This window comes from Halioxenophilus sp. WMMB6, from assembly GCF_033283405.1.
GTDB lineage: Bacteria > Pseudomonadota > Gammaproteobacteria > Pseudomonadales > Cellvibrionaceae > Halioxenophilus.
Window position 1 is genome coordinate 56,649 of sequence record NZ_JAWMQR010000012.1, and the last position, 57,130, is coordinate 113,778.

A 57,130-nucleotide genomic window follows, 5' to 3' on the forward strand; every position below is an offset into this window, starting at 1 on the left:
GGTCTTATCTCTCACTTAATCTGGTGGAACTAAAGGTCGTAATCTGGTGGAACGGTACGGCTTAGCCGCAACAGGGGGTTATGAGCAAATAGTTAGCCGCTAATGTCTGGCCTTTGGCAAAAAAAGCAGTTAACAAAAAGTTATTTAAAAACAAATAGTTATTGCTATTTGTAGGAAAGTGCCTGATCTGCTTTCTGTTGCGGGTGCCGGTGGGGGTGGCTGTTTTGGCGGATTTGCAACAAAGGGTGGTGTCCCACCTTGGTGAAAATTGTCGGAATTGGTACAGGTTGCTGCAGAATTTGGGATTTGTTGAATCGGGTCTTCGTCTGCACGCGCAACGCTCGTTTTCAGTGGTCCAATTTGTTCCCTTTACGACAGTCGTTGCCAATGCCTGAACCGGTTAATGTCGACTTCAGATGGCTCCGATAGGTAGCTCATAACACGTTGAAAGCTGAGGATAAATAAGTAAATCGACCTACTTGAGGGGGACTGGGACATATCATAGGGTTAATACTTTTTTAGGGGTATTTGACTTAGCTTCGTCTCATTGCACAGTCAGTTAATTAAACATGCATATAAATTGCAGAATAGTCGCTGCGAACATGTATGCACAAACTTGCAAATGATAATTATTATCATTTGGCTTGATTTTTGAATTGCTTGATCGTGAGCGCTGGTGTTTGGAGCAGCGCTTTACTTGATCAGAGGGCAACATCACCCACGCGGTGAAATAACAGAATAAAAAAGGTAAATGAGCATGTATGAGAGTAAAAAGTTACTCGCCCAAGCAGAGTCATTGGCGAGTCAAGGCCTGTGGGCGGATGCCGAGAGTTTCTATATCGCCGCTTGTGAGTCTTCCGCCGAGCATGTACGCCATTGGCGCGGCGATAGTGAAACCATAGAAACGGCAGTACTCTGCTACCACCGATTGGCACGTTGCTGTTTCGCCCAGGGGCGAGCGGATGTCGGCCAGGGCGTCTGCGAAAAGATCGATCTCCTCATCGAAGATTGTCGCCAACACTGCACGGTAACTGGCGCTAGCTGTGTGGCGCTCAGCCGCGCATTGGCGAAGACCAAATCGGAACTGCGCAGTGCCCAGCTGCAGCGGGCTCTGACCGAGGGGATGGATTCGGGGTTTAGCAGGCGTTTAAACTAAACGCCTTCAGTTTTGCTGAACTGTGCTTGGCGGGCCGGGTCATACTGGTTATTCTTTTCTACGGTCCACCTGCCGGATCGGCTGATTCCTCACTGCCTTCGACAGGGCTCGGTTTGAAGCTGATGTATATCAAGCATTCAACCAGGATTCGTCATAATCTGCTCTGCGAACCATCACCCAACTAAGGAGCCATCCTGTGGCTGTAGAACATCACGATTTAGTGCACGAATTACCGGAATACAAAGATCAAATCCACGCCTTGAAAACCTCCGATAGCCATTTCCGCAAGCTTTTTGATGAGTACCACGAGTTAACCAAAGAGATTGAAAACATGGAGAACGAGGTGACCCCTACCTCAACCGAGGAGGAGGAGTCCGCCAAATTGAAGCGTCTGCACCTGAAAGATGAGATGGTGACTCTTTTGAAACAGACACAAGGTTAGCCCCTTATGAATCTGCCCCAAATAGAACAGCAGTTGCGCAGCCAATTGGATGTGTTGCAACAACGGTTGCAGAAAATCACCTCTGATTTAACCCAGCCCCACTCAGCCGACTCCGAAGAGCAGGCCCAAGAGCGTGAGAATGACGAGGTTTTGGAGCGAATTGCCCAGGAGACCCGGGAGTCGATCAGCCATATCAACGCGGCCTTGGCCCGAATTGCCGATGGCAGTTATGGTGTCTGTGAAGCCTGCGGTGACAATATCGCGCCGGCGCGCTTGATGGCCATTCCTGAAGCCACCCTCTGTGTGAAGTGCGCCAGTTAAATCAACCCAGTCACACCACCTGGCCTGACCATCGCGTCTGACTATCTCGCTAAGGTAAGGTACTCCAAGCTAAAGCCCGGTCTGTCCCCGGGCTTTTTGTCTATTTTGCCGATAGTGTCTTTTTCGCCGTTTTCGATTCTCTAGCGTCATCGGGGCCTTTGGTCTGTTATTAGGCTGGTGGTGCCGTTGCGGTGTAGACTAGCGGGCCGTCGATAGCACAGAGATTACGCATGAAATACTGCCCGGAATGTGCCAGCCCGCTGGCTGAACAGCTGATAGATGACCAAATACGACTCGGCTGTTCTACTCTGGAGTGTCAGTTTGTCCACTGGAATAACCCCACTCCGGTGGTGGCGGTGATTGTTGAGGTGGCCGATGGGGTGGTGATGGCGCACAACGTCAGCTGGCCGCCTGACTTCTACTCGATCATTACCGGCTTTCTGGAGACCGGAGAAGATCCCATTGAGTGTGCCCGCCGGGAAACCGAGGAAGAGCTGTCACTGGTGTGCGACGAGATCTCTCTGGTGGGGGTCTACCCTTTTGCCCGCCAGAACCAGGTGATTATCGCCTATCATGCCCGGGCCTGGGGCGAGGTGCGCCTCAACCACGAATTGGATGACTACAAAATCGTACCGGTGGATGAGTTACAGGGGTGGCCAATGGCCACCGGCCTGGCCGTCACCGAGTGGTTGGCCAAGCGCAGGGGCGCGTAAGGAGAACGATGTCGCTATCCCCGTTAGAGCGTCTTACCGAGAAGCTGCGCGAAAAGATCCCCAACGGCGAGTTGGCCCTCACCCGTCTACCCCAATGCGACGCTATTCAGTTGTGGCTGCTCGATGCCAACTACCCCCAGTGGCAGTTGAGCCATGAGCAGGCCGCCGAGCTGATGGATAACCCGCCATTTTGGTCGTTTTGCTGGGCCAGCGGCCAGGTGCTCGCCAAGCAGATACTGGCCAACCCCGAGTGGGTTGCGGGCAGGTCGCTACTCGATTTCGGCGCGGGCTCCGGCGTGGTGGCCATTGCTGCCAAGCTGGCGGGTGCGCGCGAGGTGTGGGTGTGTGACCAAGACGCCAATGCTCTGTTGGCAGCAGAGGCCAATGCCGCGCTCAATGGCGTGAGCCTGCAGTTGTGTAACGAACTTAGCACCGCGCCCAGCACGGATCTGGTGACTGTGGCCGATGTCTTTTACGATCGGGATAACCTGCCGCTGCTGGCCACTATGCAGAAAAAATTTGGAGAGATTTTAATGGCCGACTGTCGATTAAAAGGTGAGCCGTTGCCGGGGCTTACCATTGTCGATTTTCAGCGCAGCCATACAGTGCCCGATCTCTCGGAGCTGGATGAATTCAATAATGTCTATATCTATCGCTCGACAGGCGTTTCCACCCAGGCGGTTGATTCGTCTACCCCGTAAAATCAAAATTAATTATTAAAAGAAAGATAGCATCAGGATGTTTCGCAAGCAGAAAAAAGTACTGTTGTATTATTTGTTGGTGGCGCTGGCTAGTGCTTTCGCAGAGGCGGCCACTACCAACCCAAACAGCCCGGATCAAAACTCCTCTGGCCTCAACCCTTCTGACTTCAACCCCTCTGACCCCAACCCCTCTGCCCCTAACCCCTCTGCCCCTAACCCCTCTGACCAGCGCCTCTGTCAAAACTACAGTGGCCTGCCCGAGCCGGAAGGTGAGCATCCGGGCATGGTGCACCTGGCGGGTGGCACTTTCGTTATGGGTAATGATGCCGGCCATAAAGATCACGGTACGGGTAACTTTCAGCCCTTCTACGAAGAGCGCAGCGAAATGGCGGTTACCGTTAAACCCTTCTGGATCGATCGCCACGAAGTGACCAACGCCCAATTCGCCCAATTTGTTGCCGAGACAGGTTATGTCACCCTGGCGGAACGCAAACCCAAAAAGGAGTGGTTTCCTCCCGGCTTCCCGGAAGAGGAGATGGTGGCGGGTTCGGCGGTGTTTATCGCACCCGAGGAGCCGCCGCGAATGGATGATATCTCGGCTTGGTGGCATTTTATTCCGGGCGCGGACTGGCGCCACCCACAGGGGCCGGCCAGTAACATTGAAGGCCGTATGAGCCACCCGGTGGTCCATGTCGCTTATGAAGATGCCGCTGCCTACGCCGAGTGGGCGGGCCGGTCGCTACCCACCGAGGCCCAGTGGGAGTACGCTGCCCGCGGGGGCTTGGCGCACGCGACCTATACCTGGGGCGATAACTTTCGCCCAGATGGGCAGTGGATGGCCAACACCTGGCAGGGCCAGTTCCCGACGGAAAACAAGGGCAGCGATGGCTATATTGGCTCGGCCCCGGTGGGGTGTTTCCCGGCCAACAATTACGGCCTGTTTGATATGGCCGGTAATGTTTGGGAGATAGTCCGGGACCCATACCAACCCTTCCACGCCTCAGACGCCGGCGAGCAGATGGTACAGCCGGGGCAGCATGTCATTAAGGGGGGCTCTTACCTCTGTACGCCCACCTACTGCATGCGTTACCGGCCATCCGCCCGGCAGCCACAAGAGTACACCTTAACCACGTCCCACATCGGTTTTCGCACGGTCATAAACGAGTGGTAGCTATCGATAGTAAAAAGCCCGATAGCTAAAGACCCGACAGTGAAAACCGCACCACCGGTGCTGTTGAGCGCCGGCGGTGCCTCAGCTGGTAAATCGCTCAGCTGACGGCAGTGCAATCTTTTACCTGAGCGATGCAGGCGTTGTCGCGCACACTGTGCAGGGCATTGTTAAAAACCATCTCATTTTCAAACAGCACGCTTTTCACCAGTACCTGGCCGCCACGGTTTTTAATGACGAAAAACTTCTCGCCTTCGGGGCCGGTACCCACGGCGATCATATCGCTCATCATTGAACCCACGCGCACCTCCTGAATGGCCTGCTCGGCTTCGGACTTGCTCGCGAACTCGGCACTCATCATCAATTGATCGCCTTTGCCGTTATAAAAATCAAATTGAAAAATTGAGTCGCCGGTGGTTTTCAATTCAAAGGTGGCAGCCATGCTCTTCTCCAATAGTGTCGTAAAAATTAAATCAGCCAGTATGGTTGCTCTGGAGCAATGCCTGTGCCACGCCGTCAAGCCGCTCTTACTCCTTAATATTGACCAAAATCAAAATTTTTGTCGTCTAAGCAACAAGGCAGTCGACGTCTGTGTCGCAACCACCACAGAAAAGGGCAATTAGCCGTAGAAAAACGCGAAAGCACGGCGGGATTGAAAATTGCTGATTGCTTGCAGAAGGACAAACGCTTGCCAAATTGTTTGGCTGATGGCGTGCCGACCAGGGTAGCAAGCTGCCCTGGCCACTCGCTCAAATTTGGAGAATCTGTGATGCAACCCCTATCGATTAGCATGAATTTACCCAGCCGCGATTTGGAAAAATCGGCCATGGAGCGGGCTATTACCGCGTTTGCTTTGAGCATTGCCACGCAAAAGGAGGCAACCCAGGGACTACAGGCGGGGCCGACACTGGATATCACCTTTATGTTGGCGTTTAACGGCGATAAACCGCCGTTTGATGGAATGCGTATGGGTGGCTATACCGCCAATGACAATACACTCTATTTTCAGGCGGCGGTGCCAGAGACGTTTAACAACTCTGAGCGCGCCAAAGATTACGTGGCGGCGATACTGGAAGACGTGGTCACTAATGCCATCGACTATTTTCAAACCACAGACATCCGCTTTGATGCCATCAACTGGAAACGGGCGCTGCCGCCGTTAATTAGTGGTGCCGATAAGATCGTACTACCCAACTAAAGGCTTGGCTAAGCCTTGCCGGGTAGTTGGGAGGGCTGAATAAACCGGGCTAGGGAGGTTTTACTCCTCCCAGTCCTCATCTTCCATATCGTCGAAGCGGTCATCGGATTTGGGGGCTTTCTTGGCAAGAATGCGTTTCAGCATAGGGGAGGGCTCACCATTGAGCTCGGCCTGTAGCTCTTCGATAATCTCCTCCACATCCGGCCCCTCTTTTACCACCACTGGGTTAACGCCAATCGTGACCAGCTGTTTGGTGGCGGAGCCGCCCACAGATCCGCAGTAGACCAGGTCGCAGCCCAAGAGCCACTGTAATTTGGGCTTGAGCTTGTCTTCGTTACCATCTTTAAGCTCTTTCGGAAAAATTTTACTGGCGATCAGTTCGGCCTCATCGCCATCAATTTCGTAGACAAAAAAGCCCTGCGCGGAACCAAAGTGCTGGTCCACCATTTCCCCGTCCTGGCTGGCAAAGGCCACTGTTAATTTGCCGTTTGGAGCGGCGTCCTCGGGTTGTAAGTCGGCTACACAGCTGATTTCAGCAAGGGTATTCATAGCGATAGTCTCCACACATATAAAGCTCTCATTAGCCTTGCTAACGATAAGCAGCCAGTTTGAAACTGATCCAGCGAAAAGTGTTCCAGTCCCGCTGGTGGAGTGGCATGGCTCTTGAAATAACCTCATTGAATTGACCAAAAACAATTCGAGCAGCGGGTAAGCCCTGCGCTGGCCCCTTGTTTCGTGCTGAAAAACGGGTAATCCGTTGCGGAAACTGCGCTTACAGTGCTGTTTGCTTCGGCTGTACCGTTTTCAGGTTGTTGGTAAGAGGTGTAGAGGGCTTGTCAGCCCGGAAGGCAGTGGCCAGTGCCCGATCAGCACGCCATGGATTTCCAGGTTGTGTAGCAAATCCGACAATGCCGCGCTGTTGTATGCAGCACAGAGTTGCCCGTAGGGTAAACATCAACTGTCACTTATTGATTAATGCGTAGAGGATAGCGTCTATGAAAATTGCCGATATTGAGTTTAAAGACGAAGCATTTAAGGCCTGCGTATTGGCAACAGGTTGTGAAAGTGCCGAAGAGGTGGTTGAACTGCGATGTCGCAAGCAAAAGATCAAGGATATCACCGGAGTTGAATTTCTGACTGAGCTGAAATTGCTGGATCTCACCCGCAACAGCCTGACAGACGTAGACCTCTCCAAAAACACTAAGCTGGAAGAGCTGTTTCTGGGTAACAATGCTATTGAAAGCCTGGATATCAGCGCCTGTAAAGAGTTAACCCATCTTGAGATCTTTATGAATGATCTGGAAGAGTTGGACGTTAGCAACAACAACCTGATTGAGGAGTTGTGGGCCGATGTTAACGACCTGAAACAGCTCGATCTTAGCAACAGTGTGGCGTTGACTGACCTGCGGGTTAACAACAACAACCTTACCTCGCTGGATGTCTCCGCCAGCCCCAATCTGGCCAAACTCCTGGCAAAAGAGAATCCACTCAGCGAGCAGTCGGTTAGCAGTTTGAGTTCGCTCAACTTAAAGCAGCTGCAGTTGTAACTGCTCTCTTTTCGGTTCGAATTGCGGGCTCCATCCAACTGAGTTCACGCTGCTATGCTGCGAGCGTGAACCGGTAATAGCAAAAGGGTGGAGTTCGTCAATTGCTGCTGTCTGTCAATTGTTGCTGCCTGGAGTGGCGGTATGGATTGTCCTATTGATGCTATTAATTGAGTGCCGCGCAATTAAATCAGGCTTAATTAAACAACGCCCAAATGGCTGGTCTTACTACCAAGGTCTGTGTCCTCAGGTATTAATTGGCCGTCATTCTGCGAAATTGGCTATTGTTAGCTATTTATCCGGTGAATGGTTTGCACGCGGTGGCGTGATACTTTCACAACACCGCAGGGGTGAGGTGGGGGGGAACCACAGCTTAACCGTGGTTTATCAACATGGCTAACATGCCGGACTGGATTCGCTGCTGATTGATGCAGTCAAAAATTTCAGCCCGGCTTTTGAGTTCGGCTAAAGACGAGCGTTGCAGGCAGAACAATTCCTGCTTAAATCGATCGATTGTGTAGTTCAGCCATCCATTCGATATTCGCCGGCATCAATCATTCCGGTGAAAATGCTCAGTAGACGATGTGGGCTAACCAGGCAGCCCGGTTTATTGGGCTTGGCCATAATCTCCACCAAAACGTCATCTTCAATCAGCATCTCCAGGGTGTGGTACATAAAATCTTCCAGAGATTCCGCTTGTGGTTGGCTGCCTTCCCACTCACCGACAGCGGCATCCTTTGCGTATTTCTCGTAGGGCCACACCGGCATGGCTTGCTCGCCATTTTCGCCTACGCGATAGATCCATTCACAACCGTCGTCAAGACCCCATATCTCTTCGGTTTCAAACACCCGGGTTAAAAAATATTCCAGCTGCTGGCCTTCGGACATGGTATCTGAGTCTAGGTACTCAGCGTCGTACGGTGCGTAGCGCATGGTGCTCTCCAGTATTGAATACAGACGCGATAATTAATCAAACAGTTCGCCAAACTTATGGCTGGCTGCTATCAGGCGGCTTCTGTTTCGCTGATGCCGGCAGATTGTTTCAGTGGCTCGCGAATCTGTTCAGCCCACTGATCCAAGCGTGCTTCGGTTAACATCGCCTGATTTTTATTGTCTACCGCCAGGCCCAGAAAGCGGCCATCGATAATGGCATCGGAGCCTGTGAACTCATAACCCTCGGTGCTCCAATCGCCAACAATGGTGGCCCCGCGGTCTTTGAAGAAACGGTACAGGTGGCGCATGGCACTAACAAAGCGATCACCATACTTCACCTGGTTACCAAGGCCATAGATGGCAATGGTTTTACCGCTCATATCCAGGGTTTCAAGTTGTGGCAGAAAGTCCTCCCAGCTACCGTTTTTAACACCCAACTCAGCGCTGGGCAGCGCCCCTTCACCGTAACTGGGGGTGCCAATAATCAACGCCTGGTATGCCATAAAGTCGTCGGCGGTGATGCGATTAACGTTGAGTGGTTTTGCACAAAACTCTTCGCCCACTCGGGTCATCAGTTTTTTGGCGATTAATCGGGTTGTGCCGGTGTCAGTGCCGAAAAAAATTCCGATTTTCTTCATGCTCGAGTGCCTTTAATAAGTTGTGACAGCTGGGCTGTTGGCCGCTTTGTCGGGTTGTCGTATTTCATGAGGTAATTGCAAAGAATGAACCAAGGCGGTTGAATTCTTCCACAGTACTGATATTTAACAGTGCTATTCAGCTTTGGCTGATCTGTATCAATTTCGGGTGGTCTTGTCGGTAATTTGGTTGTTGGATTATTGCCACCCTGGGCTAATTTAGCGGTAATTAAAACAGATGTGGTTGTCGGCTGTATTTATAGATTGGCAGTGTCCACAACCGGTGGTTAACCTAACTTAAAGGCAAACAATGGTGACCGTACGAACCAGTATCACCCACCCTCTACAGATTGCAGAGGTTCGCTTAAATCCAACACAAGGGCGCATTGGTATCACCTTTTGTCCGGGTAAGCACGACCGCCTGGCGGCCACCGGTGCCTGGGCTCGGGATCTCGCTACCGACATCGACGCAATCGTTGCCTGGGGGGCCAGCCTGGTACTGACGCTGTTGGAGCCAACCGAGTTGACCCTGTTAAAGGTGCCGCAGTTGGGGGTTCAGGTCGAAGCACGTGGCCTCCAGTGGCGACACCTTCCGATTGCCGACTACTCCGTTCCCACAGACACCTTCGAGCAGCAGTGGCAGACTCATGGCCGCGAAATTCGCCGATTGTTGCGCGCTGGCGGAGATATTCTCGTGCACTGCAAAGGTGGCCTGGGCCGGGCCGGAATGATCGCTGCGCGTTTGTTGGTAGAGCTGGGTATGACGCCAGATGAAGCCATCAAGCTGGTACGCAAGGCGCGTAAGGGCGCTATTGAAACCCCCGCTCAATTGGCACTGGTTCGTCGAACGCAGGCGATTACCGAAGAGTAGCGAAGGTGAATTCAAACGAGCTGTTGATTGATACCAATCGGATGGTGCGCGTGGGTGGCCAGCTTGGCAGTAACCCCGCCGGTATTTTTGAAGAGAGCAACGGCCGGCGTTACTACGTAAAAAACCTGGAATCTGAAGCCCATGCGAGCAATGAATTTATTGCGGCAAAACTTTATCAATTGGCCGGCGCACCAACGCTCACCTATGTTCATACACAGGCCAAGGATCAAGTGGCTACCCAGTGGTTAGCACTCGATAAAAAACATATTGCCCATTTTACCGAAACCGAGCGTAAAGCCGCGCAACAGTGGCTGGCGGTACATGCTTGGACTGCTAATTGGGATGCCGCCGGGATGGATGGCGATAATCAGGGGGTGGCTAACGGGCGGGTGTTTACGCTCGATGTCGGCGGCGCCCTGGCGTTCCGCGCGCATGGTGACCCCAAAGGGCGGGCATTTGGAACGGTGGTGGATGAGCTGACGACACTGCGCAATGATCCGCACAACCCCTACGCCGTTAATTTGTTTGCCGATATAAGTGATGAAGCATTGCGGGAATCAATTCAAAAGGTGGTATGCATTCCGGATGAAGAGATTGAACAGGTAATTCTTAATGCCGGTGGCAGTGCCAAGTTGGTAGAGAAAATGGTTGCGCGTAAGGGTGATATGGCAAGACGATTAGGGATGAATTTCTAATGGTTATTGATTCCAGAGAAATTCAGCAGGTAAATAATTCCAGCGTGGAGTAAGTCTGTTAAAAGGTTTCATAAGTTCAGGCAAAACGACGTTTTTGCCGTAGCGTTTTTTGGGAATACGGGGAGGTATTCCCAAAAACTAAACTAAGTCCCACAGAAGGTGGCGACAATCTCCTGCCCTGGCCCCGGTGGTTGTGCCAGCTGGAGATACTCCGGTTGATAGTCGTAGGGGTTGGCCAGAGCATCGACCAGTTGATGGAAGAGGGTGAAATCTTCGTTGTAAGTTGCCATATTAATGGCTGCTTCCAGCACGTGGTTGCGCGGAATAAAGAGTGGATTACTTTTCAGCAACGTTTGCCGTGCCTGGCTACTGGAGATGCCTTGCTCGGTGAGTAGTGCCCGCCAATGCTGCAACCAGGGTTGAAATTTCTCCGGCAGCGGGTAGATATTTTCCACCACCTCTTCACCCGCTCCCAGTTGGTCGGCCAGTGCGCGGAAACTTAGGGTGAAATCGCAATCCTCACTGGCCAGCAGGCTTAACCAAGCCTCGCAGACTTCCACGGTTTTTTCTGTGGCTTTGTCAAAACCGAGCTTGCGGGCAAAAAAGGTTTGGTAGTAGTCATCGTAGAGGGTTACAAACTGTTCCAGCTGCTTCTCTGCCTTTTTTACCGCGCCCAGTTCGGTTTTATCCATTAATGGCAGTAGCGCCTGGGCCAGCCAGCTAAGATTCCAGCGGGCGATATCCGGCTGGTTGCTGTAGGCGTAACGGCCTTGTCGGTCGATAGAGCTGTATACCTGGCGGGGATTGTATCGATCCATAAAGGCACAGGGGCCATAGTCGATCGTTTCGCCAGAGAGCAGCATGTTGTCGGTGTTCATTACGCCGTGAATAAAGCCCACCGACATCCATTGGGCAACCAGGCGAGCCTGGGCATTAACCACTGCCGCCAGTAACCCGGTGTAAGGGTCGTCTGGGTAGAATTCATTGACGTAGTCGCGATAGTGGCGGTGGATAACATAGTCGGCCAACTGTTGGATGGCTTTGATGTCCTGGCGGGCAGAGAAGTATTGGAAGGTACCAATGCGGATATGGCTCTGAGCCACGCGCGTCAGCACCGCCCCGGGCAGAAGTTGATCGCGCACCACCCGCTCGCCAGAGGCGACAGCCGCCAGTGCCCGGGTGGTGGCGATACCAAGGGCGGCCATGGTTTCACTCACCACATACTCCCGCAGTACCGGCCCTAAGGGGGAGCGGCCGTCACCCATGCGAGAATAGGGAGTTTGCCCACCCCCTTTCAATTGCACGTCGTAGAGATTTTGATCCTGGCCTTGCAACTCGCCCAACAAAATAGCTCGGCCGTCACCCAGCTGTGGGTTCCATTGGCCAAATTGATGACCGGCATAGACCGCCGCCAACGGTTGGCTGTTGGCGGGAATGCGGTTGCCGGCCAGACACTGGATCGCTTCCAGGGTATTTAACTCACGCGCATCCAGCCCCAAAAAGTTCGCCAGATTAGCGTTTAATCGAATCAGATGAGGTTCGGGTACCGGGGTGGGCTTCTGTGGGGTAGAGAAACGTTCACCCAAGTTAAGGTAGCTGTTTTTAAATTCCGCTTGGTCAATGCTGGCCATGGTAATACTCCCGGCAATGGCTTGCTCTGTGGTGGGCTAGGCGATGCTGGTTAGGCGGCAGAATTGCGACAGCGTTGTTTCGGGTTTGTCACAATGGCCACAGAGGGTCGTGTTTACTTACTCGACAACGTCGCCCGCCAAATATTCATCGATACGCTCCACCAGATAGTCGTTTTCACGAATATTCTGAGCCAGGTGGATGCACTCCTCAATGCTGTATTCGTGCAGGAAAAAATTGAGTGTGGCCACAAATTCATTTTGATAGAAGATCTGAGTACGCAGTTCCACTGGCTGGCCCCTGAGTTTAGGGGCATTCAAGCTGGCAACCACCCTTAGGTTGCGGTCGATCTGATTAATAAAGCTATAACCCTCCAGCGACTCCCCGCCAACAAATGCCTCATTGCTGCTTGGGGTCTCCGGCTTTGAATTTGGTTTAGTCATAGACACTACTCGCTTTCGCTCTCACCCTAATTGGTCCTGTTTTGACCTTGTTATTACACCGTGTTCGTGATTTGCACTCTGTTCTGCAAGTTCTGCGCCTTGCCTGCAGGGCAGTGGCTGACATAGCGGTTCTATATTCTTGTTTGTTCCGAGCATAGTACCAAAGGTTATTTGTGACCGGCGGGAAAGCGCTTTTATGCTGCCCCGGCACTAAATACTCACTTTGCCGGTAGATTTGCTACCATTGCCAACTTTACAAGGGCAGCAATGCGGCACACTTTTGGCAGAACCGATAAATATGCCCTCACGACAACTGGGTTAAGGAGCAGACAATGTTTGAGAATAATGCACAATCCATTGGTAATACACCCCTGGTTCGAATGAAGAATTTGTGGCCGGCTGGAAATATCTACGCCAAGATCGAATCCCGTAACCCGGCCGGCTCCGTGAAATGCCGTATTGGGGCAGCCATGATCTGGGCGGCGGAAGAGAGCGGCAAATTGAAACCAGGTATGACTCTGATCGAGCCCACCAGTGGTAATACCGGCATTGCCCTGGCCTTTGTCGCCGCTGCCAAAGGTTACAAATTAATTCTTACCATGCCGGCCAGTATGTCGCTGGAGCGTCGCAAACTGATCAAGGCGTTGGGTGCGGAAATTATCCTCACCGAGCCACCCAAAGGGATGAAAGGGGCCATCGCCAAGGCCGAAGAGATTGTCGCTCAAGATCCCAACCAGTATCTGATGCTGCAGCAATTTGAAAATCCAGCTAACCCGGCTATTCATGAGAAAACCACTGGCCCGGAAATCTGGAAAGATACCGAAGGTAAAATTGATGTACTGGTGGCTGGCGTTGGTACCGGCGGAACAATTTCCGGCATCTCCCGCTATATTAAACAGAGTGAGGGTAAAGCCATTACCTCGGTTGCAGTTGAGCCGGTGGATTCGCCGATCATTGCGCAAACCATGAAGGGTGAAGAGCTCACCCCCTCGCCTCATAAAATCCAGGGTATTGGCGCCGGCTTTCTGCCTAAAAATCTCGACATGAGCCTGGTGGATGAGGTACAGCAGGTCACTAACGAAGAGGCGATTCAAACTGCGCGCCTGTTAATGCAGAAAGAGGGGGTGTTGGCGGGTATCTCCTGTGGTGCCGCGATGTGTGCCGCCATGCGTATTGCCGACAAACCCGAATACAAAGATAAGATGATTGTCGTTATTCTGCCAGACTCCGGTGAACGTTATCTGAGCTCAGCGCTGTTTGAGGGTATCTTTACCGACAACGAGATGGTGCAGTAGCGAATAGCTGTGCCTGCTGTTAATTATTGGCGGGCACAACTATTACTCGAGAGGCAGACAAAAAAGCCCGGTTAAACCGGGCTTTTTTGTTATGTCTTAAGGTAAATAGACAGAGCTGTGAATTTCCAGGTTTGTGAACCCGTTGTTCTGTAAAAATCTATCCAAGCAGAACAGGTTTTGAACTAGCTCTCGGCTGATTCCATTTGCGATTGCAGGTAATTTTCAATACCTACCTTGTCGATTAAACCCAGTTGTGTCTCGAGCCAATCGACATGCTCTTCTTCATTTTCCAAAATGGCTTCGAAGATTTCCCGCGAGATATAGTCTTGCTGCTTTTCAGCTTCGGCGATAGCGGCACGCAGGTCGGGGATGGCGTCGTTCTCCAGCGCCAGGTCGCACTCCAGGATCTCTTTCGTATTTTCACCAATACGCAAGCGACCCAGATCCTGCAGGTTGGGGACCCCTTCCAAAAAGAGAATACGCTCGATAAGTTTATCGGCGTGTTCCATCTCTTCGATAGATTCTTTGTACTCTTTCTTGCCGAGTTTGGTTAGGCCCCAGTCATTCAGCATGCGCGAATGCAGGAAATATTGGTTGATCGCAATCAGTTCATTGTACAAAACGACATTTAAATGTTTGATGATTCCGGGATCGCCTTTCATGAATATTCCTATGCAGAGTTGGGCAAAATATTAGCGGAGCGTGCAGCTCGGTAGCTTCGGGGTAGAAGCCTAACGACTATTAACCAAGTTATCAACCAGCACTCACGCCGCTGGCGATGGTTGTCGGATTGGTAGCAACCATCTGGTTCAATAGTTGTCGGGCAGATTTACGACAAACCCCACACTGGGTACCCAGGCCCGTTTGACAGCTGAGCTTTTGCATAGTGCAAACCCCCTGGCTGACATGCGCCTTTACGTGTGATTCGCTAACCCCTTTGCAGATACAGAGCAACACGACACTTCTCCCAACTCTGTGGCTAGGAAAACGCTCCGGCCTTAGGCCGGAGTCGCCTCACTTTGACTGGCAGCCAACAACTCCTGCCAGGATGCTTCGATCACTTCAATTTTCTTGTTGTTGCAGAAGCGACGCTCTTTGTCAGTCGGCGCTGGCATTACTGCCCACCCGGTGGGTGAACCGGCGCTGTAGACGATATCGCTCAACACCATACGCTCGGTATCGCGGGTCATGGCCATACCGATGAACAGATATTTTTTATCGGTGCGATACTCTTTCAGGAATGAAGGAATAGCGAAGCCGCCCATCAGCTCGGTGATGTAATCGACATAGTCGGCATCGGCGGCGATATAGCTGGGCTCTGGCAGTGGGGTGCCCATGGGCTTGAACAGAATCGGCAGGCTTGGGTCGGCCGCTTCCTGGTCAACCGCTTTATAGCTGCTACCGTCGTAGTGATAAATCTTGAAACGGTAATCGGTACCCGATAAGCGAGCACAGCCGACAATTAAAGTGTGCGCAATGGCGCTGTAGGATTCCTGCAGCTGGGTATCACGATTGATATCGATGACGTACTTGGGTTGGATGCTGGCCAGCCAGTCGTGGAAGGCGGCGCGGGTCCACTGCTTGGTGCCGTAGGTTTCCGTCAGGAATCGCTCAACGTAACTGCGACCCTTTTTTAATTCCAGATTCATTGCTGCGCGGGGGAATTCGTACATTAACCGCGGTGCCATGGGCTGACCGTTGTTCATGGCCAGAATCAGACTGTCGCTGTCTGCCGGCATCGGTGAATTGTCGGCCTTGTTTGTTACGTCGGCCAATGCGCCTGGGCCAATGTAAGGTACCACGCTGCCATCTTTAAGGCCGGCGATAATCTCTTGTGCCAAGTCTGAATCTAACATGAGTCTCTCCGTGGTTTGAGGCTGGGTGAACACCGATCACCAATGCTGGTTGTGGTATTCGAAATACAAATTCTGGTTTGCTGTTGTTACTCATTTAAAAACTGCAATGAGCCCATCAGTAATAACCACTCGAAAATAACCACTCGAAGCGATTACCAATAACTGCTTGCCGACAACTAAAGAGTCCTTTACTAACCCACAATTAATTAAGCCTTCGGCAATTGGCTATTCAGCAATAACCAAACCATGCGAAGGCAGAAGGCCGATTGACTCTAAATGCTTGAAATTACGGAATAAATTATTTTCGCTATGGTTTGGCGTGTGGTAAATGGCGGGTGCATTGAATGGTAATTGTTATATTCACAACAAAATGGTGTTTTAGCGAAGTTTGGCAGAATAGTGGTGTTTGCTACAAAAACAGAAAAAGTTGGGTTAGTCATGAATTGTATTAACTGTAACAAAAGCTCAGCTTTAAGGAGTGGATAGTCGTCAGCAGAATTTTTGTTTTGTAGGTTAACTATATAAAAGGAAGAAAGAGTTGGGGGTGTTTGTCGTAATCGTGTCGCCTGGTTGGCTTCAAGGTGAAGTCGGCTCTCTTTCGAATTTTGATATTTATCAAATAATTTTCAGTAAATAGCGGGTGGTACTGGGCGGGTAAGGTACCTGGCTGGCCAGTAATAAGATGCTTTCTCAACAACTGCCCCATACCCCCTTAAAACCCTACAAAAAACCTGTCTATGTTGGTGTTATAACAGTCAAATTGGAGGTTTTGTGGGGTGAAGGCTCTGACAAAACCCTGACAAAAATAAAAATATCCTTATAAAACAATGGTTTATTTTGTTTGGCGGATATTGGTACGCGCTTCGCAATAACTCCTGCGCTATTCACAGCTTCTAGTACAGCGCCACAGCTCAACCGGTTGTGGGATTACTAAAACAGGAGATATTAACATGCGTCAATGTGCGATTTACGGTAAAGGTGGTATTGGTAAATCTACTACCACTCAAAACCTGGTTGCTGCTCTGGCAGAAGCCGGCAAAAGTGTAATGATCGTTGGCTGCGATCCTAAAGCCGACTCCACTCGTTTGATCCTTCACTCAAAAGCTCAAAACACCATCATGGAGATGGCTGCTGAAGCTGGTACTGTTGAAGATCTGGAGCTGGAAGACGTTCTGAAAACTGGCTACGGCGACATCAAATGCGTTGAGTCTGGTGGTCCAGAGCCTGGTGTTGGTTGTGCCGGCCGCGGTGTTATCACTGCTATTAACTTCCTGGAAGAGGAAGGTGCTTACGACGACGATCTGGACTTCGTATTCTACGACGTACTGGGTGACGTTGTTTGCGGTGGCTTCGCTATGCCTATCCGTGAAAACAAAGCTCAAGAGATCTACATCGTTGTATCTGGTGAGATGATGGCTATGTACGCTGCCAACAACATCTCTAAAGGTATCGTTAAGTACGCCAACTCTGGCGGCGTGCGTCTGGCTGGTCTGATCTGTAACAGCCGTAACACCGATAAAGAAGACGAGCTGATCGAAGCTCTGGCCGCTGCTATCGGTACTCAAATGATTCACTTCATTCCACGCGACAACGTTGTTCAGCGCGCTGAAATCCGTCGTATGACTGTTATCGAATACGATCCTACTGCTAAGCAAGCTGACGAGTACCGTGCTCTTGCTCAGAAAATCATCGATAACAAAAACCTTGTTATTCCTGAGCCTGTAACCATGGATCAGCTGGAGCAGCTGTTGATGGACTTCGGCATCATGGAAGAAGAAGACGAAAGCGTAGTTGGTAAAACTGCTGCTGATCTGTAATTGATGAGCAGGATTAAATAATTTTCGAATTATTTAATTAATGCCCAGAAAATTCAGTATTTATGCAGTTGCTGAATTTTTTGGGCATGCATTGGCTAGTTGCCAATGGCGGTACCTTTTGTTGCCCTTGGGTAACAACGCCGCTCTATTAACACGACTACCTTTTTTAATTCATTAAATTTAGGGTCGCATTAATAGTAGTTTCTGGCTCGGCCGGGTATGAAGCAGATTGGCTTCTACCTGCAACTCAAACAAGAGGAGACAGACAATGACTGTCATGACACGTGAAGAAACTGAAGCCCTCATCTCTGAGGTGTTGGAAGTTTACCCTGAGAAAGCGAAGAAAGACCGTGCTAAGCACTTGACTCCAAACGATACTTCTTTGGAGCAGTCTAAAAAATGTATTACCTCCAACAAAAAATCACTGCCTGGTGTTATGACCATTCGTGGTTGTGCCTACGCTGGTTCTAAAGGTGTGGTTTGGGGTCCCATCAAAGATATGATCCATATCTCTCATGGTCCTGTTGGTTGTGGTCAGTACTCTCGTGCAGGTCGTCGTAACTACTACATTGGTACCACTGGTGTTAACACCTTCGTTACCATGAACTTTACTACCGACTTCCAAGAGAAAGACATCGTATTCGGCGGTGACAAAAAACTGGCCAAAACTATCGATGAGATTGAAACTCTGTTCCCGCTGAACAAAGGTATTACCATTCAGTCAGAGTGTCCAATCGGTCTGATCGGTGACGACATCGAAGCTGTTGCTAAGCAGAAAAACAAAGAAACTGGTAAAACTGTTGTACCAGTTCGTTGTGAAGGTTTCCGCGGTGTTTCTCAGTCTCTGGGTCACCACATCGCTAACGACGCCGTTCGTGACTGGGCTCTTGGTGCTCGCGACGACGACGATAGCTTCCAAACCACTCCTTACGACGTAGCTATCATCGGTGACTATAACATCGGTGGTGACGCCTGGTCTTCTCGTATTCTTCTGGAAGAGATGGGTCTGCGCGTTGTGGCTCAGTGGTCTGGTGACGGTTCTCTGTCTGAAATCGAGCTGACTCCAAAAGTTAAATTGAACCTGGTGCACTGCTACCGTTCAATGAACTACATCTCTCGTCACATGGAAGAGAAGTACAACATTCCTTGGATCGAGTACAACTTCTTTGGTCCTACCAAAACTGTTGAGTCTCTGCGCAAAATCGCTTCTCACTTTGATGAATCTATTCAACAAAAATGTGAAGAAGTTATTGCCAAGTACAAGCCAGAGTGGGATGCCGTTATCGCTAAATACCGTCCTCGTTTAGAAGGCAAAAAAGTAATGCTGTACGTTGGTGGTCTGCGCCCACGTCACGTTATTGGTTCTTACGAAGATTTGGGTATGGAAGTTGTTGGTACCGGTTATGAATTCGGTCACAACGATGACTACGACCGTACTCTGAAAGAAATGGGCGATGCCACCCTGCTGTACGATGACGTAACTGGTTACGAATTCGAAGAGTTCGTTAAGGCAGTTAAACCAGACTTGATCGGTTCTGGTATCAAAGAGAAGTACATCTTCCAAAAAATGGGTGTACCTTTCCGTCAAATGCACTCTTGGGACTACTCAGGTCCTTACCACGGCTTCGACGGCTTCGCCATCTTTGCCCGTGACATGGATATGACTTTGAACAACCCATGTTGGAATGTTCTGAAAGCGCCTTGGAAAACTGACGCGGCTGAAGAAACCGCTCAGGCTGCCAGCGCCTAAGTAATTCCTGTAGGCCTTAGTGCCATTGCCGCTCCGGTTTGCGGAGCGGCAACTAACTCAACCTTAAACTAGCGTCCACAGATTGGTGGCCTAGAAGGAGAATCGAGATGAGCCAAGATGTAGATAACATCAAACCAAGTTACCCTTTGTTCCGTGAAGAAGAGTACAAAGAAGTTCTGAAAAACAAGCGTGAGTCTTTCGAAGAACCGCATCCGCAGGAAAAAATTGACGAAGTCTTCATGTGGACCACCACTGAAGAGTACAAAGAGTTAAACTTCCAACGTGAAGCTCTGACTGTTAACCCAGCGAAAGCTTGCCAGCCCCTCGGTGCTGTTCTGTGTGCGCTTGGCTTCGAAAAAACCATGCCCTACGTACACGGTTCACAAGGATGTACTGCCTACTTCCGTACTTACTTCAACCGTCACTTCAAAGAGCCAATTTCTTGTGTATCTGACTCTATGACTGAAGACGCTGCGGTATTCGGTGGCCAGCAAAACATGAAAGATGGTCTGGAAAACTGTAAAGCGATTTACAAACCAGACATGATCGCTGTTTCTACCACCTGTATGGCGGAAGTTATTGGTGACGACTTGAACGCGTTCATCAACAACTCCAAAAAAGAAGGCCATGTACCTCAAGAGTACCCAGTACCATTCGCACATACTCCTAGCTTCGTAGGTAGTCACACTACTGGTTGGGATAACATGTTTGAAGGTATTGCTCGCTACTTCACTCTGAACTTCATGGAAGACAAAGTGGTTGGTAGCAATGGCAAAATCAACTTCGTACCTGGTTTCGAAACTTACCTGGGTAACTTCCGTGTTATCAAGCGTATGATGGACGAGATGGATGTAGACCATTGTCTGCTTTCTGATCCTACTGAAGTGCTTGATACTCCTGCAGACGGTGAATTCCGTATGTATGCCGGCGGCACCACTCAGGATGAAGTGAAAGATGCGCCTAACGCATTGAACACTATCATGCTGCAACCTTGGCAGTTGGTTAAAACCGAGAAATATGTTAAGAACACCTGGAAACATGCCTCTTCCAAACTTCAGATCCCAATGGGCCTGGCTTGGACTGATGCCTTCCTGATGGAAGTTAGCAAAATTTCTGGTAAGCCAATTCCTGCTTCCCTGGAAAAAGAGCGCGGTCGTCTGGTTGATATGATGACTGACTCCCACACCTGGTTGCACGGTGTTAAATTCGGCCTGTACGGTGATCCTGATTTTGTCATGGGTATGACCAAGTTCCTGTTCGAACTGGGTGCTGAGCCAATCCACATTTTGTGTAACAACGCCAACAAAAAGTGGAAGAAAGCAATGGATGCCATGATCGCTGAATACAAGCGTGAAGGCACCTGCGAATCTCACATTGGTAAAGACCTGTGGCACTTCCGTTCACTGATGTTCACCAACAAACCAGACTTCATGATTGGTAACTCCTACGGTAAGTTTATCCAACGTGACACTCTGTACAAAGGTGAAGAGCACGAAGTTCCATTGATCCGTATCGGTTTCCCGATTTTCGACCGTCACCACCTGCACCGTCAAACCACTATGGGTTACGAAGGTGCTATGCAGATGCTGACCACTCTGGTTAACACTGTACTGGAGCGTCTTGACGACGAAACTCGCGGTATGCAAACTACCGACTACAACTACGACCTGATTCGTTAATAGTTTATTAACTCTAGGTTAACGGGGTGGGTAACCACCCCGCTTTTCGCGTTTTTAACAATGTTAAAAATTATTGTCGACGAGCCAACTTTAATTGCGCTACGTCAAATTACCTAAGTAGTTTGCGGCTAAATTTTAAACATTGGGCGTAAACCTAATCAGCTGTTAACGGCCTGTTGTAAATGGAGCGGTGTTATGCCAAGTGTAATGTTACGAAAGAATGAAAATGGCCAATTGACCTTATATGTGGCCAAGCGAGACCAAGAGGACGTTGTTGTCTCTGTAGAGATTGATGGCGCAGATGGTTGGGGTGGCACCATTGAGTTAGCTGATGGATCTTCTTACTACATTGATCCTTTGGATGCTCAACCCAAATTACCCATAACTTTGCGAGCTAAGCGCGCGGGGGGATAAGGTCATGTCCGGACTAACAGAAGATGTTGCAGTCCGTTTAGCCTTGGCAGCTCGAGCACTTCCGGAAGAGATCGAAACCCGAGATTTAGTTCTGGGAATTCTCGAAGCGGTTGGTGAACCAATCACCAGTGCTAAACTCAACAAAATTCGGCTCGGTCGTTTAAAACGTATCGATGTGTTGGCTAACATCGATGAGTCGTACCTCAAAGAAGCGCTCAATTTCCTTAAAGGGCGTAATATCAAACGCGAGCCGGAACCTCTGCCTGAGGTGGTCGACTACGAAGATGGCGATATGCCACAGTCCGTTCGCGTTGCCTGTGCCTCCAATTCCGGCGATAAAATCGACGGCCACTTCGGTTCTTGCAAACGATTTTTAATCTATCAACTCTCTGGCGAAGAGATGCGTCTGATTGATATTCGTGAGCCAGAAGCGGTTGATGACGACGAAGACAAGAACGTCGCCCGGGCACAGCTTATCGATGACTGTCGTGTACTCTACACCATCTCCATTGGTGGCCCCGCTGCGGCGAAGGTTGTTCGAGCCGGTTTACACCCAATCAAATTACCCCAGGGCGGCTGCGCACCCGAAGTGTTGTTGCGTTTGAAAGAGACCATTGCCGGTTCACCACCACCCTGGTTGGCCAAGGCGATGGGGCAGGATCCCGAACAGCGGGCTCGTTATCGTGAGGAGGCAGGTGCATGATTTCAGAAGCGGATATAGCTACGGTTGTTGATTTCGTCAAAGCCAACGGTTTGAGTGAAGCGGTGGTATCGCAGTTGCGCGGTCAATTCAGCGATTACCACTTCACCTACTGTATGGACGACGACATGGAGGCCTATACGCCGGCGTTGGAGTCAGAAGGATTTAATATCTATTTTGTAAACTCCAGTGACCACTGTTCGAAACTGACTACCGATCCCACCAATGCCTCTGGTTTTGTCTTAGCAGAGGTGGATGAGGATGAGTGAATCAGAGGAATCCCCCTTTGACTTAACTCCCATTGCAGATTGTCGTTTCTGTAAGTTTCAAACACGGCTGCTACTTAATGGTCGGTGTACACCGGGTGATGCCTGCGTGCTGGTGGAGAGCGGTCGACAGATCGACCGCTTTTTCCGCAACAATCCGCAATATGCCAAGGATTATCTGGCGGATCCGTTTTGGGAGCGAAGGGCCATTGCTGTGCGCTATTCACCGCAGGCAGAGTTGATCAAAATGATCAAAGACCCGGATGAAGCGGTGCGCCGTGCGGTTGCTTACCGGCTGCCGCCAGATCAGCTGATCGATATGATCCATGACAGCGATCGCGAGGTGCGCATCACCGTGGCTGATCGTCTGCCGCTCGATAAGCTCGAGTTGCTGGCCAATGATCCCGATTATCTTGTCCGCGCCTATGTGGCTCAACGGCTGCCCGCCGGTCGCCTGTTCCGCCTGATTCGCGACCCCGATCGCCAGGTTAGGAAACTGGTCGCCAAACGTCTGCCCGAGGCGAGCCTGGGTATGATGCTCTACGATCCTGAGCCCGAGGTTAGAAGGGTGGTTGCCAATCGTGCGCAAGAGGATGAGCTAAAAATCCTGCTGCAGGATGAAGACTGGATGGTGCGCTTAACAGCGGTAGAGCGGGCGCCACTGGATGCGTTAGAGAGCCTTAAAGAGGATCCGGATCCGGAAGTTTGTCGAACAGTAAAAGAGCGTTTGGCCAGTTAGACTCTTGCTGGAGGTTTAAGGGGCCGCTCGTAAGCGGCTTTGCTTTTTCGCTAGCACCGTGAGCATAACGCACTGTGCGGCAGAGGGCGTTTCTCTATGGCCTTTTAATCCTGGCCTCTCAATCCTGGACAAAGGTTTTTCTACCACGCTTTTTGCGTGTGGATTCCTCTGCATGTAGCAATGTGCAAGAGGTGGGCGCCTTATAAGGGGGTGTGGCCAACGGCTTTCGGCTTCGGGTGGCTACTGCCGGGCCGTTGATTACCGCTAACGACCACCTCAATCCAAATTGCCCACCTCCAGCATCGGCGCGGCTTCAATATCCTCTGCATCCATCATCTCCGCTACCCGCTGTAGGGAAGCGATAATCATATTTTGTTCCCACTTTTTTAAGCGGTTGAAGCGCTCAATGAATTGCTCTTGTAGCGGTGTGGGCGCGGACTCCAGCGCTTGCTGGCCCCGCGGGGTAAGGCTGGCATGGACTTTACGGCGGTCGCTTTGCGAGCGTTCGCGGATGACCAGTTCCCGTTTTTCCAAGCGGTCGAGAATGCTGGTCACCGTGGCTTGGCTGAGGCTGATATCGGCGGCAATTTCGCCGATAGTGACCTGTGGCTTGGCCTGAATTGCTTGTAACAGCAGAATTTGTGGGGCGGTTAAACCAGAGGTTTTAGCCAGATATTTTGAGTGTAGGTCGGTGGCTCGTATAACCCGTCTCAGCGCCACCAAAACCTCTTCACTGTTGGACATTAGTGCAGGGTTCCCAGGTTAAACAGATCGGGCGATTATAGATCGGCCTGGGTGGTAACTAAAACCCGTAAGCGATTGCGGCTTCATCTGCGCCGCAACAGTGGTCTTTCGCTGAGTAGCCCTTTGCTCAGGCTGACCACCATCACCAGCAGCACCAGTGTAAATGGCAAGCCAGTGGTGATGGCACCCGCTTGCAGCGCCCCCAGGGCAGCCTTGCCGCCGCCGACCAACAGTACCAGGGCGATCATCCCCTCCATCACCGCCCAGAAGATGCGCTGCGGTACAGGGGCATCGAGTTTGCCGCCGGAGGTAATGCTGTCAATCACCAAGGAACCGGAGTCGGACGAGGTGATAAAAAAGACAATTACCAGCACCACGGCCAGCAGGGAGGTGAACGAGGTCCAGGGCAGATGCTCCAGCAGATGGAAGGTGGAGAGGCTGACCTTGTCGATGCCTTTGGCCAGTTGACCGACCCCTTCCTGGCTCTGCTCCAGGGCACTGATACCAAACACCGACATCCACACCAGAGTGACCAGTGTCGGCACTATCAATACCGCAAAGAGAAATTCACGCACGGTTCTACCTTTGGAGATGCGCGCGATAAACATGCCGACAAAGGGCGACCAGCTTACCCACCAGGCCCAGTAAAAAACGCTCCAACCGTGCATCCACTGCTCGTCTGGTCGATCAATCCAATTGCTCAATGGCACGAGGTTGACCAGATACTCCTCACCGGTGATCAGCATGCCCTGCAGAATATGCACCGTAGGGCCGACGATAAACACCAGCAGCAATAGGCCAGCCGCCAGGCTGATATTGATATTGCTAAGAATACGAACCCCGCCTTCCAGGCCCCTCACCACAGAGAGGACCGCAAAAAAGGTAACGCCGCAGACGATGATAATCTTGGTTTGCAGACTGTTGGCTACGCCAAACAGAAAGTGCAGGCCGGAGGTGGCCTGGTTGGCACCAAACCCCAGTGAGGTGGCCAGGCCGAAGATGGTGGCCAGCACCGCGGTGATATCAATGATATGCCCCCACCAGCCCCAAATCCGATCGCCCAATATGGGGTAAAACGCAGAGCGTACCGTCAGTGGCAGCCCTTTGTTGTAGCAGAAAAACGCCAAAGATAAGCCAACCACGGCGTAGATGGCCCAGGCGTGCAGCCCCCAGTGGTAGAGGGTGGCCGGCAGGGCCATATCGGCGGCGCGAGCACTGAAGGGTGGCAGGTTGAGCGGGGTTCCGCCCCAGCCAGTGTAGTAGGCGATAGGTTCGGCTACGCTCCAAAACATCAAGCCGATGCCCATGCCGGCCGCAAACAGCATGGCAAACCACGAGAGCCGGGAAAACTCGGGTTTGGCGGCGTCGCCACCGAGGCGGATCTTGCCCAGGGGTAACAGCATCAAGGCTATGCAGAAGATCAGCACCAGGCTGGCGGAGCTCATAAAAAACCAATCGAAATGATCGATGCACCAGGTTTTGGCGGTGTTAAGCCAGCTATTGGCGATCTCAGGGAAGAGCAGGCTGGCGGAAACAAACAGAAGAATCAGTGTGGCGCTAATGAAAAATACCGGGTGGTGGATATCCATCCCCCATATTTCGATATTGTCCTGGCCAATTTCGTAGTCGGTTTGATAGTGATTGTGGTTGCTGTGAGGGTAGCGGGTTTGCTTCATAGGGTGGATCAAATAATTTAGATTACTAACTAATTTTCACATGCTACCACTGCTGGGTGGAGAAAAATACAGCCATCTAATTCTCATAATATGGCGATTTTTCAGCAGAAAAAGGGATTTTGAGGTAGGTTTTTATCTTGGTTATGCGCTTGAGGTGGCAAAGATAACCCTTTAACATGTTTAGAGTTCTAAAAATAATAACAATCCCACCTTAAAAAAATACTTCACACACACTCAAGGGGAGCGCATGTTCCAACGCAAACTCTTGGTCAGTGCCGTTATATCGGCGGTGGCCGCCAGCCAGCTGGCTCAAGCTGAAATTGAAGAGGTGGTGGTTACCGCCACCAAGCAGAGCGCCAGTACTCAGGATATTCCCGTCGCCGTATCAGCCATCACGGAAGAGTCGCTAGAGCAGCTGGGGGTCACCAGCTTTGAGGACTACCTGGTGCAGTTGCCCAGCGTTACGGCCGGTGGTAGTGGCCCCGGCCAGAGCACCATCTACATCCGTGGGGTGGCTTCGACTACCCCCAATCTCACTACTGCTGGTGTCGCGGGCTTAGCACCCAATGTGGCGCTCTACCTCGACGAGCAGCCGTTATCGCAGCCGGGCCGCAATCTCGATGTCTACACCGCCGATATGAACCGGGTAGAGGTGTTGGCCGGCCCGCAGGGCACTCTGTTCGGCGCCAGTTCCCAGGCGGGTACGGTGCGGTTGATTACCAACAAGCCCGATCGCAGCGAGAGCTACGGCACTATTAAGGTGGGCGCTGCAGCCACCAAGGGTGGTGATCCCAGCAGCAATATTGAGGTGATGGGCAACCTCGCAATTAGTGAGCGTATGGCGCTGCGGGCGGTGGTCTACTCCGATACCAAAGGCGGTTACATCGATAATGTGGCCGGCAGCCTCACCGCCGAAGAGAGTGCCCGTTTTCGTCCAGCCGGTACGGTGCGGGCCAATGGCGTGCCCGTGAGTAGCAATCGCGCCGGCTTTCAATCCACCTCGGACCTGAGTGGCGTTACCTTCCTCGCGGCCGATAACAGTGCCCTGGTCGAAGACGACATCAACGAAACCACCTACACCGGTGGCCGGGTCAGTGGCTCTTTTGATGTGACTGACGAGTGGAGCCTGCTATTGGCGGTGGCGCATCAGGAGCTGGATGCCGATGGTGTCTTTTACGCAGATCCTGAGCTGGGCGATGATGACCTGGCCGTGCAGCACTACCAGCCAGATCGTTTGGAAGACCAGTTCGATAACGCCGCCTGGACCATTGAAGGTCGTGTGGCGGCCCTGGATGTGGTGTATACCGGTGCCTTTACCAGCCGTGACACCGATCAGGCGGTGGATTACGCCGACTACCTCTTTGTTGGCCAGTACCTGCCTTATTACATCTGTGACGGCTCGGTCTCCTACCCCGGTAGCGCTGCACCATCGGGTACCTGTCAGGCGCCGAACCTGTTTGTCGACAGCCGTACCGAAACCGAAGTCACCACCCACGAGCTGCGTTTCAGCACCGATCAGTCGGCCGGTGTGCGAGCCACGGCTGGTGTGTTCTATAGCGACCTGGAGCTAAAAGAGCGCAACGATTTCAACTACCCTGGCTCAACGGTCATTCAAGGTTTTGGCCAGGTGGGTTTCTCCCCCAACTACCCCTTCTCCACCGGTTACACCTCCGATGGCGGCCCCTTCCCGGCTGGGGTGATTTTCCGCAACGACATTAAACGTACCGATGAGCAGTTTGGGGCGTTTGGTGAAGTCACCTTCGATATAGGCGACCAGTTTGCGGTGGTATTGGGGGCGCGCTATTACGATATCGAGGTCGACTTCGACGGCAGTGCCAACTCCTCGTTCTGTAACCTCTTCCAGCCAGATGCCAACGCCTACGGTACTGACATCAGTGATATCTACAACAATGATGGCGAGGTGACCTACCACGGCTCCTGTAACACGGCCGATCACATCACCTACACCCAGGCCGATGTTGACGACCCTAACATTGCGGTGCCGGCCGCCGTGGCGGCAGCGCTTAACGCGCCGGATACCGCCAGTACCGATGGCACTATCTTTAAAGTGACCGGTAACTGGACACCCACGGCGGATACCCTGTTCTACCTGACGGTATCTGAAGGGTTTCGGCCGGGGCTGCTGAATCGGCCGGGGGGCGCCAGCAACGCTGATGGTACCTTCTCGGTCCCTTACGCCCTGGATACCGATGAGGTGTTAAATACCGAGCTGGGTTGGAAAACCGATCTGGCCGATGGCAGCCTGCGCTTTAACGGCAGCCTCTTCTTCGTTCAGATCGACGATCTGCAAACCACGATTTTCGATCCCAGTATCACCAACCTGTTCTTCTCGGATAACGCCGCCAATGCCGAAGTATTGGGGCTGGAGGGGGATTTCATCTACGCTCCGGATAGCCTGCCCGGGCTGACGGTGAATGGTGCCTTCTCGCTGCTGGATACCGAGATCACCGAGGTTTTAACGCCCACCAATGATGTGCAGAAAGGTGATTCGCTGGCCTATGCTCCTGAGTTCCAGGCCACCTTGAGTGCGCGCTATGAGTGGGATTTAAGTGGCTTTACCGCGCACGTGATGCCGCACATGGCCTACGCCGATGAATCCTACAGCGATATCATCACCATCAACCGGATGAAGATCGACAGCTGGCTGATGTTTGGCATTACTGCGGGCATCAGTACCGAGCAGTGGAGCGCCGAGCTGTTTATCGATAACCTCACCGATGAGCGCGCCGAGCTTGCGGCCAACTTCGTCTTCGACCGTGAACGGGTAACCTATGCGCGACCACGCACGGGCGGTTTGCGGCTGGCCTATCATTTCTAACATTGCCACTACGGCAAATTAAAATCACCCCGGTCGCTATTGTGCGGTCGGGGTTTTTTATTTTTGAGCTCGCCAATAAAATCGAACGCTGTAGGGTGAGCTATTTAATCTGCTAATGAGTTAGTGACAGGATGGATGATCAAGGCCGTCAGGCAATTGAAACGTTAATGCGCGAGCGCCAATTTAATGAAGCCCTAGCCGAGTTGGAAGCGGGTTTGGCGGTGGCTGCCAATGACCCAGACCTCTACTATTTTAAAGCGGTCTGCCTGCGCTACCTGCAGCGGCTGCCCGAGGCTTTATCGGTACTGCAACAGCTGAAACAGGTCGCTGCCGGCTTCGGCCGTGCGTTTCAGGAGGAGGGGCATTGCCTGCGCACCTTGGGCGACCTGCCGACTGCACTTAAGGCTTATCGGCTGGCCACGGAAAACAATATTGCACTGCTGGCCAGCTGGAAGGCGCGGGCGGAAATTGCCGGCCAGTTGGATCTTGTTGATGAGGCTCGCTTGGCCGCGCAACAGCTGCAGCGGTTGGCCGGTGAGCCCAAAGCCATTGTTGCTATTCTCGATTTAATGGCGGAAGGGCGATGGTTGAAAGCGGAAAACCTGTGTCGGAAATTTCTGGTGAGCAATCCGCAGCAGGTGCGCGCCATGCGCCTGTTGGCCGAGATAGGTGTGCGCATGGGCGCCTTGGATGAAGCGGAATTTTTGTTGGAGAGCGCGTTGGTGTTTGAGCCCGGCAATGCCGATACCCAACTGGAGTATGTGCAGGTACTGCGTAAGCGGCAAAAATTCAGCCAGGCACTGGCCGTTGCCAAAGCCTTGTGGCAAACCAACCCCGCCCATCCGCAATTAACTTCGGTATACGCTATTGAGTGTATGCAAACCGGTGACTATGCCGGCGCTGTCAATTTATTTGATACGGCGTTGCAAACCTTGGGGGAAGAACCCGTCACGCTAACCTCCCGTGGTCACGCGTTAAAAACCTGGGGTAAAACCGATCAGGCAATTGCCTCTTATCGCCGGGCGCTGGCCGCCAAACCCGGCCATGGTGAAGCCTGGTACGCGCTGGCCAATTTAAAAACGGTGGCCTTTGAGCAAGCCGATATCGAGCAGATGAACAACTGCCTAACGCGTGCGGATCTGTCGCAGATGGACCGCATCTATTTGCAGTTTGCCTTGGGTAAGGCCTACGAAGATAACGCCGATTATGCCCACTCCTTTCAGCACTACAGTGCAGGCAATGCCGCGAAAAAGAGCCAAAGTCGTTACCGTGCCGAACAGATGAGCGAGGAGTTTAAATTACAGCGGCAGGTGGTGACGCCCGCGCTAATTACCCAGCTGGGCGATTGTGGTTTTCCGGCCGCCGACCCCATTTTTATCGTCGGCCTGCCGCGAGCAGGCTCAACCCTATTGGAGCAGATTCTGGCCTCTCACAGCCAGGTGGATGGCACCTTGGAGCTGCCTAATGTTCTCTCGCTGGTGCATCGCTTGCGGCGCGGTACCCGCTTCAGTGGAGAGAACAACTACCCGCAGGTGTTGGCAGAGCTAACCCCTGAGCAGTGTCGGGAATTTGGTGAGCAATATATTCGGGAGACGCAAATTCACCGTCAGAGGGCGCCATTTTTTATCGATAAAATGCCCAATAATTTTCGCCATATTGGCCTGATAAAAATGATGTTGCCCAACGCCAAAATTATCGATGCCCGACGCGAGCCAATGGCCTGCTGTTTTAGTGGTTTTAAACAGCTCTTTGCCGAGGGGCAGGAGTTCAGTTACAGCCTAGGCGACATCGGCCACTATTATTGCGATTACCTGGCTTTGATGGATTACTGGCAGGGTCTCTTTCCCGGCCAAATTTTGTTGGTCAATTATGAGTCGGTGGTGGCCGACTTTGAAAAACAGGTGCGGCGTCTGTTGGATTATTGCGGTCTGGATTTCGAGCAGGGCTGCCTCGATTTTTATCAGAATAAACGGGCGGTGCGCACCGCCAGCTCCGAGCAGGTTCGACAACCGATTTATCAATCCGGCCTGGAGCAGTGGCGCCACTACCAGGAATATTTACAGCCATTGGCTGACGCGTTGCGTAAGTCTCACAACTTGGCGTAACTGTCAGCTATTAGTCTCTGCCAGCTTGTTTGTCGCTCTGATCTCGCAGGTCAGCACGTGCTTTAGAATGGGAGCTGTCTGAGGCCTCGGTCACCGCCGGCCTGCGGCAAAATAACCAGCTGGCGGCCGAGAGCGAAAACCGCCTGGGCAGCGACGACCTGCCCCAGTTGCCACCCATTCTCTAGTTACCACTTCTCCTGCGCCGCGTCCGCCCCGAAACCACCTGCGGCTGGCGTGGCGCGGGGTTTGCTGGGGGTTTGCCACTTGTTAAAAGCTGGCGTATTTTGTCCCTTACCCGACACAAACGCCGGTGTCATCGAACCCAAAGGCCCTCAGCGTATGGAGCACACCCATCCTTCTGCGGCAGCGATGCCCAAACTGATCTACGGGACTGCCTGGAAAAAAGAGCAGACCCAAACCCTGGTCGAGCAGGCTTTTCAGGCTGGTTTTCGCGGTTTTGATACCGCCTGCCAACCGCGCCACTACGCCGAGCCGCTGGTGGGCAAAGCGCTGCTTTCCCTGGCGGCGCAGGGCGTCAAGCGCGCTGACTACTACCTGCAAAGCAAATACACCTCGGTAACCGGCCAGGATGCCGAAACCATTCCCTATGACCCCTCAGCCGCCATTGGCGAGCAGGTGGCCGCTTCCTTTAACGTCTCGCTGGAAAACCTGCACACCAGTTATCTGGATGCTCTGGTGCTGCACTCACCGTTTGCCAATCTGGCCGACACCATGGCCGCCTGGCGGGCGATGGAGAAGATTGCCGGCGAAGGTGGGGCGCTGCGCTTGGGTATCAGCAACTGCTACGACCTGACCCTGCTCAAAACCCTCTACGACCAGGCCCAGATTAAACCGGCTATTGTCCAGAACCGCTTCTATGCCACCACCGGTTTTGATGGTGAATTGCGCGCCTGGTGCCAGGCGCGGGGCATCACCTACCAGAGCTTCTGGACACTGACCGCCAACAAGGAGCTGCTCGACCAGCCACAACTCTTGTGGATTGCCCGCCAGCGTCACCAAACCCCGGCGCAGACGCTGTTTAGCTACCTGCACCAGCGGGGAGTGGTGCCACTTACCGGCACCAGCAGCGGCGAACATATGCGGGAAGATTTGGCGAGTTTCGATCAGGCTTACTCGGCGGCGGAATTGGAACAGCTGGACGAGCTGTTGTTACTCCCGGCTTGATGGTGCCCGAAGGCTAAGTGGGGCGCGGTCAACGGCGCCAGGCACCGGCCAGCTCGGTAATTTGTGCACGGGTGCTGGCGAGAGCACCCTCTACCTCGGTCAGCCGTGTTTGCCAAGGTTGCTTCTCTTCGCTCGCAGCCACGGCCGTGGTCAATTGCTGCTGCAGCTGCTGCCACTGTTGTGCCTGCGTCCCGCTGGCTCCCTGCAGCTGCCGGGCACCACTGGCAATTTCACACAGCTGTTGGTTGATGGCGTCGAGCCCGGCACTGGCGCCCTCGGTCTGTTCGGCCGCCTGGCCTATGGCACGGCTGTGGTTGGCGATAGCCGCCACGGCCGCCGCTACCTGTTTCTGCAGGTCGGCTAACGTGGTTTGGATGCTGGTAGTCGAGACCTGGGTACGGGTGGCGAGGCTGCGCACCTCATCGGCGACCACGGCAAAGCCGCGCCCCTGTTCTCCCGCCCGCGCCGCTTCAATGGCGGCATTCAGGGCCAGTAAATTGGTCTGATCGGCAATCGAGCGAATCTCATCCAACACCGAATTGGCACTCGCCGCCTGGCTCTGCAACTCGTCTACCTGGCCGGCGGTCTGTTGCAGCTCGCCATCGAGCTGGCGCACGCTGGCAACCACTCTGGTCACTGCCTGCTGGTTCTCCTCGTTCAGCTGCTGAACCGCCTGGCTCGCCTCGGCCAGCTGTTGGCTGCCCAGGCTCAGGGTTTCACTCTGTTGGCTGATCTGCCGGGCTTCGTCCAGCCACGGCTGGTTGTTGTCGGGCGCGGCTGTATTGCTGTTGGTCTGCTGGCAGAGGGCGGCGGTCGATTGCAGGACTTGGCTGGCACGTTCGAGCTCACCGCCCAGCGCCTGGCAGCGCCGACTAAGGGCTTCTATCTGGGTAAGGGCCTCGCTGCCGTCAACCGGGCCGAGCCAGGGTTGCAGCGGCTGCCAGAGCGCTGCCAGGGCCTGGGCCTGCTGCTGTGGCAGCCACAACAGCAGCGCCAGCGCCACCACTGCCGTCCAGAGCAGGGCGCTCCAGAGCCAGGGGCCGGGTGTCCGGGCAGGCTGGGGGGCGGGTGGGGTTATCTGGCGGGCACTGGCCAACTGCTGTTGATACCGCTGATCAATGAAGGCGTGCAGCCGGTTAAAGAACTGCTGGCTGGCGCTCTTGTGTTGGGCCACAGCGACTATGGTGTCGCCCGACTGCTTAAAGAAGATCACCTCCCGGCTGGTGTCCCACCAGGCTTGCCAGCTGGTTTCGAAGTCGGCCTGTTGGCTGGCATCCAGCTCTGTAATGGCACGCAGAGTAAAGTCGTGGGCCTGTTCGGTCTGTTGGTGCCACTCGGTCAACCGCTTGTCGGAGGCGGATTCAAAGGCGATCGCCTTCTCCGTGGCGAAGGCCGCCTGCAGATGGCGGTCCGCCTCCAGCAGGTTGGTAATGATGGTCAGTTGGCGCTGCAGTGACTCGCCGGCCGGGCGGGTATCGACTGCGGCCGGTGCTTTCAACCACACTGCCAACGCCAACTGAACGACGGCAATCAGGCCAAGGGCAAGCAGTAGTTGCAGACGCAGGCGGTTAGGGTGCCAGCGTGTCATACGCGATTCTCCCAATGGGCAAACAAGCGGTGTAGGTGTGTTGTGGGCTCTAAGTGGCGCTATTTATCACCTTCGGTTACAGCACTAACTGTAGTCGCTGGGCCAGCGGCCGGCACGCGGGTGGGGGAGGTTTCTAGGCGGGAAGGGGGTTAACCCGGCGGCGTTGCGACCGGGTTAACAGTTTCGAAGGCTTACGACACGTCCTTGGTTGCCGGCCGCACTTTATACAGCGTGGCGTAGAGCACCGGCACCACACCCAAGGTCAGGATGGTGGAGAAGATCAGGCCCGACATAATCGTCAGTGACATAGGTTCCCACATGGCGCCGCCACCGTAGTAGAGCGGCAGCAGGCCAAGCACGGTGGTGGCGGTGGTCAGCAGAATCGGGCGGGCGCGCTGTTCCGCGGCGTCGATAATGGCCTGGTGGTGATCCATGCCATCGGCCAGATTCAGTTGAATCCGCTCCAGCAGTACAATGGCGTTGTTGATCACAATGCCGGCCAGGGAGACCACCCCAAGGATGGTCATAAAGCCGATGTAAGAGCCGGTGACAAACAGCCCCAGGAAGACGCCGATCAACCCCAGCGGGATGGTGGAGATGATGATCAACGGCTTGCGGATGCTGTTAAATTGCACCACCAGAATCATCAGGATAATCATGCCGCCGGTACCCACCTTGGCCATGATCGAATCGTTCGATTTGCTCGACTGCTCCGAGTCGCCACCAAACTCAAAGCTAACGCCACTGTCGGCCAGCTCCGATTCATTTACCAACCACTCGTTGAGTTCGTTGGTAATCGCTGCGGCATTGGCGCCACTGGTGAGTTGGGCGCCGACGGTGACGGTGCGCAGGCCATCGCGACGGTGCACGCTGGCGTTATCCCACACCACCTTAACATCCGCTACCTGGCTTAACGGTACCGATGTACCCGTGGATTGGGCGTAGACCGACAGCGATTCCACCTTGTGGATCGACTGGCTGGCGGCACCGGTGGTGCGCAGCACCACGGGGATAGTCTCCTCATTTTCGCGATACTCGGTCAGCTCCAGGCCATTCACCCCCGACTGCAGAGAGACGGCGATATCCTGGCTGGTCACCCCGGCCAGCCGGGCGCGCACCTGGTCGATATCGATACTCAGCTTTTTAATGCGCTGACCCCAGTCGTCACTCACATTTTGTAAGCCTGGGTGCTGGCGCATCCGCTGCCGCACACGGTCGAGCAAGGCAAAGAGTTGCTCCGTATTGCGGCCGGTAAGACGCACCTCCACCGGGTTGCTGATGGGCGGCCCGGTGCCCACCCGCTTCAGCCCCAGGTTGAGGTCCGGAAAGTGATCATCGGCGTAGGCTTGGATCTTCGCCATCAGCTCGTCAATCACCTCGCTGCCGGTGGTATTGGCGACAATCAAACTCCAGTTGTTGCTGGCCGGTTTGGGGGCGTGGGTAAGGATAAAGCGGGGGCCGGAGTTGCCAATATAGGCCGCCCAGTTGGTGATCCCCTCGGGCCGCTGCTCATTCACCTGCAGCTCGCTGGCCAAAAACCGCTCCAGCTCCGCCACCTTCTGTTCGGTGCTCTCCAGGGCATAACCGGTGGGGAACTCCATCTCCATCACAAAATAGCTGCGGTCAGAGGTGGGGAAAAAGAGCTTGGGAATAATGGCGGTGAGGGCGATGCCCAAAACAAACATCACCAGGGTGGCGAGCAGGGTGGCGGCGCGGTGGTGCAGCAGCCAGGTTAACAGCTGCCGGTAGCGGCTGTGGAGGCCGGCAAAAGCGATCTGGTCGCGCTTTTTGATCCTTAAAAAGGTGACGCACAACATGGGAATGATGGTCAGTGCAATCAGCCAGGAGCAGAGCAGGGTGATAGTCACCACCTGAAACAGGGCGGCGGTAAATTCGCCCATGGCCGACTCCGCCAGATAGATGGGCAGAAAGGCGGCGGCGGTGGTGAGTGAAGCGGTAAGCAGCGGCAGGCGCAGTTCATTGGCCGAGGTGAGCGCGGCGCAGAGGGGTGCTTCGCCTCGTTCCATGCGCACCAGGATGTTTTCGGTCATGACGATGCCGTTATCGACCAGCATCCCCAGCGAGATCATCAACGCCGCCAGCGAGATCTGATCCAGGCCAATGGCGAAATTATCCATTACCACCAGCGACAGCAGCATGGTGGTGGGAATCAGCACCGCCACCACCAGCCCGGTACGCAGCCCCAGGAAGATCAACATCACCAGGGTTACCACCGCCACTGCCTGGCCCAGGTTTTTAACGAAGTCGCTCACCTTCTCCTGCACCTCATCGGGGGAGAAGTTGATCACATTAAACTCGACGCCGTAGGGGTAGTCGTTTTGGAACTTGGCCAGCAGCGTGCGTACCCGCTGGCCCAGCTCGATGTTGTTACCGCCCTCACGCATGGAGACTGCCAGCGCCAGGGCTCGCTCACCCTGGTAGTGGACGCGGGAGCTGGGTGGGTCGACAAAGCCGCGGCTGATGTTGGCGATATCGCGCAACATCACCAGGCGGTCACTGCCAGGTAGGGGGATGACGGTATTGCCGATATCGGTAACGGATTCAAAGTTGCCGGTGGGTTCCAGGCTGATGCGCTCCTTGTCGAGCACAAACGAGCCGCCGGAGCTGACGATATTGCGCGCCGAGAGCATCTGCGACAGCTGATAGGGGCTGATGCCAAGCTCGGCCAGGCGGGCGTTGTTGTACTCAACAAAAATCCGCTCCTCCTGCTCCCCCAAAATATCGACCTTGGCCACATCCGGTAACAGCAGCAGCTCATCCTTGGCCTGCTCGGCAATGCGCTCCATCTCGGCGTAGGTGAGCCCTTCACCGCGCAGAGCCAGCACAATGCCGTAGACGTCGCCGAAGTCGTCGTTGACATAGGGGCCGACAATGCCTTCGGGCAGGTCGTCGCGGATATCTTCCACCTTGCGCCGCAGATCGTCCCAGATGGGGCGCATCTCGGTGTAACTTTCGCGAATGTTGACCAGCACAATGGAGATGCCGGTGCGCGATTCGCTCTGCACAAAGTCGAGTTCGGGTATCTCCTTGGCGACATCCTCTATCTGCGAGGTGACCAGCTTCTCCACCCGCTCCGGGCTGGCTCCGGGAAAGTAGGTGAGTACCTGGGCGGTGCGCACAATAAAGCCCGGGTCGTAGGCGCGTGGCATGCTGTAGAAGGTCTTTACGCCGGTGATAATCGTCAGTGCCAGCACTACCCAGGTGACCCGGTTGTAGTCGATCGCCAGGCGAGTGATGTTCACTTCGACCACTCCTCATTCAAACGCACGGTCAGCCCCTCGTACATTTTGCTCATGCCGGCAATCACCAGGCGGTCGCCGGGGGCGAGGCCGGTGAGGACGACAATCCCCTGCTCGGAGACCCCTTCAATGGTCACCGGGCGTTCGTGTACTACACCCTGGTTGCCGTTGATCTCCTCCACCACAAAGGCAATCTGGCCTTCGCCGTCGTCGAGAATGGCCTCGGGGGGAACCACAATCGCCATCGACGAGGACTCGCCGCCGCGCACGGTAACTGACATACCGGGCAGAACGTTCATTTCCGCCACCGGCGCCATGGTGAAGGTGACGCTAAAGGTGCGCGAGCCCGGGTCGGCGGCGGTGGCCACAGCCAGCATCTCGAGTGGAAATTTCTGATCCTTCAGGGCATCGAAAATGGCGTAGATGTTGTACGACGGCCGGTTTTTCAGATGAATCATCACCGTTTCGGGAACGTCCACCTTAATGTGCAAAGAGCTCAAATCCTGCAGGGTGTAGATCGCCTGACTGGCGGCGATATCTTCAAAGTTATCGACATAGCGGCGGGCGATAAGGCCGGTAAAGGGGGCTTTGATGGTGGTGTAGTCGACGTTCTGCTGGGCCGCCTCCAGGGCGGCGCCGGTGGCGGTGAATTGCGCCTTGAGTTTGTCGACATCGGCCTGGGCAATCAACTTCTGGCCAAGCAAGCGCTTGGCCCGCTCATAGTCGGCCTCCGCCTGTTCAAATTCGGCCCGGCGGCTGTTGAGTTGAATTTTGTAGTCGGTGTCGTCCAGGCGGGCGAGCACCTGCCCGGCTTTGACTGTGTCTCCCTCCTCAACCAATAGCTGGCTCAACTTGCCCGAGACGCGAAAGCCGAGGTCGGCGGTTTGCGCCGCTTCCACCACGCCGGGGAATTCCCGCCACCCTTCGCGCGGCTGCAGGGTGATGGTCTGAGTACGCACCAGGCGTGGGGTCGGCTTGCCGGGCGCCTGCTCGGTCGGGTCACAGCCGGCCAATAGCAGGGCCAGTAGCGGTGTGATTAATAAGAGTGAGGAAAAGGATAAGCTGAACCGGGTCTTGCTGCGCATGCCGTGCTCCCTACGCATGGGTCTTCAGATGGAGAAGTCGAGTGTTGTACTACTCATCTAAAAGTTGAAAAGTTATCTGCTGCGGATTGTAAGTTGTTTTTATGAAGGGCAGGGTGTTTATCGGCGGCAGTGTAACAGCTCGCCTGCAGAGCAACAATTTGCCGGCCACAATGGTGGCGGCCCTCCGGGAAAAAGTGGAATATAACGCCTAATGTGCAGATGCAAGGCGACTCTTTCTGTGAGTATTGGTGTGCTAATGCTCCACCCCAGGCGATGGCCTCTGGCCGTTGCCGGCGCTCTACTTGTTACTTTCCCCTTTGTGTGTGCACCACTGCAGGCTGGAGAGTCATCGGACCTGCCCAAGTGGGCGGTCACCACCATTACACCGGTGCACTCGATTGTCTCCAACTGGGTGGATAACTCCTCACGTAATATTGACAGCTGGTTTGGCACCGACGAATTTCTGGATGTCGATAACCACTCCTACCTGCGTTTGAGCCAGGAGTATCAGTGGTTCGAAACCGAACCCTTCGACAGCAACCTCGGCCTGCGCTTTAAGCTGGATCTGCCCACCACCCGCAAACGGCTGAAGATCGTTTTTGAAAACACACCGGAAGAGACGCAAACCCCCATTGAAGAGGAGGGGGCCCGCACCGGTAATCGCGACCTGCAGGATAACGACTCCACGGTGATTGGTCTGGAGAAAGAGACCAAGCCCGGCCGTACCTGGCGCTATCGCATCAACGCCGGTGTGCGGCTCAATATTCCCCTGGACCCATACGTGCGCTTGAACGGCAGCCGGTTGTGGCGCATCAGCGACAGCCCCTGGAGCCTGCAGGCGGACCACCGCCTCTCCTGGTTTAACAGCGATGGTTACTCGGCGCGCAGCCGCTGGGATTTGAGCCGGCCGCTCTCCAGCAATCGCAACCTGCGTTCGGTTACTCAGCTGCAGTGGCGGGAGGTGGAGGATACCCTGGAGTTTGCCCAGCGCTTTGAGATCAACCAGTTATTGGGGGAGCGCAATGCCATTCGTTACGCCTGGGTGATGTTGGGTGAGGGGGCCGGCAGTCCACTGCTGGTCGACAGCTATGCCCAGATACTGTTTCGCCGCAACCTGAACGACAACTATCTGTTTGGCGATATCGTGCCCGAACTCCACTTCCCCGAAGATAGCGACTACAACCCCCAGTGGGCGATCACCCTGCGCCTGGAGCTCTATTTCCGCGGCACCTTTCAGTTGCAAGAGTGAGTGGCCAGTTGCAAGAGTAAGTGGTCAGTTACAGGTGTCAGCGGTTGCTGGAGTAGGCCCGACGCTTCAGCGAGGGTGAAAGAGCGCTAGCTGAGCAGTAGTGCCAGGGCGATTACCGCTGGTGTCACCACAGCCGCCGCCACATTCATGCCCATGGCGGGCAGTAACTGCTCAATCTGCCCACCAAATTGGCGCGCCCCCATAAAGCTGGCCACACCCGCCAGCCAGGGCAGCAGCCCCAGCAGGCTCCAGTAACTCAACCCAACCGCAGTGGGTAGCAGCACAACGGCAATACCGGCGGCCAGCAGCTGCAGGCCAAACAGCCGGATGCTGGCGGCCACGCCGTAGGCGATGGGGAAGTGGTGGCGACCGGCGGCGCGGTCGGCGTCGATATCGGGCAGCTGATTCATCAGCAGCAGGTTATTCACCAGAAAGAAAGGCGGCAGCGAAAGCCAGAGGGCGGTGGTGGCTAAGTGACCTGTCAACGCCACCTGGGTGCCGACCACCATTAATGGGCCAAAGCTTAGCCCGGGGGCAATCAGGCACAGCCAGGGGTTGCGGTTGAGCCAACTGGTGTAGGTGATAATAATCACCAGACCAAGCAGGCCGATAGGCACTATGGCCAGCCCCGCGCTGATCAGGAAATAGAGGCCGATCATAACGGTGAGCAGCAGGGTTATCACCGCCGAGGCCAATACCCAACTCGCCGCCGCGGGTGTCTGCACCAGGGAGCCGCTGCCACCGCTAAAGGGGGTGCGTTCGGTGGTGGCATCCAGGCCACTCTTAAAATCGAAATATTCGTTAAAGGTGTTAACGCTGATGTGAGCACTCACTGCACCCACCAGAGCCAGCACGATGGGTAGGGCTGAGAGGGTTGGCTCACTCAGCCCAGCGCTGGCGATACCCAGCAACACGCAGGCGGGGGTGAGCACGAGAAAGGGTGGGCGCATGGATTGGAAGGTGGCTTGCAGAGACATAGGGTTTTCTATTCCAGCCGGGTTGGCTTCCGGTTGAGTGTTGGTTGCAGGGAAAAGCGCTGTTGGCTGCTCAATTGGTTTTTTGCTCGTTAAAAAAATCGAGAATCGCGTTTAAAACCGGCAGTCGGTAGCGGTCGGTCTCCATCAGCAGCTCATGGTAGGCACCCTCTATTACCATCGGTTTACCGTGGTGGCACAGGTTAGTGCCGGCTTTGGTAAGCGCCTGGCAGAAGCGGTTTTGACCTTGGGCGGTTACCGCGCAATCGACCTCTGCCTGCAGCACTAATATCGGCACAGCAATATGGTGGGCGTTGCGGCGCAGGCGCCGGCAGGCGCGGCAGGTCTCCGCCAGCCAGCGGTTGCTGACCCCGCCCAGCTGAATTTGACGATGCTCCTGAAACAGCCGTTGAGTCTCTTCAAAACGTTCGCGGCTGTGGGTGAGGGTGGTGGGATCACCCTCGCGAAAGCGCTGTGGCTGAAAAGGGCTTTGGGTTAACGCGTAGTTGGCTGGCCGGCGCAGCAGGCGGGCGCCCAAGTCGATCAACTCCACCAGAATTTCCCCCCAGGTGCCGAACCTGCCCAAATCCGGCCAGTGCAGGGGGGCGGAGAGTGCCGCGGCAGTAAAATCCGTGGGGTATTGCTCCAGATAAAGGGTGGCCACCGCGCCGCCCATGGAGTGGGCCAGCATAAAGGTGTGGCGGTGTTGCCGTGGGGCGACAAACCCCTTGTAAAAGTGTTTAAGGTCGGCGACATAGTCGGCAAAGCGCTCGACGTGGCCCAGGTGCGGGTCATCGTGTAGCCGCTTGGAGAAACCCTGGCCACGGTGGTCGTAGCTGTAGATGGAAAAACCCTGCTGATAGAAGTTGTAGATCACCTCCCGGTACTTCACCACCGATTCCGCACGACCGGTAACAATGACAATGGCATCGTCACTGACGGGATTTGGCCAGCGGCGATAGTGCAATTGGGCACCATCGCAGGCGTTGAAATCACCCATCTCCGCCTGCTGCCAGAGAGCCTCAATGGCCGCTTGGCTGGTCAGGTATTGGCTGTCGGTGATTAATCCATACGGGTTGGTGGTGGCTGGTACTTGCTTCATGCAGTGTCTGTTGTCTTGTGCCTGGGGCTGAGCCGCGGTTTTGTCTTGGTGGTGTTCGGCTTGCAAGGGCAGAGCTTAGCCGGTTTTGCCGGCAGAAGGGAAATGGCATGGACCCAGGTGTGTGTATTGCTGCAGGCGTTATTGTGCCTGGCTAGTGTGGCGGGTCGGTATCGGGTTTGAGCATCAACCACTCTTGAAAGGGCTCTTCCCCCTCGAACTGGAGTTCGCGAAAGCAGCGGGCCCGGGTTTTGGGGTGCAGATAGAAGCGGTAACCCTCCAGTTCGCGCAGGGTGGTGCGCTGCCCATGGACCCAGGCGCACTCGTCAAAGATGCGGTCCCGGGGTTTGAAGTCGGCCCGCACCTGCAGTGGTGGTGGCGGTGAGGGGCTCACCTTGGCTTTGACCCAGCGCCAGAGGTCTCCACCGGCGGCGCTGAAAAAACTACTGAAGACAACCACCACAATGCCACTGACCAGTCCCCAAATAAACGAACTCAAATCGGATGGCAGCATATTGTTATTCTCTTGGCTGATAGCCCACGATGCCGGCCATCATAAAGAGAAAATTGGTTTCCTGACAGTGATCTATGCCCGCTTTCTTGCGGCTAGAGGCTACTCCAGGCTGGCCGCTCGGAGCCCTGCCACTGGATAGGCGGTGCCATTTTTGACCGTCAGGCTGATCTGGCTGAGCGCCGCGACGTCGGCCAGCGGATTGCCATCAACCACCACCATATCGGCCAGCTTGCCCACCTCAATGGAGCCTAAATCCTGCTCCACTTGGGCGATACGGGCACTTTGCAGGGTGGCGGCCTGGAGAATCTGCCAGGGCTTTAACCCCGCCCGTTGGTAAAGGCGCAGTTCGGCGTGCAGGCCGGTGCCAAAGGGGGTGAAGGGGGAGTCGGTACCGGTGCCAACCAGTGCCCCGCGCGCCACCAGGTGGGTAAGCAGCTGCCCGTAGTTATCGACGTAACCCTCGGCACCGGGGCCAAAGAAGCTCATAAAGGCCTGGTAGTTGGCCTTTTGTGCCGGGCCGTAGAAGGCGTTGAAGCTGTCGGTGCCGTAGAGGTCGTCCTGTTCGCTGAAGGTGAGCACCACGCCGGGCACCACCATGGTCGGCACTATGGCCATGTTGGCCGCCACCAGAATATCTTCCACATCCTGATAGGTGCGGCCAAGCTCGCTGATCTTGGTGGTGTAACCGCGCCGACTGGTACCGGTAAAGTGCTCTATGCCATCGACCCCCATGCTGGCGGCGGGCAGCAGTTCATGGGAGGTGGTGGGTACACCCATGGCGTGGGCGAACTCCATCACCCGCCGCTGCTGGTCGTTGGGCAGGCGCACATACGTTTTAATGAAATCGACATTGAGCAGCCGCGACCGCTCCAGCGCCCGCTCCAGGTGAGCGTCGGAGCCAATTCCCTCGCTCACTGCGTAGTAGATGCGATTGCCATCGATGTTGTGGCCCGTGATAAAGGTGCGTGGGCCAATACGCCGGCCACTGGCCCAGGCCTCTTTGCGCTCGTTGGCCAGGTAGGGGTTGGAGCCCGGGTCGCGCACGGAGGTAATGCCATAGGCGAGCCACACCCGGCCCTGCTCCTCACTCAGATTGTGATCGCCAATGTGGGAGTGGGATTCAAACAGGCCGGGGATAACGGTTTTGTCGCTGGCATCCACCACCGGCAGCTGCGTGGCCGGGTCGCTGGCGCCGATGCTCTCAATGCGGTTGCCGGCGATGACGATATCCTGGTTGGTTAACACCTTCTCGCCGGTGCCGGTAAACAGCCGCCCGGCGCGCAGCACCCATTTCTCCTTGGGCACCGCCCGCTGCCAGGTAAGCGATGGTGTGATCTCCTCTATCTCGCCGCTGGCGATGGTCAAGCGCATTATTTTGTCGCCGGCCTGGTAGGCGATGTAGCGCCCATCCTGGGACCAGCTGGGGGTGTCGGCCAGCTCGTCCAACACCGTTTTCGCCTCACCGACGGGCTGCATCGCCTGGTCCACCGGCAGGGCGTGCAGTGTGCCGTCTTCACTGTAGGCGATGGCCGAGGCGCCGGCGGAGTAGCTGGCGTGTTTCAGGCTGCGGTGGGGGGTGGGGCGAATCAACTGCAACGAGTTGGCGGCCACGTCGATTATTGCCAGGTCGTAGAGCCCCTCCCGGTAGCGCTTGTTGTAGGGCACCAGCTTGGTGGTGATCAGGTACTTGCCATCCGCCGACCAGGAGAGCGGGTCGGGCGGCATGGGGGTGATCAGCGGCGTCAGGGTTTTGCTGGCCCGGTCGTAGACGGTCAGCTGGCCGGTTACGTGCAGAATCGGGTCGCCGGGCACATCGGTAAAGAAGGCCACCTGGCGCCCATCCGGCGACAGGGCGGGAAAGCTCACGATTGAGCGGTCGATATCGATCGGCTCCGCCTGTGCGCTTGCCAGGTCGTAGAGCCACACCTGGTAGCGGCCGTTTTTGTCGGAGACGTAGGCGAGTGTCTTACCATCGGCGGACCAGCTTGGGCTCTGGTCGGCGGCGGCATCATCGGTGAGCTGGGTGAGGGTCTGGCTGGAGATCTGCCACAACCAGAGATCGCCGCGGGCGCCAAAGGCGAGGCGGTCGCCCTCCGGCGAGAGTGCCGGGTAGGAGTAACCCAACACCGGCTGGGCGTCGGTGCGGTCGAAATCCCGCTGCTTACGCGGGTAGTCGGCGTGGGTGATGGTAATCGGCAGGGCAAAGGGGATAGTGGTCTCGCTGCCCGCCTGCCAGTTTTTGATCAGTCCGTCGCTGGTAAACAGCAGGCTGTTGTTGCCGCTCCACTGGGCGCGAAACGGAAAGACATCGGCATCGTCGGCGGTGATGCTGTGCTCGTCACCGGTGGCGATATCGATCAGGCGCAGGGCCGAGAGGGCATTGCCATCGGCGTCGCGGTCGAGGGTGCGGATGGCCAGCTGCTGGCCATCGGGGCTCCAACTGAGGGCGCTGAGCTTGCCGTCGCTCTGCCAGAGTGCGCGTTGGCCGCTGCCATCGGCCTCTGCCAGGTAGACGCTACTGGTGGGCCGGCCATCGGTGATATAGGCAAACTGCTCGCCGCTCGGCGACCAACTGGGTGAGTGGCTTTCACCCTGGGTGTGGGTGAGCTGTTGCAGCTCGCCGCTGGAGAGTGCCAGCTGCCAGATATCGTAGGAGCCGCCCCGTTCGGAAGAGAAGATCACGGCGTTGCCATCGGGGCTGTATTGCGGTTCGCGGTCGTCGAATTCGCTTTGGGTCAGTTGCGTTGGCGGTTCGCTGCCGTCCAGGGGCAGCTGCCAGAGGTCGAAGCTGCCAAAGCGGTAGCCCTCGTACACCAGTGCTGTGCCGCTGCTGTTGATATCCGGCTCCCAGGCATCGTCCGGCCACTCAGTGAGCGCCTGCACCTCGCCCGCTGCAGTCTGCAGGAAGAGGGCACCCTGGTGGGCAATCACCAGCTCGCCATTTACCGGATTGCGGGCCACGGCGATATTGGTGCCCTCGTGGACGGTAATGGTGGTGCTGATGGTGTTAGTCGTGGTTTCCGGGCCGGTGGCCGGTTTGGGGCTATCGCAAGCGCTGAGGGTCGCAAGCAGTAGGGTCAGCCAGAGCGGCCGAAAGAGAAATTTAATCGCGGGCATGGGGCAGGTTACTTCGTGCAGTGAATCCAAAATAAAGGGCGATCAAGCCCGGTTTTCGCGCGTCGCCTAAGTGCTGTGATGGTGAGCTGGCGGCTGGTTTGGCTTCCCTGCGCTTGGCAAAATAGCGGCTTATCGCTCGGATGTAAAATCACACGCCAAGGGCGGCCGCTGTGGATGGTTACGGCTTTGGCAATCCTTAATATCGCTCAGCGCGCAAGATTTGGTCCCGCTGACCACCAATCTTGGTCTGATCTTCTCATCTGCCGTTGCACACTGTTTGCATACTAAGCCGGCAGACAAATTCTGTAGTGAGGTGACCGATGAGCAATCCCAAAGCGCGCTGGCAGGGGCGCCACCCCAAAAAAGATGAACTGCGCCAGAGTGTCTGGTCCGAGCTGGAGAGCTCCGGTGCGGCGGTGGGTTCGCCCTGGTCGGCGATTCCCAATTTTGTTGGTGCCCAAGTGGCCGCCGCCCGCCTGGCGGAGTTGCCCGAGTGGCAGGCCGCCAAGGTGGTAAAAACCAACCCCGACGCCGCCCAGGCCTGGGTGCGTCTGCTGGCCCTGGAGCAGGGCAAGCGGCTCTACACCCCGGTACCGGAGCTGGTGCGCGACTTCCCCTTTCTGCTGCTCGACCCAGAGGCACTGCAGGCGGCCAACATCCCCTTCACCGAGGTGATGTACGCCGACGGCTTTATTAAACACGGCAAGCGGGTGAGCTTTGCCGAGATCGAACCGCTGGATTTCTGTGTGGTGGGTTGTGTTGCCGTCACCCCCGCCGGGGGCCGTACTGGCAAAGGCGCCGGCTTTGCCGACCTGGAGTTGGGCCTGTTCCGCCACTATGGGGTAGTGTCCGACAGCACGCCCATTGCCACCACGGTGCACGATATTCAGGTGGTCGATAACGAGTTGGTGGTGATGCAGGAGCACGATACCCCGTTGGATTACATCGCCACTCCCGAGCGCTTACTGGCCACGCACACCCACTACGCCACACCCGGGCCGATGGATTGGAGTGCGCTGCAGCCGGATCAGTACCTGAATATCCCCTTCCTCGCGGACCTGCGTGCGGAGCTGGTGGGCGGTTAGCACCACCCACTGCTTTAGCCAGCTGCCTGGGCCTTTTTCGGTTGCAACCAGGCTACCAGCAGGTAAACCACGGGCGTGTCGATTAAGGCAATCACCAACTTAAAGAGCCAGTAGCCCAACGTCATTGCCACAAAGGCTGAGAGCGGCATACGCTCGGCGGCAAACAGATAAAAAGCGATACCGTTAAACACCAGGCTGTCGAGCAGTTGCGAGACGATGGTACTCAGGTTGTTGCGCAGCCACAGGTGTTTGCCGCCGGTGCGCCTGCGCCAGAAATCAAATGCCCAGACATCGTGCATCTGCGCCACCAAATAGGCCAACAGCGAGGCTAAAACGATCACCGGCACCGCCCCCAACACCTTGGCCAGTGACTCCTGGTCCTGGTAGATGGCTGCCGGTGGCAGTTGAATGGCGATCTGCGACAGGCTTAAAACAATCACATTGGCCAGCAGCCCCATCCACACCACAAAGAAGGCCCGCTTGCGGCCAAAGATCTCGCCCACCACATCGGTAATGGGGAAGGTGAGCCAGTAAGCCATAATGCCACCGGAGATGGTCAGCCCGGCAAAGCTCCAGAGCTTGGCACTGACCACATTGATAAAGCTCATACAACTGATAAAAACAGACAGCAGAATCAAAAATTTAAATTCGATCGCGGGGAGGGAAGGGTGTTCGGTTTCGGACATGGGGTAACAAACCTGCAAAGTGAAGAGCATCTAACGGCGTACGGCCTAAAAATTTATCGGCTGACGCGTAATGTTGCTAAGCAATTATTACTCCACTCTGCGGTTGGTCGGTCTTGGCGCAAGCGGGACTGTCGCTAAATCAATTCCCGTGTTTGATCTGCCAATGGCAATTAGTACCAATAAAGCCGACGGATAGGTCTACCTCGCGTCGCTCATCGGTTAGTTCGCTGCTAACCAGGGATGGCGTTCCACCGAATTCAAAGAACTCTTCTCCTCGTAACTTTCCTCCCACTCAGTTGGGAATCTCTTCGCCGTGGTAGATAACAAAAATTCGTTGATTGGGAGATAAACTCAGACAGGGTTAACTTGTTTTCTTCACCGTAGATGGATTCGAAACGAAACTTGCCTTCATTGTCACTTAAGATCCGGAGTTCCGTGGTTTTGCCCTTATATTCATTACGAATCATAACCTCCGCCCCGGCGGCAGGCTTGCCCTGGTAAGTAAGTTGCGCTTCAAAGCCGGTAAACAGGCAGACTCTGTTAGTGAGTATTCCCATAGTGGAGGCCTGATGGTTGGTGAGGGCCAGACTGGCAATCAAAATCAGTCGACCAAGGTTGCCTAAGTGATTAGTCATCTCTAGAGAGTTGAACAAAAAGCGATAAATTGTCGTGGATTATTTCTCTCGTTAAATGAATTACGTTGCTTTGCTTGGAGGTTTCTCTCTATGAGCTCCTGGCTTTTGAGGCCTAGCCATAAAACACCACCAGCCAGAGGGTAATCTGGCTTGGGTCCGTCCAGCTGACCTTATGCTTACGGTGAGCCGGAATGTTCAAGTGGTCGCCTCTGCTCAGTTTTACAAAATTGCCATCCTCGAATTCAATTGTTGCGTGGCCGGAAATTACCATAACCCACTCGTTCTCATCTTGGTCATACCATCCGGCAGCGGGTGATCTATGCCCCTTTGATAAGATTCGTTCAATACGAACAGTTGGGGAGTTGACAATCTCTTCGAATTTTTCATCCTTCAAATTTTCAGGAATAGAGTCAAAGATGTTTGAGTGATTCATAGGGTGCTCACTTGCAGGTAAGGCCGTATACGATGGTGACAAAAAATGAAATAAATTGAAATGGTTTGGGTATGCTGTGGAGGCTGCTTACCGGGCAACGTTCTAATCCTCCATGTTATGTTTCCTATCCCGGCTTTCTCGGGAACTCAATCCAGCTGTTTGTTGGTCAGACACTGATCTTTTAAAAGGCAAAACAACTGCCGCTGTTTATCGTTTTTTTCTGAAAAGTGCTCTTCGTAACCGCCAAATCATTTGGTATGGCCAAAGATGTTGCGTGAGTCGGCGTAGGCCAAATAGGGGGGGCTGGTCGAGCTCGGGTAACAGGCAAACGCTGTAACTCAATGGCGCTTGATCATCCTGACGTCGCAGCCGCCAAGGTTGCCACTGTTCGGAAAGCCAGTTGGCTGACTGCTGCATGGCCGTGTGATAGCCAGATATCGCCTCCACTTGCTCATTTGCCACGGTTATCTGCTGCACAATTGCCAGGTTATGGGTGGCAATAGGTTGTAACCAGTCGCTGATCATACAGACCAAGGGTGCTTTGAGTGCTTTCACTTGCTTAATTGCTGCCGGTACTTGCTGTTTGGCCTGCTTACTTAACCACTGCTCACCGGCTGTGGGAAGCTCTGCTAGCTCCAGCTCTATGGCCGTTACCGTTACATCAGTGGTGGCCTCAATGTGCTGCTGAAGCTGTTGTTTAAACTGCTCGACATTAATTCCGCTATTGGGGAGCGATCGGATAACCGTGTAGGCAATGGCGATAGCGGTAACTGCCTGGTGAATTGTGGCCGTTTGGGATGCGATAAACTGCAGCAGCGCCTGGCCACGTTTGCGGTTGCTGGTTATCAGGGGGCCGCCGGCTTTGGGGGGCGGCAGGCGATAACGGCTATTGAAGTAGGCAGCGGTTGTTAATTGTTCTATTAATCTTTGCAGAAAATCCTCACCACTACATTCACTTAAGCAACGACACAACTGAGCCTGCACTTCTGGCTTTTTACCGAGACGAGGGAAATCCTTTAGCAACTGTAGCTTGGCTTCAACTTGGTAGTGGTTCGGCTGTTTGAGTTTCTGTTCAATAAATTCGGCAAGCTCACCGGCGATGAGTGTAAACCAGGGCCGCAGATGAACATCGGCTGAAGAAAAGGTGTTGCCCACAACCATGGTCAGCAGAAAATAGAGGGTTAATCGCGGCGCGGCCTGCGCTGGCGCTTCTGATAGGGGTGGTGGTCGAGGGATTGTTCTGGGGTTGGCTTGCTGGGACTATTAATTTCTCCACCCTGCTGCTCTACATTCGCCACCTGGCGCTGCACCGTTTGATACCATTGCCGCAGTTTGCTGAGCCCATCGCTGGATTCACTGTGGTTGACGGAGAATTCTGCACCACAGCTGTTACAGAGCGATGGCCTGCCCGCGAGAATATCGGCCAAGGGGATGGCCACCCGCGCTTGGCAGAAGGGGCAGGGGAGTATGCCCTGGCTGTTGTCAATATTGCTCATAGCAATTCACTGTTGGTTAGGCCGTTTGTAATCCGACGATTTTAAACAGGGTCAAAAATTAGCGGTTTGATTGCGGTGTCAGTGATGCGCCTATTCACCCGTGTTCGATGGGTCTGCCCCAGCGGAGGGATTCAGCAGTTCGGCGTCTTCGATCTCGGTAATATCTTTATGTTGAATGTTGTCAGACATGTAATTTAACAGCCGGCCGAGGCCAGCGGGGATGTCTGACTGCTGAACGGTAACTTTCATTTTAACCAGCATATCCAGGGAACGACCCCGTTTACTGGCAGAGGACTCCGGGGCGAGGCTCGCCCGCATAATGGCGGGTTGCTCTATTAGCGGTGATGGTTGCAGAGCCTGTTGCTGCAATGATTCTTTACTGAAGCTGTTGTCGGTTTCGGTGCGCAGGACCTTTACTGTGTACTCCAGTTCGGCGTCTTTAATTTGTAGAGCGGGAATGGGTAGCAGCGATAAAAAGGGGAGATCGACCTGGATAGTACTCTGTTCGCCGTTATTGTTCGTGCGGTTATGGCGGAAGCTGGCCATGCGCATGGGGCCGAGGTCGCCGGGGTGATCGCCGCCCTCGAAGCCCATATTGCGGATAAAATTGGCGGTGGTGAGTGCCGCCTGGGCTTCGGCGTCGATCAAGGCGTGAATGGGTGCACCGATCAACTGGGCCAGGGAGAGTGCGCCACCATCGTAGCGTTTGGGGGCAGTGCCGCTGTTGCCAGCCGGGCTGGTATCGTTACTGTTCTCATCGTCTGCCATGGTGCTTTCTCTCCAATAGGGCGTTCAGAAATATCTATTCCTAAAGCCGGTTATTCCGAAGTGAGTACCCGTTGTATGTCGCGCTCGCCGCGTTTTACTTCAGACCAGAGGTGGTTGCGTACGGTGGCCCGAACTTTAACGGAGCAGATCGCGGAATCTTTTAAGCTGTGTAGATGCTCACCCACGGAAACGCCCAGGCGCACATCGTTGGAGCTGTCCCAGATGGTTTCAATCGGCGCCTCCAGCGATTTGATAATATCGGTAAATTGCTTTTGGGTTTGCACGTAGTCACAGATCGGCTTCATCAGTTCGAAGAATGTATTGGTCGCCAATTCCGCCTCGGGTTTGCGATGGTTGTAGAGCGCAAACAGCATGGGCCGCATCACTTTGGACTGCGCCGCCTCGATATCGAATTCGCCATCGATAGTAATCAAGCGTGAATAGGACTCAATAAACATGCGCAATACGTTCTGGCGCATCTCAATGCGGACTTCGGCGGAACGAAAACCCTTGGCTAATACCGCGTGGATCTGCTGCATCAGCTCTGCGTTTTCCGTTTTAAACGAGAACTCTTCGGCAATCTCCAGAAAGACCGACACCAGCCGTTCGGTGGTGCGCTCCAACACAAAGGCCAGGTTAGCCTCTTTACCCTCGCCATTAACCGAATTATCGCTAATGTCGGAGATGGCAAATTTCAGGTCGATCTCAATCTCTTCAATTTCAGTGCGGGGAATCGGGAAGCGCCGCAGCAGGTAGTCGTTTTCGTAATAGCGGGCGATGGAGCGGGAGTAGAGATCGGAAGAGAAGCGAGCCTTGCTGATGTCGCGAATTAACGCACTTAATATCTGTTGTAAATCGGCCATAAACAACGCCAAAAAATTTTTAGTTTGGCAGCTGCCAAAGCGGTTGGCTCCAGCAGCTGCTGTGTGAGGTTAATTTATAGGGTTGGGGTTTCACCCGCCGAAAAGTTGACCAGGCGCCGAATTTTATTCACCACTTTCAACAGTACCTGGCTTGGTTGCCAGCGCCAGTGGCTACGCAATGCACTGCCTGCTGCATTGGGTAAGTGGCTGCTATTGCGTTGGCTCTGCTGGCGATTCTGTCTCTTCTGGCTTTTCCTGTCGGCCCGACTTGCGCTTGCGGCTACTTGTGGCGCTTTGGCCGCTGGCGTCAGGGCTATTCAATTCGGGGGTGTTGTCTCCTTTCCCGGCGTGGGCTCCTCAATGGTTTTGGTGAGGATGTTTAAGATGCGGGCAAGGCCACCGGGTACATCGTCCTGCACCGCATGCACGGTAACATCGACGGTATGTTCAACGGAGTATTTGGAATCGCGCGTGGAGCTGGAATCTTTTTTCGAGGAGTAGGAGGCTGACATGCTGGCCTTGCCCCACAGCCAACCAGCGCTGGCTTTGGCATTGACCCCCCAGTTTTGCGTGGCTGAGGATTTATCCTCAGACTCTTCCGATTGCGTGATATTAGCCTTGAAGTTGATGGTCATATCATCAATACGCAGAAAGGGGATGGGAACAATGGTGAGCAGCGGGACTTTAATGTCGGTGGTGCTTTCACCCTTTTTAACGGTAAAGGTGATGTTGGTCACCTCCTGTTTCCCGCCCTGTCCGTCGGTAAAGCCAACCGCGTTAATAAAATCGACGGTGGTCATGGCTGCTTTGGCTTGGGCCTCTACCGCTGCGTTCATCGGCCCACCAATCAGTGTGCCAAAGGGGATAGAATTGAGAGCTTTTGTCGCATCTGGCATTGCTGTCGTCCTTTGTTATTGTTGGTGTTTGGCGTAGCGCGTCGATTATAAGGCTCTCAAATACCATTGCCAGGAAATATTCCGATTAATTCTCTGAGCCTGCTAGAAATACAAATGCCATTTGCGAAAGAGATTTAATTATGCGCTTGGCGGGCGGAGTGGTGGCTGCGGTTAAACGGATTGCGAGGATTGAACAAGTGGCGCGCAAAACAACAAGGCTGCAAGGTTTAATGATTTTTCTGATGTTTTCCGCTTTACTCGAACAACAATCGTAGATGGGTTCGGTAATTTAACAACTGAGTAACGATGTGGCGGTTGTCATTAAAAATTCTCGCCAAAAGCAGGCCGCCTTCCGTGCAGGTGGTAAACATATCGGCGAGCTCGGTCAGTTCGACCGCTAGTTTGCTTGGCCGCTGTTTGGCTACGGCTTCCAATCGCCGCAGGATGAGTTCACGCCAGCTGGTCACTCCGGCTCGAATCAACTCGCGGATCTCCTCATCGAACTGCTGGTTCTCGTAGGTGAGGCCAGCCACCAGGCAGCCGGGGTGGGTCTCTTCCAAACGCTCAATGGCGTTGGCAAACAGTTTTAAAAAGATCAACAGCTGCTGCAATGGATCTTCAGAGAGTTGATCCGCCTGCTCGAACAAGTCACCAAACAGCTTGGCATCCTGCTCCAGGTAGCGAAGTATCAATCGCCGGGCCAGATCTACCTTGCCTTCAAAGTGATAAAAAAATCCACCTTTGGTGATGGCAGCCTTATCGATAATTTCATCGATTGAGGTGCCGGAAAACCCCTTGCACAGAATAATTTGTTCGGCTGTGGCTAAAATCCGCTCCTGTGTGTTGCTAGCTCGCTTGCCCATGGCGCTCTCTGCCTTCCCTATGTTTTTATTTTGAGTCGGTTTATTTTCAGCTAGATACTGATTGGTCGGTATTGAAAGCCATTTTTGCCGGGATGTCACTGTACTCCAGGTACAGTTTTGTTTTACTGCTGGGTGTTTTGTTTTTGAACTATCGCCGGCTATGTTCCATAACAGTATGAAAAATAAAAAGTTATTTTCAACTTTTCATCTTCGTACTCTCGGTCCACTGACTTCCTTTTAGCCCGCTCGTAGAATTTAAAAATACCAACTAGTCGGTATTTATTGTTGGTTTCTCTTTCTACTCAATAACAAAATTACCTAGGAGCAAGTTATGCCTACCCCATTAGAGCTGGTGTTAGACCCTCTCTCACTCACAATTATTGCCCTCTATTTCGGCCTGATGGCCTGGGAGCGACTTTTCCCCAGGCAGCGCTTTGTGGCGGTACGTGGCTGGTATCTGAAAGGCATTGCCGCCTTCGCCACCTATTTTTTGCTCTCCTCCTATCTGCCACTGGTTTGGGATGGCTACCTGTCGGCCTTTCAGCTGTTTGACTTGACCGGCTTGGGGACGCTGGCGGGTACCTTAGTGGGATTGCTGGTTTATGAAGTTGGGGTCTATCTCTGGCACCGCAGCATGCACAAGAGCGATGCCTTGTGGTTGGGCTTCCATCAGATGCACCACAGTGCCGAGCGGGTCGATGTGGCCGGCAGCTTTTGGTTCTCACTCACCGACATGATTGGTTGGACTATGCTTGGCAGTCTGGCGTTGGTCGTGGTGGTGGGGTTGTCACCGGCGGCGGCGACCAATGTAATTTTGATCACCGCGTTTTTAGCGATTTTCCAACACGCTAATATCCGCACTCCGGTGTGGTTGGGTTACCTCATTCAGCGCCCTGAGATGCACGCCATTCATCATCAGCGCGGTGTGCACCACTACAATTTTTGCGACTTAGCCTTTATTGATTGGTTGGGTGGCACCTTCCGCAATCCAAAAGCGGAACGGCTGGTGGTGGAGGGCGGCTTTTACGATGGCAGCTCTGCCAAGGTTGGCGCCATGTTGCTGGGTTGCGATATCAACAAAGAGGCGCAACCCGGGGCGCAGTTAATTGAGCATGCGGCCTAGAGGCGGCTATCGTTCAGTGTCCTGGTAGCCTGCCTTCCAGGCGGGAATGGCCAGGGCGTTGGCGATGGCCCGGGCGGCGGCATCAACCGCTGGCTCCTTGCCGTGGTCAAGAATATTCACCCGTTCGCCATCGGCGAATACCAAGTTGAGTTCATAACTCCAAAAGCTGTGCGGGCCGTACTTGCGGGAGCGGGCCCGCACGCGCTCACGAATAATCTGCACGGCGTAGATCTCGTTTAACCGGCCCTGACGAGAGCGTGGCAGTTGCTCTTCCTCTTGAAAGCATTTACCAAAAAAGTAGACGCCACGGGCGCGATCAATGGTGAAGCGCTTGGCCAGCAAGAGCTGAATGGCGCCGGCGGCGCCAAAGAGCAGGCCCCACAGCAGCAGAAACAGCCCCTTAAACCACTGGCCTTTAATGATCAGTTCCGGCGCGATGGCGAGTAGAACAAATAGCCCCGGCAGTAGAAAACACCAGGCCAAAAACCGGGCGAGCAGACTGGGCTTAAGGGTGATGGTGTCGAGTTCAGAGATTAATTGGCGGGTTTTGAAATTGGCACCACCCGGTCGCAACGGTTGCCAGGAGAGCCGTTGTGCGACCGGATCTTTACTGTCTGCCACCTGCGTTGCAACTGACGCTAGCTTTACGGTTTCAATACGGGACATTGTGTTTGGCTAGTGGGCTCAGCCTGCGCTTACTCGGCAGGCTTTAACGTTGGTGTTACTCCGCGGCGTCTGTCTCGTCAGCGGAATCTGCCCCCTCTTTATCGAAAAAGGCCGACAGCTGTGGTTTGTATTGGCGAATCAGCTCAATATCCGCAGCCGGTACCTTCTTGGCGGCGGTGATCATCACCTCCATCATCTGCATCTGCTGCTTGGCCGATTCCGGGAGCGTATCCGGTGGCAGGGTGGCGATAATCGCCTTGGAGGCCTCAAATTCCGGCTGCTGCTGCAGAATCGATTCAGCCATCAGCACGTGCATAATGGCATCGGCATCGCTACCCCAGGCGACGGCGGAGGGGTAACCCTCGCCAGAGACCACCTTTTCAAAGCGGCTGTATTCACCGGGAAAGCGCTCGGCCAGGGCCTGCAGACCCAGGGTGAATGGTTTGTAGTTGGCGTGGGAAAACTGCTCAATGATATAGGCCGGTTCGGTGGACTCCTCCGGCATTAGGCTGTTCCAGTCGTGATCGCTCAGCTGCTCGTCCAGTACCTGGATGGCGGGGCCGCAGGCGATAAACTTTTTGATGGTGGCCTCATCCAGCGCCAGAACGCTCTGGCTGGCGAGCAGGCCCAGCAGTAGGCTGGTGAGGGCGGTGACAAGCTTGGGCAGTGCAAATAGCCTATTGGCCTGAAATCGGGTCATGGTCATATCCTTAGCGTGGCGCTGGGGCCTGGCTGGGCGTTGATTATTATGACGGTCGGTAAAATCGGGCGACTCTACCACATTGGCGATGCTTTTCCGTTAAAAAGGTGCTGCTTTGACCAGGGTGGTCTGGGATTGTGCCGATCTTCGGGCGGGGTGGGGCGCATTGCCAGGTGGTGAGCTTTATTAGCCGCTTGCGAGTCAGAGTTGGTGGCTTATAATACTGTACATTTAATCAGTTCTTTGGGGGCGGCATGAGTCGCAAGATTATTCACTGTGATGCCGACTGCTTTTTCGCGGCTATTGAGATGCGTGATAACCCCCATCTGCGCAATCGGCCGTTGGCGGTGGGTGGCAGCGCCGACCGCCGCGGAGTCATCTCTACCTGCAACTACGATGCGCGGCGTTTTGGTGTGCGTTCCGCCATGCCTTCGGCCCAGGCGCGCAAGTTGTGCCCAGAATTGATTATCGTGCCGGGTAATATGGCCAAGTACAAAGAGGCCTCTCAGGTGATGCGCTCTATCTTTAACAGCTACACCGACCTGGTCGAACCCCTCTCCCTGGATGAAGCCTATCTCGACGTTACCGCGGTCAGCCACAACCACGGCAGTGCCACCAAAATCGCCGAAGAGATCCGCGCCCGCGTGCGTAAGGAGCTGGATATTACCGTTTCGGCGGGGGTCTCCAACTCCAAGTTCCTGGCCAAAATCGCCAGCGATTGGCGCAAACCGGATGGCCTGTTTGTGGTTCCGCCGGCGCAGGTGGAGGCGTTTGTGCTGCAGCTGCCGGTGGCCAAAATTCACGGTGTTGGCAAGGTGACCGCCGCCAAACTCGAGAGCCTGGGCATCCACACCTGCGCCGATCTGCGACCCTACTCGGTGGCGGAGCTGACCAATCTGTTTGGCTCTTTCGGCGACAACCTGTATAAACTGGCCCGGGGTATTGATGAGCGCGAAGTGAAAACCAGCTGCCGGCGCAAGTCGTTGAGTGTGGAGCATACCTACGCCCAGGATCTGCCCAACAGCCTCACTTGCCTGGCGCAGTTGCCGGCGCTATTTGCCGAGCTTAGCGGCCGGTTGGCCCATTTGCCGGCGGAGTACCAGGTAGCAAAAGCCTTTGTAAAGGTGAAGTTCGCCGATTTCACCGCCACCACGCTGGAGCGGGTAGGTACCCAGGCCTGCCTGAGCGACTACAACGAGTTGATGCAACAGGCCCTGCAGCGTAAAACCAAGCCGGTGCGGCTGCTGGGCATTGGTGTCCGCTTCGACGCCGCTGACACCGAACAGGCACCGCAGCTGGAGCTGTTTGCGCTCAACTGACCACCACCGGCCGACAACAATCAATCGATGAAATGAATGGGGGAGTTATGCAACAGCGCCGTCTCGGCAACAGCGGCATCGTCGTTTCCGACATCTGCATGGGCACCATGACCTTTGGCAGCCAGGCCGACGAACGAGCCTCACAGGCGATACTCGACAAAGCCTTCGACGCCGGTATCGATTTTTACGACACCGCCGAGATGTACCCGGTACCGCCGGCCGCCAAGTGGATAGGCCGCACCGAAGAGATCGTCGGTAAGTGGCTGAAGGGTAAAAACCGCGATGCGATTATCCTCGCCTCCAAGGTGGCCGGCCCGGGACACGCCTGGATTAAACCACCTCTGCGCGGTGGTAAAACCGCCCTTGATCGTCACCATATCATGCGCGCCATTGAGGGCAGCTTAACGCGGCTGCGTACCGACTATATCGACCTCTACCAAACCCACTGGCCGGACGGCGTCATGCCCTATGAAGAGACTCTACGGGCCCTGGATGACCTGGTGCGCGATGGCAAGGTGCGCATTGTCGGCTGCTCCAACGAGACCGCCTGGGGCTTGACCAAAAGCCTGGGGCAGTCGGAGCTGCACGGCCTGGTGCGCTACGAGACCATCCAAAATAATTTCAGCCTCAACAACCGCCGTTTTGAAGACGCACTGGCCCAGGTGTGCCGGCAGGAGCAGGTGAGTTTGATTCCCTACTCCCCCATTGCCGGCGGTGTGTTGAGTGGTAAGTACAACAACGTTAGCGAAGGCAAGGGGCGGTTTTTCGAGTACCTGAGCAACGGCCCCCGGCAGCAGGCCATGGCGCAGCGCTTTGTGAATGAGAAATCCCTGGCGTCCACGGCCCGTTTTATGGCCATTGCCGAAGAGATCGAGCTGTCGCCGGTGACCCTGGCCGTGGCCTGGAGCAAGCAGCACGACTTTGTGGCCTCGACCATTGTCGGTGCCACCCATGTTGACCAGATGGACGCTATTCTCGCCGCCGCCGAGGTAACGCTAAGCGCTGAGACCCTGGCCAAGATCGATGCCGTCAGCCAGGAGATTATGTACCCCATGGGTTAACTCCCGGCCCAGACGTCGGCGTGGCTTGCCCGCACTGACGCCTGCCACCTAATTTTTCTGCCCACAAATTCTGGCTCGAGCTATGCCATTGATTGATACCGTTTCACCTTCACTCTCTCCGCCATTCGTGGCCCGG

The 57,130-nt window shown here is 54.6% G+C and carries 56 protein-coding genes (1 of these 56 running past the window's edge); 27 read left to right on the forward strand and 29 right to left on the reverse strand.

Annotated elements, in window-relative coordinates:
* Positions 1-757: 757 nt before the first annotated feature.
* The 6 genes from SBL51_RS21260 to SBL51_RS21285 all read left to right on the forward strand — a co-directional run bounded on the left by SBL51_RS21260 (position 758) and on the right by SBL51_RS21285 (position 4,504).
* Positions 758-1,156 (forward strand): hypothetical protein, encoded by a 399-nt coding sequence (locus SBL51_RS21260; RefSeq protein WP_317933187.1) that lies wholly within the window; start codon positions 758-760, stop codon positions 1,154-1,156.
* 196 nt (positions 1,157-1,352) lie between these two features.
* Positions 1,353-1,598, forward strand: coding sequence for a YdcH family protein (locus SBL51_RS21265; protein WP_317933188.1), 246 nt, complete (start codon positions 1,353-1,355; stop codon positions 1,596-1,598).
* Between the two features lie 6 nt (positions 1,599-1,604).
* The gene (locus SBL51_RS21270) at positions 1,605-1,919 is read left to right on the forward strand and encodes a TraR/DksA family transcriptional regulator (RefSeq protein WP_317933189.1); all 315 of its coding nucleotides are present in this window, start codon (positions 1,605-1,607) and stop codon (positions 1,917-1,919) included.
* Positions 1,920-2,149: 230 nt separating this feature from the next.
* A complete protein-coding gene (locus SBL51_RS21275; RefSeq protein WP_317933190.1) occupies positions 2,150-2,632 on the forward strand; it encodes an NUDIX domain-containing protein in 483 nt (160 codons plus the stop codon).
* 8 nt (positions 2,633-2,640) lie between these two features.
* Positions 2,641-3,333 carry a class I SAM-dependent methyltransferase gene (locus tag SBL51_RS21280; protein WP_317933191.1) on the forward strand — a complete coding sequence of 231 codons (693 nt, stop codon included), beginning with the start codon at positions 2,641-2,643 and terminating at the stop codon, positions 3,331-3,333.
* 37 nt (positions 3,334-3,370) lie between these two features.
* Positions 3,371-4,504, forward strand: coding sequence for a formylglycine-generating enzyme family protein (locus SBL51_RS21285; protein ID WP_317933192.1), 1,134 nt, complete (start codon positions 3,371-3,373; stop codon positions 4,502-4,504).
* A 97-nt stretch (positions 4,505-4,601) separates the two neighbouring features.
* Here the strand turns inward: SBL51_RS21285 and SBL51_RS21290 are convergent, their stop codons facing one another.
* Positions 4,602-4,943, reverse strand: coding sequence for a hypothetical protein (locus tag SBL51_RS21290; protein ID WP_317933193.1), 342 nt, complete (start codon positions 4,941-4,943; stop codon positions 4,602-4,604).
* A 324-nt stretch (positions 4,944-5,267) separates the two neighbouring features.
* Here SBL51_RS21290 and SBL51_RS21295 point away from each other — a divergent pair, with 324 nt between their 5' ends.
* Entirely contained in the window at positions 5,268-5,699 is a 432-nt protein-coding gene (locus SBL51_RS21295; protein WP_317933194.1) for a hypothetical protein, read from the forward strand.
* Positions 5,700-5,759: 60 nt separating this feature from the next.
* Here SBL51_RS21295 and SBL51_RS21300 read toward each other — a convergent pair whose 3' ends face one another.
* Entirely contained in the window at positions 5,760-6,248 is a 489-nt protein-coding gene (locus tag SBL51_RS21300) for a NifB/NifX family molybdenum-iron cluster-binding protein (RefSeq protein ID WP_317933195.1), read from the reverse strand.
* 446 nt (positions 6,249-6,694) lie between these two features.
* Here SBL51_RS21300 and SBL51_RS21305 point away from each other — a divergent pair, with 446 nt between their 5' ends.
* Complete coding sequence (locus SBL51_RS21305) at positions 6,695-7,246, forward strand: hypothetical protein (protein WP_317933196.1); 552 nt, start codon at positions 6,695-6,697, stop codon at positions 7,244-7,246.
* Between the two features lie 519 nt (positions 7,247-7,765).
* Here SBL51_RS21305 and SBL51_RS21310 read toward each other — a convergent pair.
* Together SBL51_RS21310 and SBL51_RS21315 are read right to left on the reverse strand one after the other, a co-directional pair.
* Positions 7,766-8,176: a DUF2750 domain-containing protein gene (locus SBL51_RS21310; protein WP_317933198.1), complete on the reverse strand. Its 411-nt coding sequence runs from the start codon at positions 8,174-8,176 to the stop codon at positions 7,766-7,768.
* A gap of 71 nt (positions 8,177-8,247) precedes the next feature.
* Entirely contained in the window at positions 8,248-8,814 is a 567-nt protein-coding gene (locus SBL51_RS21315; protein ID WP_317933199.1) for a flavodoxin, read from the reverse strand.
* A 307-nt stretch (positions 8,815-9,121) separates the two neighbouring features.
* Here SBL51_RS21315 and SBL51_RS21320 point away from each other — a divergent pair, with 307 nt between their 5' ends.
* Together SBL51_RS21320 and SBL51_RS21325 are read left to right on the forward strand one after the other, a co-directional pair.
* On the forward strand, positions 9,122-9,682 hold the full coding sequence (locus tag SBL51_RS21320; RefSeq protein WP_317933200.1) for a cyclin-dependent kinase inhibitor 3 family protein: 561 nt from the start codon (positions 9,122-9,124) through the stop codon (positions 9,680-9,682).
* A 5-nt stretch (positions 9,683-9,687) separates the two neighbouring features.
* A complete protein-coding gene (locus tag SBL51_RS21325) occupies positions 9,688-10,377 on the forward strand; it encodes a hypothetical protein (RefSeq protein ID WP_317933201.1) in 690 nt (229 codons plus the stop codon).
* A gap of 143 nt (positions 10,378-10,520) precedes the next feature.
* Here the strand turns inward: SBL51_RS21325 and SBL51_RS21330 are convergent, their stop codons facing one another.
* On the reverse strand, positions 10,521-12,008 hold the full coding sequence (locus SBL51_RS21330) for a protein adenylyltransferase SelO (protein ID WP_317933202.1): 1,488 nt from the start codon (positions 12,006-12,008) through the stop codon (positions 10,521-10,523).
* Between the two features lie 117 nt (positions 12,009-12,125).
* Complete coding sequence (locus tag SBL51_RS21335; RefSeq protein ID WP_317933203.1) at positions 12,126-12,449, reverse strand: hypothetical protein; 324 nt, start codon at positions 12,447-12,449, stop codon at positions 12,126-12,128.
* A 332-nt stretch (positions 12,450-12,781) separates the two neighbouring features.
* Between SBL51_RS21335 and cysK the strand changes: the two genes are divergently transcribed.
* Positions 12,782-13,744 (forward strand): cysteine synthase A, encoded by a 963-nt coding sequence (cysK, locus tag SBL51_RS21340; RefSeq protein WP_317933204.1) that lies wholly within the window; start codon positions 12,782-12,784, stop codon positions 13,742-13,744.
* Between the two features lie 182 nt (positions 13,745-13,926).
* Here cysK and bfr read toward each other — a convergent pair whose 3' ends face one another.
* From bfr to SBL51_RS21350, 3 genes are all read right to left on the reverse strand, one after another.
* Positions 13,927-14,406: a bacterioferritin gene (bfr, locus tag SBL51_RS21345; protein WP_317933205.1), complete on the reverse strand. Its 480-nt coding sequence runs from the start codon at positions 14,404-14,406 to the stop codon at positions 13,927-13,929.
* 91 nt (positions 14,407-14,497) lie between these two features.
* Positions 14,498-14,701, reverse strand: a complete 204-nt coding sequence (locus SBL51_RS23310; protein ID WP_411860509.1) for a (2Fe-2S)-binding protein — start codon at positions 14,699-14,701, stop codon at positions 14,498-14,500.
* A gap of 41 nt (positions 14,702-14,742) precedes the next feature.
* Complete coding sequence (locus tag SBL51_RS21350; protein ID WP_317933206.1) at positions 14,743-15,600, reverse strand: SIR2 family protein; 858 nt, start codon at positions 15,598-15,600, stop codon at positions 14,743-14,745.
* Positions 15,601-16,544: 944 nt separating this feature from the next.
* Here SBL51_RS21350 and nifH point away from each other — a divergent pair.
* The 7 genes from nifH (at position 16,545) to SBL51_RS21385 (ending at position 22,965) form a co-directional block, all read left to right on the forward strand.
* Entirely contained in the window at positions 16,545-17,417 is an 873-nt protein-coding gene (nifH, locus tag SBL51_RS21355) for a nitrogenase iron protein (protein WP_317933279.1), read from the forward strand.
* A gap of 268 nt (positions 17,418-17,685) precedes the next feature.
* Positions 17,686-19,167, forward strand: a complete 1,482-nt coding sequence (gene nifD, locus SBL51_RS21360; protein WP_317933207.1) for a nitrogenase molybdenum-iron protein alpha chain — start codon at positions 17,686-17,688, stop codon at positions 19,165-19,167.
* Positions 19,168-19,274: 107 nt separating this feature from the next.
* Positions 19,275-20,846 (forward strand): nitrogenase molybdenum-iron protein subunit beta, encoded by a 1,572-nt coding sequence (gene nifK / locus SBL51_RS21365; protein WP_317933208.1) that lies wholly within the window; start codon positions 19,275-19,277, stop codon positions 20,844-20,846.
* A 195-nt stretch (positions 20,847-21,041) separates the two neighbouring features.
* Entirely contained in the window at positions 21,042-21,260 is a 219-nt protein-coding gene (gene nifT, locus SBL51_RS21370) for a putative nitrogen fixation protein NifT (protein WP_317933209.1), read from the forward strand.
* A gap of 4 nt (positions 21,261-21,264) precedes the next feature.
* Positions 21,265-21,963, forward strand: a complete 699-nt coding sequence (locus SBL51_RS21375; protein ID WP_317933210.1) for a NifB/NifX family molybdenum-iron cluster-binding protein — start codon at positions 21,265-21,267, stop codon at positions 21,961-21,963.
* A complete protein-coding gene (locus SBL51_RS21380) occupies positions 21,960-22,229 on the forward strand; it encodes a DUF6129 family protein (protein ID WP_317933211.1) in 270 nt (89 codons plus the stop codon). The genes SBL51_RS21375 and SBL51_RS21380 overlap by 4 nt, the downstream gene beginning before the upstream one ends.
* Complete coding sequence (locus SBL51_RS21385) at positions 22,222-22,965, forward strand: 4Fe4S-binding leucine-rich repeat protein (RefSeq protein WP_317933212.1); 744 nt, start codon at positions 22,222-22,224, stop codon at positions 22,963-22,965. The genes SBL51_RS21380 and SBL51_RS21385 overlap by 8 nt, the downstream gene beginning before the upstream one ends.
* 276 nt (positions 22,966-23,241) lie before the next feature.
* Here the strand turns inward: SBL51_RS21385 and SBL51_RS21390 are convergent, their stop codons facing one another.
* Together SBL51_RS21390 and SBL51_RS21395 are read right to left on the reverse strand one after the other, a co-directional pair.
* Positions 23,242-23,709: a MarR family transcriptional regulator gene (locus SBL51_RS21390; protein ID WP_317933213.1), complete on the reverse strand. Its 468-nt coding sequence runs from the start codon at positions 23,707-23,709 to the stop codon at positions 23,242-23,244.
* A gap of 83 nt (positions 23,710-23,792) precedes the next feature.
* Positions 23,793-25,385: a BCCT family transporter gene (locus SBL51_RS21395; protein WP_317933214.1), complete on the reverse strand. Its 1,593-nt coding sequence runs from the start codon at positions 25,383-25,385 to the stop codon at positions 23,793-23,795.
* A gap of 247 nt (positions 25,386-25,632) precedes the next feature.
* Between SBL51_RS21395 and SBL51_RS21400 the strand changes: the two genes are divergently transcribed.
* From SBL51_RS21400 to SBL51_RS21410, 3 genes are all read left to right on the forward strand, one after another.
* Complete coding sequence (locus SBL51_RS21400) at positions 25,633-28,224, forward strand: TonB-dependent receptor (protein WP_317933215.1); 2,592 nt, start codon at positions 25,633-25,635, stop codon at positions 28,222-28,224.
* A 131-nt stretch (positions 28,225-28,355) separates the two neighbouring features.
* On the forward strand, positions 28,356-30,329 hold the full coding sequence (locus tag SBL51_RS21405; RefSeq protein ID WP_317933216.1) for a tetratricopeptide repeat-containing sulfotransferase family protein: 1,974 nt from the start codon (positions 28,356-28,358) through the stop codon (positions 30,327-30,329).
* Positions 30,330-30,668: 339 nt separating this feature from the next.
* A complete protein-coding gene (locus SBL51_RS21410; protein ID WP_317933217.1) occupies positions 30,669-31,514 on the forward strand; it encodes an aldo/keto reductase in 846 nt (281 codons plus the stop codon).
* 28 nt (positions 31,515-31,542) lie between these two features.
* Here the strand turns inward: SBL51_RS21410 and SBL51_RS21415 are convergent, their stop codons facing one another.
* From SBL51_RS21415 to SBL51_RS21425, 3 genes are all read right to left on the reverse strand, one after another.
* Positions 31,543-33,102 (reverse strand): methyl-accepting chemotaxis protein, encoded by a 1,560-nt coding sequence (locus SBL51_RS21415; protein WP_317933218.1) that lies wholly within the window; start codon positions 33,100-33,102, stop codon positions 31,543-31,545.
* 191 nt (positions 33,103-33,293) lie between these two features.
* Positions 33,294-36,365: an efflux RND transporter permease subunit gene (locus SBL51_RS21420; protein WP_317933219.1), complete on the reverse strand. Its 3,072-nt coding sequence runs from the start codon at positions 36,363-36,365 to the stop codon at positions 33,294-33,296.
* Positions 36,362-37,447: an efflux RND transporter periplasmic adaptor subunit gene (locus SBL51_RS21425; protein WP_317933220.1), complete on the reverse strand. Its 1,086-nt coding sequence runs from the start codon at positions 37,445-37,447 to the stop codon at positions 36,362-36,364. The genes SBL51_RS21420 and SBL51_RS21425 overlap by 4 nt, the downstream gene beginning before the upstream one ends.
* A gap of 256 nt (positions 37,448-37,703) precedes the next feature.
* Here SBL51_RS21425 and SBL51_RS21430 point away from each other — a divergent pair, with 256 nt between their 5' ends.
* Positions 37,704-38,696: a hypothetical protein gene (locus SBL51_RS21430; RefSeq protein WP_317933221.1), complete on the forward strand. Its 993-nt coding sequence runs from the start codon at positions 37,704-37,706 to the stop codon at positions 38,694-38,696.
* Between the two features lie 86 nt (positions 38,697-38,782).
* Here SBL51_RS21430 and SBL51_RS21435 read toward each other — a convergent pair whose 3' ends face one another.
* From SBL51_RS21435 to SBL51_RS21450, 4 genes are all read right to left on the reverse strand, one after another.
* On the reverse strand, positions 38,783-39,673 hold the full coding sequence (locus tag SBL51_RS21435; protein ID WP_317933222.1) for a prenyltransferase: 891 nt from the start codon (positions 39,671-39,673) through the stop codon (positions 38,783-38,785).
* A gap of 70 nt (positions 39,674-39,743) precedes the next feature.
* Entirely contained in the window at positions 39,744-40,772 is a 1,029-nt protein-coding gene (locus SBL51_RS21440) for an alpha/beta fold hydrolase (RefSeq protein WP_317933223.1), read from the reverse strand.
* A 151-nt stretch (positions 40,773-40,923) separates the two neighbouring features.
* On the reverse strand, positions 40,924-41,283 hold the full coding sequence (locus SBL51_RS21445) for a hypothetical protein (protein WP_317933224.1): 360 nt from the start codon (positions 41,281-41,283) through the stop codon (positions 40,924-40,926).
* A gap of 99 nt (positions 41,284-41,382) precedes the next feature.
* Positions 41,383-44,400, reverse strand: a complete 3,018-nt coding sequence (locus SBL51_RS21450) for an amidohydrolase family protein (RefSeq protein ID WP_317933225.1) — start codon at positions 44,398-44,400, stop codon at positions 41,383-41,385.
* A gap of 320 nt (positions 44,401-44,720) precedes the next feature.
* Between SBL51_RS21450 and SBL51_RS21455 the strand changes: the two genes are divergently transcribed.
* Positions 44,721-45,485, forward strand: a complete 765-nt coding sequence (locus SBL51_RS21455) for a 5-formyltetrahydrofolate cyclo-ligase (RefSeq protein WP_317933226.1) — start codon at positions 44,721-44,723, stop codon at positions 45,483-45,485.
* 14 nt (positions 45,486-45,499) lie between these two features.
* On the opposite strand, the gene SBL51_RS21460 is transcribed toward SBL51_RS21455, so the two are convergent.
* The 9 genes from SBL51_RS21460 to SBL51_RS21500 form a co-directional block, all read right to left on the reverse strand.
* Entirely contained in the window at positions 45,500-46,171 is a 672-nt protein-coding gene (locus SBL51_RS21460) for a queuosine precursor transporter (RefSeq protein ID WP_317933227.1), read from the reverse strand.
* A gap of 257 nt (positions 46,172-46,428) precedes the next feature.
* Positions 46,429-46,806, reverse strand: a complete 378-nt coding sequence (locus SBL51_RS21465; protein ID WP_317933228.1) for a DUF6795 domain-containing protein — start codon at positions 46,804-46,806, stop codon at positions 46,429-46,431.
* A gap of 112 nt (positions 46,807-46,918) precedes the next feature.
* Positions 46,919-47,239 carry a cupin domain-containing protein gene (locus SBL51_RS21470; RefSeq protein WP_317933229.1) on the reverse strand — a complete coding sequence of 107 codons (321 nt, stop codon included), beginning with the start codon at positions 47,237-47,239 and terminating at the stop codon, positions 46,919-46,921.
* Positions 47,240-47,446: 207 nt separating this feature from the next.
* Positions 47,447-48,394 (reverse strand): hypothetical protein, encoded by a 948-nt coding sequence (locus SBL51_RS21475; RefSeq protein WP_317933230.1) that lies wholly within the window; start codon positions 48,392-48,394, stop codon positions 47,447-47,449.
* A 26-nt stretch (positions 48,395-48,420) separates the two neighbouring features.
* On the reverse strand, positions 48,421-48,735 hold the full coding sequence (locus SBL51_RS21480; RefSeq protein WP_317933231.1) for a hypothetical protein: 315 nt from the start codon (positions 48,733-48,735) through the stop codon (positions 48,421-48,423).
* A gap of 90 nt (positions 48,736-48,825) precedes the next feature.
* Entirely contained in the window at positions 48,826-49,503 is a 678-nt protein-coding gene (locus SBL51_RS21485; RefSeq protein WP_317933232.1) for a DUF2589 domain-containing protein, read from the reverse strand.
* 50 nt (positions 49,504-49,553) lie between these two features.
* Positions 49,554-50,366: a hypothetical protein gene (locus SBL51_RS21490; protein WP_317933233.1), complete on the reverse strand. Its 813-nt coding sequence runs from the start codon at positions 50,364-50,366 to the stop codon at positions 49,554-49,556.
* Positions 50,367-50,683: 317 nt separating this feature from the next.
* The gene (locus SBL51_RS21495) at positions 50,684-51,262 is read right to left on the reverse strand and encodes a DUF2589 domain-containing protein (RefSeq protein WP_317933234.1); all 579 of its coding nucleotides are present in this window, start codon (positions 51,260-51,262) and stop codon (positions 50,684-50,686) included.
* Between the two features lie 254 nt (positions 51,263-51,516).
* Entirely contained in the window at positions 51,517-52,125 is a 609-nt protein-coding gene (locus SBL51_RS21500) for a TetR/AcrR family transcriptional regulator (RefSeq protein ID WP_317933235.1), read from the reverse strand.
* 331 nt (positions 52,126-52,456) lie between these two features.
* Between SBL51_RS21500 and SBL51_RS21505 the strand changes: the two genes are divergently transcribed.
* A complete protein-coding gene (locus SBL51_RS21505; RefSeq protein ID WP_317933236.1) occupies positions 52,457-53,248 on the forward strand; it encodes a sterol desaturase family protein in 792 nt (263 codons plus the stop codon).
* Positions 53,249-53,254: 6 nt separating this feature from the next.
* Here SBL51_RS21505 and SBL51_RS21510 read toward each other — a convergent pair whose 3' ends face one another.
* Positions 53,255-53,869, reverse strand: a complete 615-nt coding sequence (locus SBL51_RS21510; protein ID WP_317933237.1) for a hypothetical protein — start codon at positions 53,867-53,869, stop codon at positions 53,255-53,257.
* Between the two features lie 100 nt (positions 53,870-53,969).
* A complete protein-coding gene (locus SBL51_RS21515; RefSeq protein ID WP_317933238.1) occupies positions 53,970-54,614 on the reverse strand; it encodes a hypothetical protein in 645 nt (214 codons plus the stop codon).
* Positions 54,615-54,868: 254 nt separating this feature from the next.
* On the opposite strand from SBL51_RS21515, the gene dinB reads away from it, so the two are divergent.
* The 3 genes from dinB to SBL51_RS21530 form a co-directional block, all read left to right on the forward strand.
* Complete coding sequence (gene dinB / locus SBL51_RS21520) at positions 54,869-55,933, forward strand: DNA polymerase IV (protein WP_317933239.1); 1,065 nt, start codon at positions 54,869-54,871, stop codon at positions 55,931-55,933.
* Positions 55,934-55,980: 47 nt separating this feature from the next.
* Complete coding sequence (locus SBL51_RS21525) at positions 55,981-56,994, forward strand: aldo/keto reductase (protein ID WP_317933240.1); 1,014 nt, start codon at positions 55,981-55,983, stop codon at positions 56,992-56,994.
* Positions 56,995-57,076: 82 nt separating this feature from the next.
* Positions 57,077-57,130, forward strand: the start of a protein-coding gene (locus SBL51_RS21530) for a thioredoxin family protein (RefSeq protein ID WP_317933241.1). Its footprint extends 1,617 nt past the window's final position; 54 of the gene's 1,671 nt are visible here — the first part of the coding sequence; it begins with the start codon at positions 57,077-57,079; its stop codon lies beyond the right edge, outside the window.

Coding starts and splice junctions, on each gene's coding strand:
- SBL51_RS21500 (WP_317933235.1), bottom strand. CDS start 52,125: ATGGGCAAGCGAGCTAGCAACACACAGGAGCGGATTTTAGCCACAGCC.
- SBL51_RS21280 (WP_317933191.1), top strand. CDS start 2,641: ATGTCGCTATCCCCGTTAGAGCGTCTTACCGAGAAGCTGCGCGAAAAG.
- nifK (WP_317933208.1), top strand. CDS start 19,275: ATGAGCCAAGATGTAGATAACATCAAACCAAGTTACCCTTTGTTCCGT.
- SBL51_RS21415 (WP_317933218.1), bottom strand. CDS start 33,102: ATGACACGCTGGCACCCTAACCGCCTGCGTCTGCAACTACTGCTTGCC.
- SBL51_RS21375 (WP_317933210.1), top strand. CDS start 21,265: ATGTCCGGACTAACAGAAGATGTTGCAGTCCGTTTAGCCTTGGCAGCT.
- SBL51_RS21490 (WP_317933233.1), bottom strand. CDS start 50,366: ATGGCCGATTTACAACAGATATTAAGTGCGTTAATTCGCGACATCAGC.
- SBL51_RS21290 (WP_317933193.1), bottom strand. CDS start 4,943: ATGGCTGCCACCTTTGAATTGAAAACCACCGGCGACTCAATTTTTCAA.
- SBL51_RS21260 (WP_317933187.1), top strand. CDS start 758: ATGTATGAGAGTAAAAAGTTACTCGCCCAAGCAGAGTCATTGGCGAGT.
- SBL51_RS21485 (WP_317933232.1), bottom strand. CDS start 49,503: ATGGCAGACGATGAGAACAGTAACGATACCAGCCCGGCTGGCAACAGC.
- SBL51_RS21525 (WP_317933240.1), top strand. CDS start 55,981: ATGCAACAGCGCCGTCTCGGCAACAGCGGCATCGTCGTTTCCGACATC.
- SBL51_RS21460 (WP_317933227.1), bottom strand. CDS start 46,171: ATGTCCGAAACCGAACACCCTTCCCTCCCCGCGATCGAATTTAAATTT.
- SBL51_RS21385 (WP_317933212.1), top strand. CDS start 22,222: ATGAGTGAATCAGAGGAATCCCCCTTTGACTTAACTCCCATTGCAGAT.
- SBL51_RS21305 (WP_317933196.1), top strand. CDS start 6,695: ATGAAAATTGCCGATATTGAGTTTAAAGACGAAGCATTTAAGGCCTGC.
- dinB (WP_317933239.1), top strand. CDS start 54,869: ATGAGTCGCAAGATTATTCACTGTGATGCCGACTGCTTTTTCGCGGCT.
- SBL51_RS21395 (WP_317933214.1), bottom strand. CDS start 25,385: ATGAAGCAAACCCGCTACCCTCACAGCAACCACAATCACTATCAAACC.
- SBL51_RS21465 (WP_317933228.1), bottom strand. CDS start 46,806: ATGACTAATCACTTAGGCAACCTTGGTCGACTGATTTTGATTGCCAGT.
- SBL51_RS21300 (WP_317933195.1), bottom strand. CDS start 6,248: ATGAATACCCTTGCTGAAATCAGCTGTGTAGCCGACTTACAACCCGAG.
- SBL51_RS21445 (WP_317933224.1), bottom strand. CDS start 41,283: ATGCTGCCATCCGATTTGAGTTCGTTTATTTGGGGACTGGTCAGTGGC.
- SBL51_RS21275 (WP_317933190.1), top strand. CDS start 2,150: ATGAAATACTGCCCGGAATGTGCCAGCCCGCTGGCTGAACAGCTGATA.
- SBL51_RS21335 (WP_317933203.1), bottom strand. CDS start 12,449: ATGACTAAACCAAATTCAAAGCCGGAGACCCCAAGCAGCAATGAGGCA.
- SBL51_RS21350 (WP_317933206.1), bottom strand. CDS start 15,600: ATGTTAGATTCAGACTTGGCACAAGAGATTATCGCCGGCCTTAAAGAT.
- SBL51_RS21450 (WP_317933225.1), bottom strand. CDS start 44,400: ATGCCCGCGATTAAATTTCTCTTTCGGCCGCTCTGGCTGACCCTACTG.
- SBL51_RS21515 (WP_317933238.1), bottom strand. CDS start 54,614: ATGACCCGATTTCAGGCCAATAGGCTATTTGCACTGCCCAAGCTTGTC.
- SBL51_RS21410 (WP_317933217.1), top strand. CDS start 30,669: ATGGAGCACACCCATCCTTCTGCGGCAGCGATGCCCAAACTGATCTAC.
- SBL51_RS21285 (WP_317933192.1), top strand. CDS start 3,371: ATGTTTCGCAAGCAGAAAAAAGTACTGTTGTATTATTTGTTGGTGGCG.
- SBL51_RS21430 (WP_317933221.1), top strand. CDS start 37,704: ATGCTCCACCCCAGGCGATGGCCTCTGGCCGTTGCCGGCGCTCTACTT.
- SBL51_RS21470 (WP_317933229.1), bottom strand. CDS start 47,239: ATGAATCACTCAAACATCTTTGACTCTATTCCTGAAAATTTGAAGGAT.
- bfr (WP_317933205.1), bottom strand. CDS start 14,406: ATGAAAGGCGATCCCGGAATCATCAAACATTTAAATGTCGTTTTGTAC.
- SBL51_RS21480 (WP_317933231.1), bottom strand. CDS start 48,735: ATGAGCAATATTGACAACAGCCAGGGCATACTCCCCTGCCCCTTCTGC.
- SBL51_RS21405 (WP_317933216.1), top strand. CDS start 28,356: ATGGATGATCAAGGCCGTCAGGCAATTGAAACGTTAATGCGCGAGCGC.
- SBL51_RS21320 (WP_317933200.1), top strand. CDS start 9,122: ATGGTGACCGTACGAACCAGTATCACCCACCCTCTACAGATTGCAGAG.
- SBL51_RS21380 (WP_317933211.1), top strand. CDS start 21,960: ATGATTTCAGAAGCGGATATAGCTACGGTTGTTGATTTCGTCAAAGCC.
- SBL51_RS21270 (WP_317933189.1), top strand. CDS start 1,605: ATGAATCTGCCCCAAATAGAACAGCAGTTGCGCAGCCAATTGGATGTG.
- SBL51_RS21390 (WP_317933213.1), bottom strand. CDS start 23,709: ATGTCCAACAGTGAAGAGGTTTTGGTGGCGCTGAGACGGGTTATACGA.
- SBL51_RS21315 (WP_317933199.1), bottom strand. CDS start 8,814: ATGAAGAAAATCGGAATTTTTTTCGGCACTGACACCGGCACAACCCGA.
- SBL51_RS21400 (WP_317933215.1), top strand. CDS start 25,633: ATGTTCCAACGCAAACTCTTGGTCAGTGCCGTTATATCGGCGGTGGCC.
- SBL51_RS21495 (WP_317933234.1), bottom strand. CDS start 51,262: ATGCCAGATGCGACAAAAGCTCTCAATTCTATCCCCTTTGGCACACTG.
- SBL51_RS21455 (WP_317933226.1), top strand. CDS start 44,721: ATGAGCAATCCCAAAGCGCGCTGGCAGGGGCGCCACCCCAAAAAAGAT.
- cysK (WP_317933204.1), top strand. CDS start 12,782: ATGTTTGAGAATAATGCACAATCCATTGGTAATACACCCCTGGTTCGA.
- SBL51_RS21435 (WP_317933222.1), bottom strand. CDS start 39,673: ATGTCTCTGCAAGCCACCTTCCAATCCATGCGCCCACCCTTTCTCGTG.
- SBL51_RS21310 (WP_317933198.1), bottom strand. CDS start 8,176: ATGCGCTACGCACCGTACGACGCTGAGTACCTAGACTCAGATACCATG.
- SBL51_RS21330 (WP_317933202.1), bottom strand. CDS start 12,008: ATGGCCAGCATTGACCAAGCGGAATTTAAAAACAGCTACCTTAACTTG.
- nifT (WP_317933209.1), top strand. CDS start 21,042: ATGCCAAGTGTAATGTTACGAAAGAATGAAAATGGCCAATTGACCTTA.
- SBL51_RS21505 (WP_317933236.1), top strand. CDS start 52,457: ATGCCTACCCCATTAGAGCTGGTGTTAGACCCTCTCTCACTCACAATT.
- nifD (WP_317933207.1), top strand. CDS start 17,686: ATGACTGTCATGACACGTGAAGAAACTGAAGCCCTCATCTCTGAGGTG.
- SBL51_RS21440 (WP_317933223.1), bottom strand. CDS start 40,772: ATGAAGCAAGTACCAGCCACCACCAACCCGTATGGATTAATCACCGAC.
- SBL51_RS21425 (WP_317933220.1), bottom strand. CDS start 37,447: ATGCGCAGCAAGACCCGGTTCAGCTTATCCTTTTCCTCACTCTTATTA.